Consider the following 53,174-nt stretch of genomic DNA (forward strand, 5'->3'; position numbering starts at 1 on the left):
CCCCAAAAGCCCCGCCCCCACCGGGTCCAGGCCGAAGTCCCGGGAAAGGGCGGGCAGGGTGAAGCTGATGAGCCCCACGTCCATGGCGTCCAGGGCCCAGCCGAATCCGAGGAGCAGGAGGAGGCGGTGGTGGGGCCTGCCCAAGGGCAGGCGTTCCAGACGGGCGAGGGCGTCCATGGCTTCAGGCTACCGGAAGCTCCAGGCGCCCCTTCCCCTTGAGCACCGCCTCCACCAGGTTCATGGGGCAGAAGGGGCCGCACATGCTGCAGGCCTTGGTCTTGGAGCCCCGTTCCTCCTTGAGGCGCCTCGCCTCCTCGGGAAAGAGGGCGAGGGCGAACTGGCCCTCCCAGTCCAACCGGTAGCGGGCCTCGGACATCCTCCGGTTCCGCTCCAGCGCCCCCTTGTTCCCCCGGGCCACGTCGGCGGCGTGGGCGGCGATCTTAAAGGCGATCACCCCTTGCTTCACGTGCTCCACCGTGGGCAGGCCCAGGTGCTCCGCCGGGGTCAGGTAGCAGAGCATGTCCGCACCCCACCACCCCGCCAAGGCCCCGCCGATGGCCCCGGCGATGTGGTCAAACCCCGCGGCGGTGTCCACGGGAAGCATCCCCAGGATGTAGAAGGGCGCGTGCCCCGTGAGCTTCTTCTGGATCTGGACGTTGGCCGCCACCTCGTTCAAGGGGATGTGCCCGGGGCCTTCCACCATGGCCTGGACCCCGGCCCTTCTGGCCCTTTCCACGAGCTCGCCGATGGTGAGGAGCTCGGCGATCTGGGCCCGGTCGGTGCTGTCGGCGAGGGAGCCAGGGCGGAGGCCGTCCCCCAGGGAGAGGGTCATGTCGTAGGTGCGGGCGATGTCCAAAAGGTCGTCAAAGCGGGCGTAGAGGGGGTTTTCCTCGCCCCGGTGGAGCATCCAGGCGGCCATGAGCCCCCCGCCCCGGCTCACGATGCCCGTGGTGCGGGGGCTATTCCGGTAGACCTCGAGGTTCCTCAGGGTCACCCCCACGTGCACGGTGATGTAGTCCACCCCCTCCTTGCCGTGCTCCTCAATCACCTGGAAGAGCTCGTCCGCCGACATGTCAAAGAAGTTCTTGCGCCTGGCCGCCCGAAACTCCGCCTCGTAGATGGGCACGGTGCCTAGGGGGACGGTGGCCACCTCCAGGATCCGCTTGCGGATCGCCTTGAGGTCTCCCCCGGTGGAGAGGTCCATGATGGTGTCCGCCCCATACTGGATGGCCACCTTGGCCTTCTCCACCTCCTCCTCCACGTCCACGTAATCGTAGGAGGTGCCCAGGTTGGCGTTCACCTTGACGGAAAGCCCCTCCCCGATGCCCTTGAAATCCCGAAGGGCCTTGTGGTTCGGGTTCCTGGGGATGACGATCCGGCCTGCCGCCACTCCCTCCCGCACGAACTCGGGGGAAACCCCTTCCTTCTCGGCCACGTAGGCCATCTCCTCGGTGATCTTCCCTTTCCTTGCCGCCTCAAGCTGCGTCATCTTCCACCCCCAAAAGCCCTAAGAGCCTCTTTGCCGTCCAAGGGGCGAGGAGAACGCCGTTCCTCCCGTGCCCCACCGCCGCGTACACGCCTTCCTCCACCTCGCCCACGAAGAGCTCACCCGCGGGCCTAAACCCGAAGGCCGCTCCCCTAAAGCGGGCCCCTTCCAAGAGGGGAAAGCGCTCGTGGGCGTAGTCCGCAAGCCAGCGGAGGCCATAGAGGTCCACCCCTTCCTTCCACCCCTCCCTTCCCGTGGCCCCCACGTAGACCCCGCCCTCCCGGGGCAGGAGGTACCCCTCCCCGGCGAAAAGGGGCCCGGGCGGGGCCTCCCCCCAAAGGAGAAGGGCCTCCCCCTTGAGGGGCCTGACCCTTAGGCCAAACCGCTCCCCCCAGGCCCCCACGCAAAGGAGGACGAAGCGGGCCCTAAGGGCCCCTTCCCGCCAATGGACCCTTCCCCCCTCCACCCCCTCCACCTCGGCCCGGAGGTAGGTGCCCCCGAGGTCCCGGAAGGCCTCGAGGAGGGCCTCCCGGAGCTTCCTGGGGTGGACGTACCCCCCGGGAAAGCGCCTCGCCCCCAAGGCCCCCCGGACCGGGTAGGGGGAGGGGGCCTCCGCCGCCCAGGCCTCCTTTTCCGAAGGGGTGAGGGCCGCCACCCAGGTGCCGGAAAACCCCGCCTCCACCTCCTGGCCCCTTTCCTTGAGCTCGGCGAGGAGCTCGGGGTAGCGGGCAAGGCCGTATAGCCCCGCCTCCAGAAGCTCCCCCGAAAGCCCCTCGGGGTAAGGGGCGAGCATCCCCGCGCTCGCCAGGGTGGCGGCCCCTTCCTTCTCCGCGTCCAGGAGGGCCACGGCCACCCCCCGCTTGGCGAGCTCGTAGGCGGCGAGGGCCCCGATGATCCCCGCCCCCACCACGGCCACGTCCGCCCTCATGGCCCTTCCTGGCTACTGGGGCCCCCGACCGGGCTTGCGCCCGGTCGGGGTAAGAGGCACCCCCTCCACCGGACTGGAGGGGCTCGCCGCCTCCCTGGGCCGCATGGGCCCTGCGAGGTAGGCCTTCCTCCCCGCCTCCACCGCAAGCCGGAAGGCCTCGGCCATGGCGGGGGGGTCTTGGGCCTCGGCGATGGCGGTGTTCACCAAGACGGCGTCCAGGCCCAGCTCCATCACCTCCGCCGCGTGGGAAGGGAGGCCGAGCCCCGCGTCCACCACCACCGGGGGAAGGGAGGCCTTCTCCCGGGCGAAGAGCTCCAGAAGGGCCCTCGTCCGCACCCCCCAGCCCGAACCGATGGGGGCGGCGAGGGGCATCACCGTGGCCGCGCCTAGGGCGGCAAGCCTTTTGGCCAGGACCAGGTCGGGCCCCATGTAGGGGAGGACGAGGAAGCCCTCCTCCAAAAGGCGCTCCGCCGCCTTCAGGGTCTCCAGGGGATCGGGGAGGAGGTAGGTGGGGTCGGGGATGACCTCCAGCTTCACCCACCGCTCCCCGGTGAGGAGGCGGCCCAGGCGGGCGAGGCGCACCGCCTCCTCGGCCGTTTTGGCCCCTGCGGTGTTGGGGAGAAGCCTAACCCCCTGCAAAGCCTCCAGAAGCCCCACGTGCCCCGGGGCCTTGAGCTCCACCCGCCGGATGGAGACCGTGACCACCTCGGCCCCCGCGGCGGCGAGGGCCTCCCGCATCACCCCGAAGTCCTTGTACTTGCCGGACCCCAGGATGAGGCGGCTTTTCAGCTCCACATCCCCTACCTTCCAGGTGTCCATCTAGCCTCCCTGCATCAGGGCCACCACCTCCACCACGTCCCCGTCCTTTAGAACCCGGTCCGGGACCTCGAGGCCCAAGAAGGCCTCCTCGTTGAGGAGGACGGCGACCCCCTTAAGCTCCACGCCGAGCTCCTCCAAGACCTCCTTGAGGGTCTTGCCCTCCAAGGGCTTGGGCTCCCCGTTAAGCCACACCATAAAGCCTCTCCCTAAGGGCGCGGGCCGCCCGCTCGGGGTCTTCCGCGTCCAGGATGGCCCGGACCACCACGACGCGCCTGGCCCCGGCCTCTAGGACCTGGTCCAGGTTCCCTAGGTCAATCCCCCCGATGGCGTACCAGGGCCTCTCCCCCAGGTGCTCCGCCGCCCAGCGCACGTAAGCGAGCCCCGCCGCGGGCCTGCCCGGCTTCGTGGGGGTCTCCCAGACGGGGCCCACGGAGAGGTAGTCCACCCCCTCCTCTAAGGCCCGCAAAGCCTGCTCGGGGGCGTGGGTGGAGCGGCCCACCATCCCCCGGAAAAAGCGCCGCGCCTCCTCCGGGGTGAGGTCGTTCTGCCCCAGGTGGACCCCGTCCGCCCCCAGGAGGGCGGCGAGGTCGGGGCGGTCGTTCAGGAAGAAGGGCACCCCGTAGCGCCGGGCGAGGGCGAGCATCCGCTCCCCGAGCTCCAGGGTGGGCCGCGCCTCCCAGTCCTTGGCCCTTAGCTGCACGACCTCCACGCCGCCCGCCAAGGCCCTTTCCGTGCGGTCCAGGGCTTCCTCCAAAGACCAGCCGGGCCTTGGGGTCACCACCAGGTAGAGCCTTCCGAGCAACCTTTCACCCCCTTCAGGCGGGCGGGAAAGGCCCACGCGGCCCGAAGGGAGTTGGGTTGTGGGGGACTGGGGTCTTCCGCATAGGCTTCCCTCCGCCGGCATTACCCGGATCAGGTTCCAAGGGTTGCTGGGAGAAACCCAGCTCTCAGCCCCTCCATTAGGGCACCCCTAGCCTGCCCTCCCACTATAGCACGCCCTCGCCCGGGGAAAAGAGGGCGGGCTACACTGGAGGGGAAACCATGCGCCCCTACCTGGCCCTCGCGAGCCTCCTCTGGGGCCTCCACCTGGGCGCGGCGGCGGTGGCCGCCCTGGGCCTTCCCGCCCCCGTCCTCGGCCTCGCCGCCTTCTCGGCGGGGGCCTGCTTAGGGCTCGGCTTAAGCCTCCTCGCCCGGCGCCTGCCCCTACCCCACCTCCTTCTCGCCGCCCTCCTCCTCAACCCCTCCGCCTGGGTAGCCGTCTTCCTCCTCCGCCCCGAGCCCGACCCCATGAACCTGGGCCTGGCCGTGGCCGCGGCGGCCTTCGCCCTCCTCCTCCTCGGGGCCCTTCTCCTCCTCCTCGCCGCCCTCCTCCCCCCCTGGCTCGCCCCCTGGCCCACGGGCCTCTCCGGCCTCCTCCTCGTCCCCCTCTTCGCCCTCCTGGGGGACGCCCTGGGCCAGGCCCTCCCCCTCTGGGCCCGGTGGGGGGCGCTCCTCCTGGGAGCCTTCCTCACCGCCTTTGGCCTCGCCGGCGGGATCCGGGGCCAGGGGGCCACATACCCTTGACTTTCATAGGCTCAATGGTATATCATCCCCGCCAACCCCCGGGACCGGGGGTCGGAGGTGAGGGATGGCAGGGCTTGTGGACAGGGTAAGCGGCGCGCGCCTGGACCCGGCGGCGGAGGCGGAGATCCGGTACCTGGAGGCCACGATCGCCCGCCTCGAGGCCGGGGAGGAAGACCCCGAGGACTTCCGGGTCTACCGGCTTAAAAACGGCATCTACGGCATCCGGGGCCGACCCGAGCACCACATGATCCGCATCAAGCTCCCCGTGGGGCGGATCACCCCCGAGGGCCTCAGGGTTCTCGCGGACGTGGCCGAGCGCTACGCGGAAAACCGCCTCGCCCACGTGACCACCCGCCAGGCGGTCCAGCTCCACCACGTCCACCGCCGGGACGTGCCCAAGGTCCTGAGGGCGGTGAACGCCGCAGGCCTCACCACACGGGAGGCCTGCGGCCACTCCATCCGGGCCATCACCTGCTGTCCCTACGCCGGGGTCTCCCCCGAGGAGCCCTTTGACGTGACCCCCTACGCCGAGGCCGCCTACCGCTACTTCCTCCGCCACCCCGTGGGGCAGAACCTCCCCCGGAAGTTCAAGATCGCCTTTGAGGGGTGCGCCACGGACCACGCCCGCACCCCCATCCACGACATCGGGGTGGTGGCGGCTTTGGAAGGGGGGAAAAGGGGCTTCCGCGTCTACGTGGGCGGGGGCTTAGGGGCCGCCCCCATGAGCGCCGAGCTTTTGGAGCCCTTCACCCCCGAGGAGGACCTCCTCCCCACCATGCTGGCCATCGTCCGCCTCTTTGACCGCTACGGAAACCGCAAGGTCTTAACCCAGGCCCGGCTCAAGTTCCTGGCGAAGAAGTGGGGAATCGCCGCCTTCCGGGAGGCGGTGCGGGAGGAGAGGCGCCTCGTGAAGCTCACGGCGAGCGGCGAGGACCTGAAGGCCTGGGCCCCGCCCCCAGAGCCCGAACCCCCGGGGCTTCCCAGCCCGCCCCAAAAGCCCTTCTCCTTTGCCCCCGGCTTTAACGCCTGGCGGCGCACCAACCTCTACCGGCAGAAGCAGGAAGGCTTCTACACCGTCACCGTCCGCCTCCCCTTGGGAGACATCACCCCGGAGGGGCTCAGGGCCCTGGCGGCCATCGCCGAGACCTACGCCGCCGAGATCCGGAGCGCCATCAGCCAGAACCTCCTCCTCCGCTTCGTCCCCGAGGAGGCCCTGGGGGGGCTTTACGAGGCCCTTTTGGAGGCGGGGCTCGCCTGGCCTGAAGCCCACACCCTCCTGGACATCACCCGCTGCCCCGGGGCCGACACCTGCAACCTGGCCCTCACCCGCTCCCGGGGGCTCGCCCAGGCCCTCGAGGCCCACCTCTCCGCCCTCCCCCTGGCCCAGGACCCGGGGGCCAAGGCCCTCAGCCTAAAGATCTCCGGCTGCCCCAACTCCTGCGGCCAGCACCACATCGCCGACATCGGCTTCTACGGCTCAAGCCGCAAGGTGGGAGAAAGGGAGGTGCCCCACTACGTCCTCCTCCTGGGCGGGCGCACCCGGGAGGGGGAGGCCCGCTTCGGCCAGGTGGTGGGGAGGCTTCCCGCCCGCCGGGTCCCCGAGGCGGTGGAGAGGATCCTCAGGCGCTACCTGGAGGAGCGGCAAAACGGGGAGAGCTTCCAGACTTACCTGGACCGGGTGGGGGCAGCCTCCTTCAAGCCCCTCTTCCAGGACCTCCAGGAGGTCCCCCCCTACGAGGAGGCCCCCGAGTTCTACCAGGACCTGGGGGCGGAGGGGGAGGCCTTCAGCGTCCAGCTCGGGCGCGGGGAGTGCGCCGGCTAACGCCCCTAGGAGGAGGACACCATGCGCGTGGCCTACGCGGGACTCAGGCGCAAAGAAGCCTTCAAGGCCCTGGCGGAAAAGCTCGGCTTCACCCCTCTCCTCTTCCCCGTCCAGGCCACGGAGAAGGTCCCCGTCCCCGAGTACCGGGACCAGGTCCGGGAACTCGCCCAAGGGGTGGACCTCTTCCTCGCCACCACCGGGGTGGGGGTGAGGGACCTCCTGGAGGCGGGAAAGGCCCTGGGCCTGGACCTGAGGAGGCCCCTGGCCGGGGCCCACCGCCTGGCCCGGGAGGTCAAGGCGGCGAGGGCCCTAAAGGAAGCGGGCCTTCCCCCCCACGCCGTGGGGGACGGTACCTCCAAAAGCCTCCTCCCCCTCCTTCCCCAAGGCGGGGGCGTGGCCGCCCTCCAGCTCTACGGCAAGCCCCTCCCCCTCCTGGAAGGGGCCCTAGTGGAAAGGGGCTACCGGGTCCTCCCCCTCCTGCCCTACCGCCACCTCCCCGACCCCGAGGGCGTCCGGCGCCTCGAGGCGGCCGTCCTGGGAGGGGAGGTGGACGCCCTCGCCTTCGTGGCCGCCATCCAGGTGGAGTTCCTCTTTGAGGGGGCGAAGGACCCCAAGGCCCTGAGGGTGGCCCTCAACACCCGGGTCAAGGCCCTGGCCGTGGGCCGGGTGACCGCCGACGCCTTGAGGGAGTGGGGGGTGAGGCCCTTCTACGTGGACGAGACCGAGCGGCTGGGAAGCCTGCTTCAGGGCTTCAAAAGCGCCCTGCAGAAGGAGGTGGCGTGACCTACTTCCCCCTGATGCTGGACCTAAAGGGCCGCCCCGTCCTCCTCATCGCCGGGGGGCCCGAGACGCCCATGAAGCTCAAGGCCCTCCTCGAGGCGGAAGCCCGGGTCACCGTCCTCGCCGAGGAGGACCGCTTCGGCCTAGAAAAGCTGGAACAAAAGGGCAAAATCCGCTGGCTCAGGCGGGGCTACCGGGAGGGGGACCTGGAGGGCTACTTCCTGGTGGTGAGCCACCCCCTAGACAAGGGAATCCACCCGCGGGTCAAGGCGGAGGCGGAGCGAAGGCGGGTCTTCCTGGTGGCCGTGGACGACCCGCAAAACGCGAGCGCCATCCTCCCCGCCGTCCTAAGGCGCGGGGAGCTTTTGGTGGCCCTCTCCACCTCGGGGGCCGCCCCCGCCCTCGCCGTAAGGCTCAAGGAGCGCCTGGCCCGGCTCTTCCCTGAGGCCTACGGGGAGCTCGTGGCCTTCCTCCGCACCCTAAGGCCCAGGATCGCCCAAATCCCCAGCTTTGAGGAGAGGAAGCGCCTCTGGTACCGCATCGTGGACCAGGCCCTGGAGGAGCTGGACCTAGACCCCAAGGAGGGCCTGGGAAGGGCCAAGGAGAAGGCCGAGGAGGCCCTAAAGGAGGTGGCGGCATGGACAAGGTGAAGGCGGCCCGCAGCCTTATCCGAGAAGCCCTGGCCCAAAGCCGAAACCCCTGCTTCACCTGCAGCTTCCAGGCGGAGGACGTGGTGGTCCTTCACCTCCTCCTCAAGGAAAAGCCCGACATCCCCGTCCTCTTCCTGGACACGGGCTACCACTTCCCCGAGGTCTACGCCTACCGGGACGAGCTGCAAAAACACCTGGGTTTCCGCCTCGTGAACCTCAGTCCAAGCCTCTCCCGGGAGGAGCAGGAGAGGCTCTACGGCAAGCTCTACGAGACCGACCCCGGCCGCTGCTGCGCCCTCCGCAAGGTGGAGCCCCTCTTCGCCGCCCTACAGGCCTACGACACCTGGTTCACGGGGCTTAGGCGGGAGCAGTCCCCCACCCGCAGAACCCTCGAGCCCCGGGAGGAGGCCCGTCTCCCCTCGGGCCACCGCTTGAGGAAGGTGAATCCCCTTTACGACTGGACGCTCAATGAGGTGTTCGCCTACCTGGCGGTGGAGGACCTCCCCTACCTCCCCCTTTACGACCAAGGTTACCTCTCCATCGGCTGCGCTCCCTGCACGGCGAAGCCCTTAGACCCCTCGGACCCCCGCTCGGGCCGCTGGGCGGGCAAGGGCAAGCTGGAGTGCGGCATCCACCTGCACGGCAAGGAGGGGTAGATGGCCTTTCTTCTGGGCTTTCTCATCGCCTTCGCCATCGGGGTCACGGGGGTGGGGGCGGGCACCATCACCGCTCCCCTCCTCATCCTCGCCCTGGGGCTTCCCCCGCAGGTGGCCGTGGGCACGGCGCTCCTCTTCGGCTTCTTGGTGAAGGTGCCGGCGGGGGCCGTCTACCTCTTAAGGCGGCAGGTGGACGCCCGGGCCCTCCTCCGCCTCCTCCTCGGGGGGGTGCCGGGGGTGCTTCTGGGAAGCCTCCTCCTCGCCCAGCTCAAGGGGGCGAAGGACCTCGTCCTCCTCCTCGTGGGGCTTACCGTGGTCTTTTCCGCCGGGCTTGGGCTTTGGCGGGGCCTGAAGGGGTCCGCCCGGGGAAAGGAAAGGCCCTACCTCCTCCCCCCGGCGGCCTTCGGGATCGGCCTCGAGGTGGGCTTCTCCTCCGCCGGGGCCGGGGCCTTGGGGACCCTCCTCCTCCTCCACGCCACCCGGCTTTCCCCCCAGAAGGTGGTGGGTACCGACCTCCTCTTCGGCCTCGCCCTGGCCCTCTTGGGGGGCGGGGTCCACCTCGCCTTCGGCCAAGTGGCCCCAAGCCTCCTTTTCGCCCTGGCCTCGGGCGGCGTCCTGGGGGCCTTGGCGGGGGCCCTCTTCGCCACCCGCCTTCCCAAGGAGCCCTTAAGGCTCGCCCTCCTCTTCTGGCTCCTCCTCGTCGGAGGCCAGCTCATCTACCGGGGGGTGGCCCATGGGTAGGGTCTATTTGGTGGGGGCGGGCCCCGGGGACCCGGAGCTTCTGACCCTGAAGGCCTACCGCCTCCTCAAGGAGGCCCCCGTGGTCCTCTACGACCGGCTCGTGGACGAGAGGGTCCTCGCCCTCGCCCCGGGGGAAAAGGTCTACGTGGGCAAGGAGGAGGGGGAAAGCGAAAAGCAGGAGGAAATCCACCGCCTCCTCCTCCGCTACGCCCAAGCCCACCCCTTCGTGGTCCGCCTCAAAGGGGGCGACCCCATGGTCTTCGGCCGGGGCGGGGAGGAGGTGCTTTTCCTCCTCCGGCGCGGCGTGCCCGTGGAGGTGGTCCCCGGGGTGACGAGCCTCCTCGCCTCCGGGCTTCCCCTCACCCACCGGGGCCTTGCCCACGGCTTCGCCGCCGTTTCCGGCGTCTTGGAGGGAGGAGGCTATCCGGACCTCGAGCCCTTCGCCCAGATCCCCACCCTGGTGGTCCTCATGGGGGCGAAGCGCAGGGTCTGGATCGCCAAGGAGCTCCTCCGCCTGGGGCGAAACCCCCTGGAGCCCACCCTCTTCGTGGAGCGGGCCTCCACCCCCAGGGAGCGCCGCGTCTTGGCCGCCCTCGAGGAGGTGGCGGAAGGCAGGGTGGAGGTGCGCCCCCCCGCCCTCTGGATCCTGGGCGAGGTGGTGCGGATCTTTGCCGAAGCCAAAGCGCCTAGGGACGCTTTGGCCCTGGGAGGTTAGCCGTGGTGGAGACCCTTCCCGCTTTGGAGATCGGCGAGGACGAGAGGCTGGACCTGGAGAACCTGGCCACGGGGGCCTTCCTCCCCGTGAGGGGCTTCATGACCCGGGAGGAGGCCCTCGCCGTGGCCCACGAGATGCGCCTCCCCACGGGGGAGGTCTGGACGATCCCCATCCTCCTCCAGTTCCGGGAAAGGCCCGGGGTAGGCCCGGGGGACACCGTGGCCCTCCTCCACGGGGGCGAACGGGTCGCCCTCCTCCACGTGGCCGAGGCCTACGAGCTGGACCTAAGGGCCCTTGCCCGGGCCGTCTTCGGCACGGAAAGCGAGGCCCACCCGGGGGTGGCCCGGCTCTACGCCAAGGGGCCCCACGCCCTAGCGGGCCGGGTGGAGGTCCTAAGGCCCAGGCCCCGCACCCCCCTGGAGAAGACCCCGGAGGAGGTGCGGGCCTTCTTCCGGGAACGGGGCTGGAAGCGGGTGGTGGCCTTCCAGACCCGCAACGCCCCCCACCGGGCCCACGAGTACCTGATAAGGCTCGGCCTGGAGCTTGCGGACGGGGTCCTGGTCCACCCCATCCTCGGGGCCAAGAAGCAGGACGACTTCCCCACGGAGGTCATCGTGGAGGCCTACCGGGCCCTGATCAGGGACTTCCTCCCCGAAAAGCGGGTGGCCCTCTTCGGCCTCGCCACCCCCATGCGCTACGCCGGGCCCAAGGAGGCGGTCTTCCACGCCCTGGTGCGGAAGAACTTCGGGGCCACCCACTTCCTGGTGGGCCGGGACCACGCCGGGGTGGGGGACTTCTACGACCCCTACGCCGCCCACCGGATCTTTGACCGGCTTCCCCCCTTGGGGATTGAGGTCGTCAAGGTTGGGGCGGTCTTCCACTGCTCCCTCTGCGGCGGCCTCGCCTCGGAGAGGACCTGCCCGGAGGCCCACCGGGAGAAGCGCACGGCCATCAGCATGACCAAGGTCCGGGCCCTCCTAAGGGAGGGAAAGGCCCCACCCCCCGAGCTCGTGCGGCCGGAGCTTCTCCCTATCCTGCGGCGGGGGGTCTGAGGGCCCGCTCCACCCGGGGCAGGACCTCAGCACTCGCCCCATGGCTACCCCCTTGGGAAACCGCTCCCAGTCTACCCCTTAGCTAAACTCCTTTTCCAGCTCCATGAGCCGTTCGGCGATGCCCGTGTACTCCAGCTCCTCCATGGGGAGCATGGCGGGGCCGTAGAAACCTTGCCGCCGCATCTCCTGGGCCTTCTCCACCACCCGGGCGCGCACGGCGTCCCAGACAGGGTCGGCGAAGAGGTCCACGGGCTCGGAAAGGTGGCCCTCCTTGAGGGAAAAGGCCAGGCCGCACACCATGGGTACGCAGAAGAAGCTCGAGGCCGGGGCGTTGGCCTTCACCGGCATCAGGGGCAGGTGGTGGCTTCCCCGGGTATCCCCGGCCACGAAAGGGGCCAGGGCAAAGGGCGGTCCAAACTCCTCCGTGGCGGGGAAGATCTTCTGGGTGCGGATGACGGCCACGGGGTCGTCCTTGCCCACGTAGCGCCCGGCGATGTTGCGGAGGCGGGTGGTGCTCACCACGGCGGCCTGCTCCCCGTGCTTGCGGGACCAGATGGAGGCGATGGCAAAGCGGTGAGGGTCGCGAAGCAGGGCAGCGATGTCGTAAAGGCGCTCGGGAGCCTCGAGGTCAAGGTAGCTGTCCCGCTCCGTCTGGGCCAGGTCCAGGATGCGAAAACGGAAGCCGGGGCGAAGCTCCGGGGAAAGGAGAAGCCCCGAGGAGTACATGGGGTCGGCGAAGGCCAGGTAAAGGGGAAGGTTAAAGGCCCCGGGCTCGGTCTTGTCGGCGGCCAGGACCATGAAGGGCTCCGAGGGCCTTTCCTCAAACTCCATCTCCGCTACCTGAGGCCCGAGGCCGTGGAGGTTTCCGGTGAAGGCGTCTTTTAAAAGGTCCTGGCCCGCCCCATAGAGGCCCTCCTCCTTGGCCACCTCGGTGCCTTCCCGGAAGGCCTTCCAAGCCAGGGCGTGCACTTCTTGGTTCCCCACCCCGCGGGTGTGGGATAGAAGGAGGACGATGTCGTCGCCGATGTGGAAGGTGTAGGCGTCCAGAAGAAGACGCCCCCTGGCCTCCTCCACCACCTCCCTTACCCGGGCAAGCACCCGGGCGCTGGGTAAGGTGTGCCCGCCCACAGAGCCGATATCCGCCTTGAGCACGCTCAAGGTGATCCTCATAGGGACCTCCTTTTCCATGCTTCCACGGCGGGGCCCCGTACGGCAAGCCCCGAAGGGGGCTAGCGAGGGAGGAGGGCGGCAAGCCCCGCCTGGGCGGCGGCGAGGCGGGCGGTGAGGACCCGGAAGGGGCTCGCCGAGGTGTAGTCCAAGAGGTCCGCCACGAACCGGACGCTTCTCGCCTCCCCCCCGTGCTCCCCGCAGAGGCCGAGCTTGAGCCTAGGGTTCGCCTTCCTCCCCTCCTCCGCCGCCATCCGCAGAAGCCGCCCTACCCCCTTCTCGTCCAGGCGCTCCGTGGGGTCAAAGGGGAAGAGGCCCTCCTCCACGTACCGGGGCAGGAACTTCCCAGCATCGTCCCGGGAGAGGCCGAAGGCCATCTGGGTGAGGTCGTTGGTGCCGAAGCTGAAGAAGTCCACCAGGGGGGCGATCTCGGAGGCGAGGAGGGCCGCCCTGGGGGTCTCGATCATGGTGCCGAAGGGGATGGGGCCGTACTCAAGGAAGAGCTCCTCGGCGAGGGCCCGCGCCCTTTCCACCTCCTTGGGGTCGGCCACCAGGGGGACCATGACCTCGGGCCTGGGGTCGTGCCCCGCCTCCTTTAGCTCTCGCGCGGCCTCGAGGAGGGCCTTGAGCTGCATGCGGAAGATGCCGGGCCTGAGAAGAAGGAGCCTTACCCCCCGGAAACCCAGCATGGGGTTCGCCTCTTTTAGGGCCTCCGCCCGCCTGAGAAGGCGCCCCGCCTCCTCGTCCCCCTCCTCGGCCCGGCGGGCGAGCTCCTCCAAGGGGGGCAGGAACTCGTGGAGGGGCGGGTCCAGAAGGCGCACCGTGACGGGGAGGCCGTCCATGGCCCGGAGGATCTCCTTGAAGTCCTCCTTCTGGAAGCGGAAGAGGCGCTCCAGGGCCTCCGCTTCCTCCTCGGGGGTCTCCGCCAGGATTAGGCGGCGCACCCAAGGGATCCGGTCCTCCTGGAAGAACATGTGCTCCGTGCGGCATAGCCCAATCCCCTCGGCCCCGAAGGCCCTGGCCCTTCGGGCATCCTCGGGGGTGTCGGCGTTGGCCCTGACCCCAAGGCGCCTATGGGGCTCGGCCCAGGAGAGAAGCTTCTCCAAAAGGGCCTCCCCCGCGGCCTCCACCAGGGGCACCGCCCCCAAATAGACCTCCCCCGTGCCCCCGTCCAGGGTGAGGAGGTCCCCCTCCCGGACCTCCACCCCGTCCACCAGGGCCTTACCCTCCTCCGGGAAGACCCGCATGGCCTCCGCCCCCACCACCGCGGGCACCCCAAGGCCCCGGGCCACCACCGCCGCGTGGGAGGTGAGGCCGCCCCGGGCGGTGAGGATCCCCTTGGCCAGGTACATCCCGGTGATGTCCTCGGGGGTGGTCTCGGGGCGGACGAGAACGGCGGGAAGCCCCTCTGCGTGGAAGCGCTCCACGGCCTCGTTGGTGAAGGCGGCGTGGCCCACCGCGGCCCCGGGGCTCGCGGGGAGGCCCTTGAGGAAGGGCTTTGGGGCCTTGTCCCGGTCCACGCTGGGCCGGAGGAGGCCGGGGAGGGCGTTGGCCTCCACCCTCATGACCGCCTCCTCCCGGGAGATGAGGCCCTCCTCGGCCATCTCCACGGCGATCCGCACCGCCGCCTGGGCCGTGCGCTTGCCGGAGCGGGTCTGGAGGAGGAAGAGCCTCCCCCTTTCCACGGTGAACTCAAAGTCCTGCATGTCCCGGAAGTGCCTTTCCAGGCGCTCCGCCACCTGGAGGAGCTCCTCGTAAAGCCCGGGGGCGTAGTCCTTCAGGCGCGCCAAGGGTTCAGGGGTCCTCACGCCCGCCACCACGTCCTCCCCCTGGGCGTTCCTCAGGTACTCCCCGTAGAGGCCCTTCTCCCCGGTGGCGGGGTTGCGGGTAAAGCCCACCCCGGTGCCCGAGTCCTCCCCCAGGTTGCCGAAGACCATGGCCTGGACCACCACCGCCGTGCCCAGGTCCTCGGGGATGCCGTAGATGCGGCGGTAGGTCCGGGCCCTGGGGTTCTGCCAGCTTTTGAAGACGGCCTCTATGGCCCCTTGGAGCTGGGCCCAGGGGTCCATGGGGAAGGGGGTGCCGCGGGCCTCGAGGTGGCGGAGGTAGCGGTAGGCGAGCTCCTCCAGGTCCTCAGGCCCAAGCTCGGCGTCCGTCCCGGCCCCCCTTTCCTCCTTGAGGGCGGAGAGCATCCCCTCAAAGACCTCGGCCCGCTCCCCCAAGACCACCTCCCCGTACATGGCAAGGAGCCGGCGGAAGCTGTCCCAGGCGAAGCGGGGGTTTCCCGTGGCCCGGGCCAGGGCCTCCACCCCTTCCAGGGTGAGGCCCAGGTTGAGGATGGTGTCCATCATGCCGGGCATGGAGACCGGGGCCCCGCTCCGCACGGAAACCAGAAGGGGAAGGGTCTTCCCCTCCCCCCGGCCGAAGGGCTTGCCCACTAGGCCCTCGAGGGCCGCCATCCCCGCCCGCACCTCCTCCCAAAGCCCCGGCACCTCCCCCGTCCTCAGGTACTGGCGGCAGGCCTCCGTGGTGACGATGAAGGCCGGGGGGACGGGCAGGCCCGCCGCCGCCATCTCCGCCAGGTCATAGCCTTTGCCGCCCAAGAGGTCCCGGGAAAGCCCCCGGGCCTCCGAAAGGAAAAAGACCCGCGTGTCCACGCCCCCAGTCTGGGGCCGGGTGTGGAAACGTGGAAAAGTGTAGTCCCGGAAGACCTACACCGCTTCCCTATGGGGAAAGGAGGGCCTCCCACTCGGCCAGCATGGCCTCGGCGAAGCGGGGGAAGGCCTCGTGGTAAAGCCGGAGAACCGCCCCTGGGGAAGCTCCCTGCGCCTTCTTCTCCCGGAGGAAGGCCCGGGCCGCCTCCGGGGGCCCGTGCCAGCGGGCAAGCTCGCGGAAGGCCTCGTCCAGGAAGACCACGGTGGGCACGATGCGCTTCCCCTCCTTGGCGTAGGCCTCGGCGAGGTCGGGGTTCTCGTCCCGGAAGAAGAAGCGGACCTCGAGGGGAAGCCGGGCGAGAACGGGGATGGCCTGGACGGAGTCCGGGCACCAGTCCTCCACCAGGGCGAGGGCCCTCACCGCCCGGGGCAGGGGCTTAAGGGGAGGAAGCGCCGCGTGGAAAGCCTCCACCCGGTCCCGGTTCCTCAAGAGGCGGGAAAGGAGCCCCTCGTAGGTGAGCCCCTCCAGGTAGCGGGTCTCGAGCACGGCCCCATCCTCGCAGGCGGAACGGGAAGGCGCAAGGAGAACCCTCACCCTGAAAGGTCTAGACTGGCCCTCATGGACCGGAGGCTTCTCGCCCTCCTCTCCGGCGTCCTCCTCGGCACCATAAGCGAAAGCAGCCTGGCCCCGGCCCTCCCCGTCCTGGAGCGGGCCTTCGCCGTGGGGCCGGAGGCGGCCCAGGGGGTGGTCTCCTTAGGGCTTCTGGGGGCGGCCCTGGCCTACCTCCCCCTGGCGGGCCTCGCCGGGCGGGTGGGGGCGGGAAGGCTCTTTAGGGCGGGGCTCTTCCTCCACGCCCTCTCCGCCCTCCTCCTCGCCCTGGCCCCGGGGCTTTCCTGGCTCTACCTCCTCCGCCTCCTCCAGGGGGTGGCCACGGCCATGGTGGTGGGCCTGGTGCCGGGCCTGGCGGCGAGCGCCTTCCCCGAGGCCCGGGGCTACGCCCTGGGGATGGTGGCGAGCACCGTGGCCACGGGCACCCTCCTGGGCCCGGCCCTCGGGGGGTTCGCCGCGGGATGGGGGCTTCCCTACGTCTTCCTCCTCCCCCTCCCCGCGGCCCTCCTCGCCCTCCTCCTCTCGGGGAACCTCCCCGAGCTCCCCAGGCAGGAGGGCACCCTCCTAAACCTCCTCCGGGCCCCCGGGTTCCTCCCCGCCCTCCTCGCCACGGGCCTCTACTTCCTCCACACCCTGGGGACCACCGTGGCCCTCGCCTTCCACCTGGGGAAGGAGGGCTTCCCCCCCAGGGCCATCGGGGGCCTCCTCCTCCTCGGGCCCTTGGAGCTCCTCCTCCTCGGGGCCTGGGCGGGGCGGAGGGCGGACCGGATGGGCTATCACCGGGTGGCCCTCCTCGGGGCCTACCTCCTCGTGGCCGCGGGCCTCGCCTTCGCCCTCCTCCCTCTCCTGCACCCTCTTTGGGGCACCGCCCTCGCCCTCCTCCTCCTCGGGGTGGGGCGGGCCCTCTTCCAGGCGGCGAACAACGCCCTCGTCCTCTCCCTAGCTCCCCAGGGAACGGAAGGCCTCGCCTCGGGGGCCCTCTCCGTGGCCCGCGCCCTGGGCCAAGCCCTGGGGAGCGCTTTTGCCGGGGGAAGCCTCGGCCTCTTCTACCGCCTCTTCCCAAGCCACGGCCTGGCCTTCGCCGCCACCGCCCTTCTTCTCACCGCCCTGATGGGTCTTTCCGCCCTCCTCGTCCGGGTCCGGGAGGAGTCAGGTTAGGAGGTGGGCCATCCGTCGCTGTACGAGCCGGGTGGCGTAAAGGGGGCTAAGGCGGTAAAGGAGGTCCATGGTCCGGGCGTCTTTCCCCAAGAGCACCCGGAAGGCGTTCCGTTCCACGGCGTCCAACAGGGTCCTCGCCGCCTCCTCGGGCTCGTCTGGGCAGGAAGGCTTGGGTCATGTAGAGGGTGCCCCAAAAGTTCACCCGCAGGACCCGCTTTATGGCGGCCTCGTCCAGGTCCAGGAGGCGCTTAAAGGGTTGGATGATCCCGGCGTTGTTGATGAGGCCGTCCACCTGGCCGTGAGCCTTCTCTACCCCCTCGGGCAGGGCCGCCACACGTTCCTTATCGGCGATGTCCAGGGCGTGGAGGCTAAGGCCCGCCCCCAGGCTTCCCGCCTTGGCCTGGGTCTCCCCCAGGCCCTCCTCCCTAAGGTCCACCGCCGCCACCCTCGCCCCTCGCTTGAGAAGCTCCAGAACAAGGGCCCGGCCCAGGCCGCTTCCCGCGCCAGTCACCACCACAACCTTCCCCGCTAAGCGCATGGCCTCAGTCTACGAGCGCGTGGCCTCCCAGCGCTCCTTGAGCCGCCGGAAGAGGGCCTCCACCTTGGCCTTGGGAAGGATCACCTGTTCCGTGCGCCCCACCCCGATGAGGTCCCCGAGCTCATTGAAGGCTTCCATGGTGGCATGAACCCGGTTCCCCTCGGTCTTCTCGTGGCGGGCCACGATCCTCACCCGCATCCCCGGGAGGGCGGAGGCCAGGTGGCGCACCTCCACGTAGCTCCCGATCCCCTCCTCCCCCTCCTCCAGGAAGGGGAGGATGATCTTGCGCCCGGCGAGCTCCATGTGCTTGGCCATCCAGTAGGTGGCGTAGACCGGGTGGACGGGGCCCAGCTCCTCAAAGTCCACCGTCATCCCGGGGGTGACCACGGTCTCAAAGACCGCCTCGTAGCCTTCGGGAATGGGGCGCACGGCTACTTTCTGAGGTCCAAAACCCGCCTAAGCTTCCCCCCCTCGCTCCTCGGGGCCTGGCCCGGAGGGAGGAGGGTGACCTTCATGGTGACGCCGATGTTGTCCTTGATCTTGCGGGCGATCCGCTCCCTTAGGGCGTGGAGCCGATGGTCCGCCTCCACCACTTCATCGGAAAGGACCTCCTGGCCGATCTCTCGGAAGAAGGGCTCGGAGACCTCCACCTTGAGCTCGGCCTCGTCCAGGGTGCCCTCCCGCCGCACCACGATCTGGTAGTAGGGCACCACCTCGGGGATGCCCAAAAGCACCGCCTCCACCTGGGTGGGGTAGAGGTTCACGCCCCGGATGATGAGCATGTCGTCGGTACGCCCCAGGATGGGCCCCATGCGCACGTGGGTGCGGCCGCAGGTGCAGGCCTCGTAGGTGAGGAAGGTGAGGTCCCCGGTCCAGTAGCGCAGGAGGGGCATGGCCTCCTTGGTGAGGGTGGTGAAGACCAAAACCCCCACCTTCCCCTCGGGGAGGGGCTCCCCGGTGTCGGGGTCCACCACCTCGGGCAGGAAGTGGTCCTCCCAGATGTGGCTTCCTTGGCGCTCCTCCACGCACTCGTTGGAAACCCCGGGGCCGATGATCTCGGAGAGGCCATAAATATTGGTGCTCCTTACCCCAAGCCCCTCGTCCACCTGCCTGCGGATGGCCTCGGTCCAGGGCTCGGCACCCAGGACAGCGTACTCCAGGGAAAGCTCCTCCGGGGAAACCCCCCGCTTCCTGAACTCCTCCGCCAGGGTCTGGGCGTAGGAGGGGGTGCAGGAGAGCACCTCGGGCCGGAAGTCCTGGATGAGCATGACCTGCCTTTCCGTCATTCCCCCGGAGACCGGCACCACCGTCATCCCCAAGGCCTCCGCCCCGGCGTGGAGGCCGAGGCCCCCGGTGAAGAGGCCGTAGCCGTAGGCGTTGTGGAGCATCATCCCGGGCCGGGCCCCGGCCGCGGCCAAGGAGCGGGCCACCACCTCGGCAAATACCTTGAGGTCGTTTTTGGTGTAGCCCACCACGGTGGGCTTGCCGGTGGTGCCGCTAGAGGCGTGGACCCTGGCCACCTCCTCCCTCGGCACGGCGAAGAGGCCGAAGGGGTAGTGGTCGCGGAGGTCGGTCTTCTTGGTGAAGGGGAGCTTGGGGAGGTCCTGAAGACCCCTAAACCTCTTGGGGTCCACACCGGCCTCGTCAAGAAGCCTTCGGTAGAAGGGAACCCGCTCGTAGACGTAGGCCACCACCCGCTTCAGCCGTTCTTCCTGAAGCGCCCTAAGCTTCTCCCTTGGCAGGGTTTCCAGTTCCGGCTGGTACATCATCCCCATCACCTCCCAAGCGAAAGACCGTTCCCGTGAAGAGGGCCACGAGCTTGCCTTCGGAGACCACCTCCACCCGGTAGGTGGCCGTGCGCCGGGAGAGGTTCACCTCCTTTGCCCTGGCCTCCACCTCCGCCCCCAAGGGGAGGGGCCGGAAGTAGTCCATGCGGCAGGAGAGGGCCACGGCAGGCCCCCGGGAGTTAGAGGCCAAGGCGAAGGCGCTATCCGCCAGGACGTAGAGAAAGCCCCCGTGGGCGGTGCCGTGGAGGTTCAGGTGGTGCGCCTCCACCCGCCCCGCCACCACCGCCTCCCCAGGACCCAGGGAAAGCACCCGGAGCCCCAGGGCCTCCCTGAAGGGGTCCCTCATCCCCCCTCCACCTCCCGCGCCGCCCCCAGGTAGGCCTCCACCACCCGGGGGTTCTGCCTCAGTTCCTCCGCCCCCCCCGAAAGGACCACCTCCCCCGCCTCCAGCACCACCCCCCGGTCCGCCAGGGAAAGGGCCATCTTGGCGTTCTGCTCCACGAGGAGAAGGGTCACCCCCTCCCCCTTGAGGGCGGCCAGGATGCGGAAGATCTCCTGGACGATGAGGGGGGCGAGGCCTAAGGAAGGCTCGTCCAGAAGGAGGAGGCGGGGCCGGGCCATGAGGGCGCGGCCGATGGCCAGCATCTGCTGCTCCCCCCCGGAGAGGGTGCCCGCGGGCTGGCGCCGCCTTTCCTCCAGGCGGGGGAAGAGGGCGTAGACCCGCTTGAGGTCGGCCCTGAGGTCCTCTCCCCTCCTGAAGCGGGCGAAGCCCCCGAGGAGGAGGTTGTCCTCCACGGAAAGCCCCGGGAAGAGGGCCCGCCCCTCGGGCACGAGGACCACCCCCCGCCGGAGGAGGGCCTCGGGGGTCCTCTGGGGGAGGGCTTCCCCCAGGAGGCGCACCTCCCCCTCGGCCCGGGCGAGGCCGAGAAGCCCCCGGAGGACGCTCGTCTTCCCCGCCCCGTTGGGGCCGATGAGGGCCAGGGCCTCCCCCTCCTCTAAGGCGAAGGAAACCCCGCGCGCGGCCTCCAGGGCCCCGTAGCGCACCGTGAGGTCCCGCACCGCCAGGAGGCTCATGCCGCCTCCACCTCCCCCAGGTAGGCCGCCCGCACCAAGGGGTTCCGTTGCACCTCCTTGGGGGTGCCCTCGGCGATCTTCTCCCCGTAGTTCATCACCACCACCCGGTCGGCAAGCCCCATGACGAGGTCCATGTCGTGGTCCACCAGGAGGACGCTGTACCCCTCCCGGGCCAGGGCCTTGAGGAGGTGGGCAAGCTCCCGCTTCTCCCCGGCCCTCAAGCCCGCCCCGGGTTCGTCCAGGAGGAGGATCTCCGCTCCCGAGCCCAGAAGGCGGGCGATCTCCAAAAGGCGCTGTTGCCCCGCGGTAAGCCGGGAAGCGGCCTCCAGGGCAAGGTCCTCCAAACCCACCCGCTTGAGGGCCCGGTAGGCGGTGGCCAGGGCCCGCGCCTCCTCCTCCCGGTGGAGGCCGAAGAGGACCCGCAAGAACCCCGCCCGGGTGCGGGCGTAGGTGGCCAGGGCCGCGTTCTCCAGGACCGTCATCTCGGGGAAGATGTGGGGGTGCTGGAAGGTGCGGCCCAGGCCCAAGGGATGGATGCGGTAGGGGGGAAGCCCGGTGACCTCCTTGCCGAAGAGGAAGACCTGCCCCCCGTCCGGAGGGAGGGCCCCGGTGACGAGGTGGAAGGTGGTGCTCTTCCCCGCCCCGTTGGGGCCGATGAGGGCCAGGATCTCCCCGCGCCTTAAGGCGAAGGAGACCCCGTTCACCGCTAAAAGCCCCCCAAAGGCCTTCCTCAGCTCCTTGGCCTCCAAAACCACCTCCCCCCGCCCGCCCGAGGGAGCCCTCAGGGGGAGGGGCTCCGCCTTGGGGGGGCCCGCCTTCCTCGGGGGCAGCCTCCGGGCCAGGAGGGGCCAGAGGCCCTGGGGAGCGAAGAGGAGGATCCCCGCCAGGACGAGGCCGTAGGCCACCGTCTCGTAGTTCCCCTGCCGTCCTAAAAGCAGGGGCAGGAGGTCCTTGAGCCAGTCCTCCAGGCCCGTGAAGAGGGCGGCCCCCAGCAAAACCCCAGGGATCGTCCCCACCCCCCCGGCCACGGCCATCACCAGGTACTTGATGGAGGCCTCGAGGGAGAAGGGCGTGGGGTTCACGAAGCGGAGGAAGTGGGCGTAGAGGAACCCCGCAAGCCCCGCGATCCCCCCCGCGAGGAGGAAGGCCTTAAGCCGGAGGGCCGCCGGGTCCACCCCGAAGCTCGCCGCGGTGAGGGCGTCCCCCCGGAGGGCGAGGAGGGCCCGGCCCAGGCGGCTTTCCCGGAGGTTGTGGAGGGCGAGGACGAGGAGGGCGAGGAGGAAGAGGCTCAAGAAGGCGTAGCGGAAGGGGGTGTCCAGGGGGAGGCCGAAGAGGGCGAGGGCCGGGAGGTCGGTGAGCCCCGTGTGCCCTCCGGTAAGCCCCACCAGGTTTCCGGCGAGGATGTAAAGGGCCACCTGCCAGGCGATGGTGGAAAGGGGGAGGAAGTGCCCTTTAAGCCGCACGGTGAGGAGGCCCAGCACCAAGGCGAAGGCCAGGGTGAGGCCGAGGCCCAGGGCAAGCCCCGCCCAGGGGGAAACCCCCGCCCGCGTGGTGAGGAGGGCGGTGGCGTAGGCTGCCACCCCCATGAAGGCCGCCTGGGCGAAGCTCGTCATCCCGCCAAGCCCCGTGAGGACGTAGAGGGAGAGGGCCACCAAAGCGGCGATGGCGAAGAAGTTGAGGAGGGTGAGGTAAAAGGGGAAGGGGGAGAGGATGAAGGGAAGAAGGAGCAGGGCAAACCAGAGGTACCGCCTCACTCCTCCACCCCCTTCGCCCGGAGGCTCTGGTAGAAGAGGGCCGGCACCAAAAGGAGGAACACCAGGGCCTCCTTGTAGGCGCTCGCGTAGAAGCTGGTGAAGCTTTCAAAAAGCCCCACCAGGACCGCGCCCAAAAAGGCCACCGGGTAGCTCACGAGCCCACCCAGGATGGCCGCCACGAAGGCCTTGAGCCCCAGCATAAAGCCCATGAAGTAGGCGGCGTTGATGAGGGGCGCGAGGAGAAGCCCCGAAAGGGCCGCCATGAGGCCTGCGATGGCGAAGGCCACCATCCCCGCCTCCTCCGGGCGGATCCCGCAAAGCCTCGCCCCAAGCCGGTTCTCCGCCGCCGCCAAGAGGGCTTTCCCGAAGAGGGAGCGGCGGAAGAAGAGGTAGAGGGCGGCCGCGCTGACCAGGGCGAAGACCAGGACCAAGACGCCCTGCCAGGTGAGGCCCACCACCACCTCCCCCTGGAGAAGGGGGTCGGGGCGGAACTGCTCCGGGCCAAAGAAGACGAGGCCCAGGCCCTGGTAGGCCACGTGGAGCCCCACGGCCATGATGAGGAGGGCGAGGACCGTGGCTTCCCGCATGGGCTGGAAGAAGACCCGGTAGGTGGCCACCCCCAGGTAGACCACGAGGAGGAGGGCCGCCAGGTAGGCGAGGGCCGGGCTTCCCCGGGCGAGGAGGAAGAGGAGAAGAAGCCCCACCCCTCCCAGGAGGGGGAGCCCCCGGCCCCTTCCCCGCTCCAAAAGGGCCCAAAGGGCCCCCAGGGCGAGGGCGAGCCACAGGGTCCCGGGGAGCTTCCCCCCTTGGAGCCAGACGAGGGAGAGGGGGGCGAACATCATGAGCTCCCCGATGGGCACCAGGATCACCCGGGTCACGGCGAAGACGAGGACCATGGCCAGGGCCAGGAGGCCGTAGACCACCCCGTTCTGCAGGGCGTCCAGGAAGAGAAGGCCGAGGATGGTGGCGTCCATGGCCTAGCGGAAGGTGCGGATGAGCTTCCAGCGGCCCCCTTCCACCTGCACCATCACCGCGGCGTCCTCAAAGCGGAGGCCCAGGTGGTCCTCCTTGCTGAAGGTGAAGACCCCGTGGGTGGCCACCAGGCCCTTGGTGGCCTCGATCTCGTCCCGGAGGGCGGAGCGGAAGGCGGCGAGGTCCTTTTCGGGGTCCGCCTTCTTGAGGGCCCGCTCCAGGGCGGGCTTCAGGATGAGCCAGGCGTCCCAGGCATGCGCCCCGAAGGTGGAGTAGCTGCCGATGCCGTACCGGGCCTCGTAGCGCTGGATGTAGTCCAGGGCCACCCGCTTGGAGGGGAAGGCGCCGGGAAGCTGCTCCGCCACTAGGATGGGCCCGGCGGGGAGAAGGGTCCCCTCCACGTCCTTACCCCCTACCCGCAGGAAGTCGGGGTTCGCCACCCCGTGGGTCTGGTAGATGAGGCCCGCATAGCCCCGCTCCTTCAGGGTGCGCTGGGGAAGCACCGCTGGGGTACCGCTGGCCCCCACCAGCACGGCGTCGGGCCTGCGGGCGAGGATCCTCAAGGCCTGACCAGTGACGCTGGTGTCCGTGCGGTTGTACCGCTCCGAGACCACCAGCTGGAGGCCCTTGGCCTTGAGCTCAGCCTCAAAGAAGCGGGCCCAGCCCTCCCCGTAGGCATCGTTGAAGCCGATGTAGCCCACGGCCTTCACCCCGCGGGCCACCATGTCCGCCACGATGGCCCGGGCCATGAGCTCCTCCGTCTGCGGGGTCTTGAAGACCCAGAAGCGCTGGGCGTCCACGGGGTAGATGATGTCCTTGCTGGCCGCCAGGGAGATCATGGGCGTCTTGGCCTCGGCCACCACGTCAATCATGGCCAGGGAGTTCGGGGTGATGGTGGAGCCGATGACGGCCACCGCCCCCTCCTCCACCAGGCGCCTGGTGTTGCGCACCGCCTGGGTGGTGTCGGAGGCGTCGTCCAGGATGACGAACTCCACCTTCCTTCCCGCCACGCCTCCCGTGCGGGCCAGAAGCTCTTGCAGGAGGAGGAAGGTGTTCCGCTCGGGGATGCCCAAGGAGGCGGCGGGTCCCGTGGCCGAGACCACCACTCCCACCTTCAAGGCGCCTTGAGCCCACGCGGAGAGGGCCAACGCCAAAAGGGGTACCAACCAACGCTTCATCTTTTCCTCCTTTTCCCACCGGGCTTGGGCCCGGAGTGGGGGCGAACAAACACCCGTTCGGTTCGGATTCCAGTGTAAGAAGGGACCTTTGTCCCGTCAAGGCCCGGGCTGGAACCGGGCCCTGGCCTCAGGTCACGTGCTCTGGGAGGCCGGCAAGTGCCGAAGGCTCCGTGGGTACGGGCCTTCCGTCAAGATCCAAAAGGAGGCTCCCCTCCAGGAACCAGCTCTTGGGCGTGCGGTGCCCCCAGAGGGTCTGCCGCCTGGGATCGTTCAGGCTCCAGCGCACCGGGGGCAGGTCGGGGTCCACGGTGAGGTAGTCGGAGGTGTAAAGCTCTAGGCGATGCCCGTCGGGGTCCCGTAAGTAGAGGAACATGGCGTTGGAGATCCCGTGCCGCCCGGGGCCCCGCTCAATCCGGTCGGTGCGCATGGCCCCCGCCAGGATGTCCGCCGCCTTCAGCACGGCGAGGGGGTCAGGGAGCCAATAGGCGAAGTGGTGGAGCCTGGGGCCTTCCCCGTTGGTGAAGGCGATGTCGTGGACGTTGCCCTTGCGGTGGAGCCAGCTCGCCCAAAGCCTCCCCTCCTCGTCCTCCGTGTACTCGGTGAGGCGGAAGCCGAAGACCTCCTGGTAAAGCCGCGTGGCCTCCCCCACCGCGGGGGAGAAGACGTTGAGGTGGTCTATGCGCAGGATTCCGGGCCCCCGGTGCTCGTGGTAGCGCTGGAGGACCCGGGGAAGCTTCTCCGCCTTGAAGTAGAAGGCCAACGGGTAGCCGAAGGGGTCCTGCACCTTTAGGACCTCGGGCCTTCCCCAGTCCGCCTCGAGGCGGTGGGGCCACCCCTCCTTGGCGGCGAGGTCCTGGAGGGCCCTGACGCCCTCTTCCGCGTCCACCTTGAAGCCCAGGGTACGCACCGCGGGGAAGGGGGCCTCGGTGAGCTTGAGGCTCCACTCCAGCTCCTCGTAGCCCCGGAGGTAGGCCGCCTTCTTCTCCCGGTGCTCCAGGCGGAAGCCCAGAAGCCCCTGGTAGAACTCCAGGCTCTTCTCCAGGTCCCGCACCCAAAGTTCCACAAACCCCACCCTCACGATGGCCATACCAACCTCCTGTAGCCCCTTTGGAAGTAAACCAAGGGAGGCCCCTCCTCCCCGAGCTCCACCCCCTCCACCCGGCCCACCACGATCCGGTGGTCCCCCCCGGGGTAGAGGGCGTGGAGGCGGCAGCGGAGGACGGCGAGGGCCCCCTTCACCCTCCCCTCCTCCAGGGCGATCCCCTCCCTGGGCCTTCCCGCGAAGTGCTCGGAGACCGCCTCTTGCCCCTCGCGGAGGAGGCTCACGGTGAAGGCCCCCGCCCCCTCGAGGACGGGGAGGAGCTTGGCCCGCTCGCTCACCGCCAGGGCCACGAGGGGGGGCTCGAGGCTCAAGGACATGAAGGCGGTGGCCGTCATCCCCCTTTCCTCCTCCCCAAGCCTCGCCGCCACCACCGTGACCCCGCTGGCGAAGCGGGCGAGGGCCTCCTTGAAGGCGTCCTTCATGCCTGGACCTCCGCAAAGACCTCGAGGCTCCCCTTGAGGAAGGCGCGGATCCGCTCCTTGTAGGGCTCCTTGTCGTAGACCTGGTAGAGGGTCTGGTACATGCGCACGGGGTCGCCGAAGAAGAAGCGCTCGTAGAGCTCCTGCCGGGCCCCGAAGCCGGAGAGGGTCATGTCCCAGGCCAGGCGGAAGAGGGCCACCCGCTCCTTGGCCTCGAGGGTGGCCCCCTGCAGGTACTTCTCCAAAAAGGGCCCGAGGGGCCCCTTGAAATCCCTCTCCGAGGGCAGGGTGATGAGGCCGCTGGCCCCGATTTGCTCCAGGATCTCCCGGATCCTGGGGTAAAGCCTCGGGTAGAGGTTCCTGGCCCCGTCCAAGGCCCTGCGGTCCGGGCAGAGAAGCCCGTAGGCGTTCTCCTTGGCTTCCTCCTCGGCCCGGGTCCAGAAGGCCTTCATGGCCTCGAGGTAGACGATGATCTCGGCGATCTTCTCCTGGACGTGGCCGTAGACGTCCGCGCCGATGCCCTCGGCCATGAGGGCGGCCACCCCCAAAAAGGCCTCGGTCTTCGCCGTCTTCAGGGCCACCACCTGGTGGGCCATGTGGTGGAGGGCCCCCGTGGCGGCGTAGGCGTTGTTGCAAAGCTCCACGTTCCCCAGGATGAAGACCCTCTCCCAAGGGACCAGGACGTCGTCAAAGACCACCAGGCAGTCCATCTCCTCGAGGCGGCTGGAGAGGGGGTGGTCAAAGGGGCTCTCCCCGCCCACCAGGGCCTCCCGGCAGACGAAGTGGAGGCCCGGGGTGGAGGTGGGAAGGGCGAAGGCGACGGCGTACTTCTCGCTTCCCGGCCCCTCCTTGAGGAGGGTGGAGGGGAAGATGAGGACCTCGTCCGCCAGGGGGAAGGTGGCCGTCATCCGGGCTCCCCGGACCACGATCCCCTTCTCCGTCTGCTTCACTACCCCCACGGGGATGTAGGGGTCGGGCTGGGCGGAAGGGGGCTTGGCCCGGTTCACCTGGGGGTTGGTGAGGGCGTGGGTGGTGGCGAGGTCCTGGTCCCGGAGGTAGCGGTAGTAGTTCCGGACGTTCTCGGCGAACTCCCCGAAGTAGTCGGCGCTCGCCGCGTAGGCCATGACCACGGCGTTGAGGTAGTCGGGGCTCCGCCCCATCATCCCCAGGTTCTGGTCGGCCCAGAGCTTGTAGGCCTGCCCCCTCCGCTTCAGGTCCTCCTTGGTCTTGGGGATGAGGAAGCTCATTCCGTGCCGCTTCCCGTCCTCCTCGTAGGTGAGGACCTCCCGGTGGCGGGGGTCGTGCTGCAGGTCATAAAGGGCGGCCATGGTGCGCACGATCCCCCGGAAGACGGGGTGGGTGGTGGGGTCCAGCACCTTCTCCCCCTTGTACCAGAGGTTGGGGGGACGGGTCTTCAAGGCCTCCATGTACTCCGCTCCGGTCCTTGCCATCTTCTCCCTCCCTCACTTCCCGAACTTGGGCACGTGCGGGGGGCGGAGGGGAAGGGCGACGGTCTTGAGGTCGGTGTAGAAGTCCAGGGCGTAGGTGCCGCCCTCCCTCCGGTCCCCGCTTCCCTTCACCCCGCCGAAGGGCGTGGGCAGGTGGCGGACATTGTGGCTGTTTAGGTAGACCATCCCCGCCTCGAGCTCCAGGGCGAGCCGGTGGGCCCTTTCCAGGTCCCGGGTGAAGACGTAGGCGGCGAGGCCGTACTTGGTGTCGTTCGCCTTTCTCAAAGCCTCCTCCTCGTCCTTGAAGGGGATAGCCACGAGGACGGGCCCGAAGATCTCCTCCTGGGCGATTTTCATGTGGTTCTCCCCCACGAAGACCGTGGGGAGGAGGTAGTTCCCCCGGGAGAGGTCCTCCCCCCGGAAGGAGGCCTTGGCCCTCTCCCCGCCCACGAGGAGCCTCGCCCCCTCCCGCCTCCCCGCCTCCACGTAGCCCAGGACCCTTTGAAGGTGCTCGGGGTGGATCAGGGGCCCCACCTCGGTCTCGGGGTCCAGGGGGTGGCCCACCCGGATGGCCCTGGCCCTTTCCGCCACCTTCCCCACGAACTCCTCAAAGATCTTCTCCTCCACGAGGAGCCTGGAGCTTGCCGTGCACCTTTCCCCGTTGAAGGAGAAGATCTGGAAGACCACGGCGTCCAGGGCCCTCTCCAGGTCGGCGTCGGCGAAGACCAGGGCGGGGCTTTTGCCGCCGAGCTCCGGGGAGAGGCGCTTGAGGTGCTCCGCGGCGTTTCGCATGACGATCTTCCCCGTCTCCGTCTCCCCGGTGAGGGTGAGGAGGGGGACCAGGGGGTGGGCCACCAGGGCCGCCCCCGCCTCCTCGCCGTAGCCCTGGACCAGGTTGAAGACCCCCGGGGGGAGGTCCGCCTCCTTTAGGATCTCCGCCAGCTTCGTGGCGGTGAAGGGGCTCCACTCCGCGGGCTTCAGGACCACGGTGTTCCCGAAGGCCAAGGCGGGGGCGATGCGCCAGGTGGAGAGCATCAGGGGGGCGTTCCAGGGGGTGATGATCCCCACGGGGCCCGCGGGAACCCGCACGGTGTAGTAGAACCAGTCCCGGTCCACGGGGAAGGTGCGGTCCTCCATGGCGTGCTCGGCGTACTCGGCGTAGAAGGCGAAGTTCTCCGCCGCCCGGGCCACCTGGGCCCGGACGATCCTCAAGACCTGCCCCGCGTCCAGGCACTCCATCACGGCGAGCTCGTCGGCGTGCTTCTCTATGAGCTCGGCGATCCTTAAGAGGTAGCGCTTCCTCTCCTTGGCCTGGGTGCGGCTCCACCGGGGAAAGGCCTCGTGGGCCGCCTTGGCGGCGCGGTCCACCTCCCTTGCCCCGCCCCAGGCCGCATAGCCCAAGACCTCGTTCGTGGCGGGGTCCAAGGAGGGAAAGGTCTCCCCGCTTTCCGAGGGGACGAACTCCCCGGCGATGAAGTGGAGGGCGGGCCTTTCCTTGAGGCGCCGGCGCACCTCCTCAATCGTTTCCCAGGAAATCCCGGCCACCCGGTCCGCGTACCTCATGGCTCCTCCTCTATGGGGTTCTCCAGGGCCCCAAGCCCCTCAATCTCCAAACGCATCACGTCCCCGGGCCGCACCTGGCTGATCCCCTTGGGGGTGCCGGTGAGGAGGACGTCGTAGGGCTCCAGGGTCATGAACTCAGAGATGAACTCCAGAAGCTCCGCCACGGAGTAGAGCATCCTCGAGGTGTGCCCCTCCTGCCGGAGTTCCCCGTTCACGTAGGCCTTTAGCCAGAGGTCCTGGGGGTCTTCCACCTCCTCCACCACGAGGAAGGGCCCCAAGGGGAGGAAGGTGTCCCGCCCCTTGGCCCGGATGGGGGGGCGGAAGGTGTTCGTCACGTAGTCCCGGGCCACGAGGTCGTTGGCGATGGTGTAGCCCAGGACGTAGTCCAGGGCGTCCTTGGCCTTGACCCGCTTCATGGGGCGGCCCACCACCACGGCGAGCTCCACCTCGTAGTGGACGAACCTGGCCCCCCTGGGGTAGAGGACCACCCCTTTGTGGGGGAGAAGGCTGGAGTTGGGCTTCCAGAAGAGGGCGGGCTCCTCAGGGCGGGAGAGGCCGAGCTCCTCGGCGTGGTCAGGGTAGTTCAGGGCCACGCCCAGGATCTTCCCCGGGGTGAAGGGGAGGAGCCAGGTGACGTCCTCGGGCCTGTGGGCCTCCCCCGCCTCGTCCAGGAGGAGGCCTTCCCGGTAGACCCCCTGGTGGACCCTTCCCTTGGCGAGAAACCGGGCGAGCTTCACGCCACCTCCTTCTCCTTGGGGAGGAGGCCGTAGCGCTCGGCCATCCGCCTAAGCCTCTCCTCCACCTCCGGGGTGGTGGGGCCCAAGGGGGGGCGCCACTCCTTTTCCAAAAGCCCCATCCAGGAGAGAACGGTCTTCAGGGGAATGGGGTTCGTGTCCCAGAAGATGGCCTCGTTGGCCTCGAGGAGATAGAAGTGGAGTTCCCGCGCCCCCTGGTAGTCCCCGGCGAGGGCCTTTTCGCAGAGGAGGGCCACCTCCTTGGGGAGCCAGTTGGCGGTGGCGGCGATGGTCCCCACCGCCCCCAGGCTCATCATGGGGAGGGTGAGGCTTTCCAGGCCGCAGAAGACGAGGAAGTCCCGCCCCGCCTCCAAAAAGAGGTGGGAGAGGTACTCCAGGTCCTTGGAGGAGTGCTTGAGGCCCACGATGTTGGGGAAGTCCCGCCTTAAGCGCCCCACGGTCTTGGGGGTGATCTCCACCCCGGCCCTTCCCGGGATGTTGTAGATGAGGAGGGGGAAGTCGGGGACGGCCCTCGCCACCTCGGCGAAGTAGCGGTAAAGCCCCTCCTGGTTGGGCTTGACGTAGTAGGGGACGATGACCATGGCCCCCTGGGCCCCGGCCTCCTGGGCGAAGCGGGTGAGCTCCAGGGTCTCCTCCAGGCGAAGCGCCCCGGTCCCCGGGATCACGGGGACCCGGCCCGCCACCTGGTCCAGGACCACCTCTATGGCCCGCTTCCTCTCCTCCAGGGTCTGGGTGCCGGGCTCGCCCGTGGTGCCCCCCACGCTCACGCCGTGGGAGCCCCCCTGGACGACCCGCTCCACGAGGCGCCTTAGGGCCTCCTCGTCCAACCGGCCTCGCCGAAAGGGTGTGGGTAGGGGCGGTATGGAACCGCGGAACATGCTGGGCTCCTTTCGCCTCCCAGGGTGCCCTGGGCGCGGGAAGGGGGCAATTGGGACTTTAGACAACCCTTTCAATATCTTTGTTAACAAAAACAAACTCGGCCCCGCTTGCCGGGGAGAAAAGGGGAAGTTATTGTGGGATTAAACGATGCAAGAGATGCTCTTTGGAGAAAACCCCATAGGCTTCACGGCCCTCTGCCGGGACCTGGGCCTGAGGATCCGGGTGCCCTCGGAGAGGCCCGTCCTCTACCTGCTCCCCGAGCCCAGGCCCCTCCTCCCTCAAGAGGGGGCCCTGCTCCTCTTCCGCCCCGAGGGTAGCCTCTTCCGCCACCGCGCGGCCTCGGGCTTCCTCCTCCCCGAGCCCTACCCGGAGGTGGAGGCCTTCTGCCAGAGGGAAGGCCTGGGCCTGGCCCTCTACCCGCCCTGGCTACAGAAGGAGGAGGTGGAGCGGGCCCTGGCCTCGAGGCTCTTCGCCCTGGGCCCTGGGCTGGCCCTGGCCGGGCTCCTGGACCTCCTTTTGAAGCTTCCCCAAAGGCCCCTCCTGGAGGTCCTCCACCAGGCCACAGGTCTGGCCCTGGCCCAGGTGGCCCCTTGGGGGGAGGTTCTGGCCTTCGCCGGACCCGTGCCCCCCCAGCATCCCAAGGAAGCGGGGGAAGGCCGGGGGTACCTGGCGCTGGAGGCGGGGGAGGGGGTCCTGGTGGCTTACGGGGAAGAAGCCCTTCTGCGGCGGGCCCTAGGGCTTTTGCAGGTGGCCTCCCGTCTCCTCCGCCTCAGGGCCCTGGAGCGGAGCTTGGAGAGGATGCAGGAGGAGTCCCTGGGTGGGGCTCTGCTGGAAGGCCTCATCCTAGGGGAGGCCGAGCCCGAGCGCCTCTTCGCCTTCGGCTTTACCGAAGGGGTGGAATGGGTTTTGGCCCTGGGGGAGCCCCCCGCCGTCCCGGGGCGGCATCGGCTAGCGGAGGAAAGGCGGCGGGAGGCCACCTTGGAGCTGCGCCGCCGCACCGGGGCCTACCTGGACCGGCTCGGGGTCCCCTACCTCCTCACGGCCCGGGGGAACCGGGTGGCCGCCATGTGGCAGGTGCACAACCCCAAGAAGGAGGCGGAAAACCTCCTCGCCGCCCTCCCTTCGGGAAGCCGCCTAGGCTACTCGGCGGTGCACGCCGGAGGCGGGGTGCAGGAGGCTTACCGGGAGGCCCTCATCGCCCTTAAGGCCGCCCGCCCCGGGGAGGCCCTTTCCTTCACCGGCCTGGACCCCGTGGCCTTCGTCCTCCTGCAGCAGTCCCCGGAGGACCTCAAGGCCCTGGTGGAGCGGTACCTACCCCTGCCCCCCAAGCTTATCCGGACCCTCGAGGCCTACCTGCAGGCCCGCACCCTGCAGGAGGCGGCCTCCCGCCTCAACGTCCATCCCAACACCCTGCGCTACCGCTTGAAACGCATGGAGGCCCTCCTCGGCCCCCTCTCCCACCCCGAGACCCTGGCCCGGGTGCACCTGGCCTTAAGGGCGCGGGAACTCCTCCTGGGCTAAGGGCCCGCACAGTACAATGGGGGCATGAAAAAGCTGGTGAGCCTGCTGCTGGTCCTCGCCGTGGGCGCCTGGGCCCAGACCCTGGTGGAGGTGACGGCGGTGGCCGCTTGGGCCTCGAGCCTGGACCCCGCCGTGCGCCTGCCCCAGGGCACCTACAAGGCCAGAAGCCCCGAGCCCATCCTGGCCCGCTTCCCCGAAGCCAAGGGCTACGCCCTGGAGGCTTTCGCCGCCAAGGGCCTAGCCAGCCGCCTCCACGCCGTTTTCATCCAGCAGGTCCTCACCGCCTTCGCCGCCGCAGGGTACTTCCTGGAGGGCCAGGAGGAGAGGACGATAGCCGGGGAGGTGCGGACCAAATACCTGCTCAAAGACTCCTTAGGGCGGTCCGCCCTCCTTTTGGTGGTGCGGAAGGGGGACGAGCTGGTGTACGCCTTTGGGAAGCGCAAGTGATTTAGTTCACGATTTCTTGCGCTTGCACCATTATTCTCCTCACAACACCCTCCCCCAGGAAGCCCCGCGAAGCCCCACCACCCCTCACCCTAAAGAGGGCTTCGCCAGGCCCCCATGTCGGCCCGCACCAGCGGGGCGGTATTAATTGCCCGCGCTTTGGTTTCGCAACATGAGGTGCCCAAACTAAGGCTGGGGAAAAGTTTTTTGGGGCCCCCGCCGCGGCGAAGGCCGCGGTGGGGTACTTAGAGCTCCGCCACGTCCACCCGTTCCAGCACCGGCAGGGCCCTAAGGGCCTCCAGGACCTCCGGGGAGGGCTTCTGGTCCACGGTGAGCACGAAAAGGGCCCGCCCTCCCGGCACGTCCCGCCCGAGCTGCATTCCGGCGATGTTCACCCCAGCCTCCCCCAAAAGGGTCCCCACCTGGCCCACCACCCCGGGGCGGTCGTAGTTGACGCAGACCAGCATGTACCCCTCGGGCACCACCTCGAGGGCGTAGTCATCAATGCCCACCAGGCGGGGCTTCCCCCCGATCACCACCCCCCGGGCCCGGCGCTCCTCCTGGTCCGTGGAAAGCCTGGCCTCCAAAAGCCTCGTGTACTCCCCCGCCTCCTCGGAGCGCAGGGTGGTGAGGTGGATGCCCCGGTCCTTGAGGAGGGGCCTCGCCGAGACCAGGTTCACCGCCCCTTCCCCCAGAACCCGGGAGAGAAGCCCCTTGGCCACGGCGCTGGCCACGGGCTCGGGATCCTTCTCAAACTGGCCCAGGAAGCGCACCTCCAAGGCCTGGGGGCGGCCCCGGGTGATCTGGGCGAGAAGCCTCCCCAAGGCCTCTCCCAGGGGGAGGAAGCCCTTCAGGGCCTCCAGGGCCTCGGGGTCAAACCCGGTGTTCAAGGCGTAGGAGAGGTCCCCCTCCAGGGTGCGCACCACCCTTTCCAGGATGGCCTCCCCCACCCTTTCTTGAGCCTCAAAGGTGTTCGCCCCCAGGTGGGCGGTGTGGACCACCCGGGGGTGGTGGACCAAGGGGTGGTCCTTGGGGGGCGGCTCCTCGCCGAAGACGTCCAGGCCGGCGGCGAAGAGGTGGCCTTCCTCCAGGACCTCGAGGAGGGCCTTCTCGTCTACGATCCCGCCCCGGGCGGCGTTCACCACCACCGCCCCCCGGGGCAGAAGGTAGAGCTCCCTCCGGCCGATCATCCCCCGGGTCTCCTCGGTGAGGGGGGTGTGGACGGTGAGGAAGTGGCTCTGCCTGAGGAGGTCCTCGAGGCTCTCCAAAAGCTCCACCCCCAGGCTTTCCGCCCGGGTCTTGGGGATGTAGGGGTCGTAGGCCAGAACCCGCATCTCAAACCCCTTGGCGAAGCGGGCCACCTGGCTTCCAATCCGGCCCAGGCCCACGATCCCCAGGGTCTTCCCCCTTAGCTCAAGACCCAGGAACTTCCGGTCCCACTCCCCCTGGCGCACCTTACGGTCGGAGAGGGCGATGCCCCGGGCGGCGGCGAGGAGGAGGCCGAAGGCGAGCTCGGCCGCGGAGCGGGTGTTGGCCTCGGGGACGTTCACCACCAGGATCCCCAGGCGGCTTGCCGCCTCGAGGTCCACGTTGTCCACCCCCACCCCGCCCCGACCCACCACCCTAAGCCGCTTCCCCCGCCTAAGCAGCTCGGCGTCCACCTGGGTGCGGCTTCGGGTGATGAGGGCATCGTAGGCCGGGATAACCTCCAGGAGCTCCTCCCGGCCGATGCCCGGGCGGTAGTCCAGAAGAACCCCGGGGTACTTGGTGTCCCCCAGCCGCATCTCGTCGGAAACCAGCACCCGCCACATATACCCTTGACCCTAGCACGGGGAAAGCCTTCGGGGCAAGGCTTCCGGTACACTACACCGGGCCCCTGTGGTATCCTTAGCCGGAGCAAAGGGAGGTCTATGAAGGTAGCCTTGGTAACCGACTCCACCGCCGACCTGCCCAGGCCCCTTCGGGAGCGCCTGGGCATCCGGGCGGTGCCCCTTTACGTGAACCTGGGCGGCCGGGTGTACCGGGACTGGGAGGAGATCACCCCCGAGGAGATCTTCCAAAGGGTGCGCTCCGGCGAGGCCTTTCCCAGCACCAGCCAGCCCTCCCCCGAGGACTTCGCCAAGGCGTACGCCGAGGCCCTCCAGGAAGCGGACCACGTCCTTTCCATCCACATCTCCAGCAAGCTTTCCGGGACCCTGCAGTCGGCGGAGTTGGCGGCAAGCCAGTTCCCCGGGAGGATCACCCTCTTTGACAGCCAGGCCGCCTCCTTGGGCACCGGCATGATGGTTCTCAGGGCCAAGGAGCTCCTGGACGGAGGCCAGGACCTCCAAGGGGTGGTGGCGGAGCTGGACAGGATCCGGCAGGACCACTTCGTCCGCTTCACCGTGGCCACCCTGGAGTTCCTCAAGCGAGGCGGGCGCATCGGCGGGGCCCAGGCCCTCCTGGGCACCCTCCTCAACATCAAGCCCATCCTCACCCTCCAGGAGGGCCGGGTGGAAACCGCAGGCCGGGTCCGGGGGGAGAGGAAGGCCCGGGAGGCGATCCTCGAGGACTTCCGCAGCTGGGGGAAGGACCGGCCCAAGATCCGGGCCTTCTTCCTCTACAGCGCTGAAAGGGAAGCGGTCAAGGAGCTCCAAGAGATGGTTCTCTCCTCGGGGCTTCCCGTGGAGGAAGCCCTGGTGAGCGAGCTAGGAGCGGTGATCGCCAGCCACACCGGACCCGGCACCTACGGCTTCTATGCCTACAGCCTCTAGCGTGGCCTTCGTGGCCGACTCCACCTTGGGCCTCTCCCCGGAGGAGGCCCTGGCCCACGGCGTCCACCTGGTGCCTCAACAGGTCATCCACCGGGGAAGGAGCTACCGCGACCTCTTGGAGATCACCCCCGAGGAGGTGCTGGCCCTGCTGGAGCAGGAGGAAAAGCTTTCCACCAGCCAGGTAGCCCCAGAGGACCTGCGCCAAGCCTACGAGACCCTCCTCCACGCCCACGGACGGGTGCTCTCGGTGCACGTCTCCGGCAAGCTTTCGGGAACCGTGGCCACGGCCTTGGCTGTGGCCCGGGAGTTCGGTGGGCGGGTGCGGGTCCTGGACTCCTGGTCCTTGAACGGGGGGCTGTGGCTGGTACTGGAGGAGGCCCGTCGCCTCCTCCAGGAGGGGGTGGCCTGGGAGGCTCTAGAGGCGGCGGTGGCCCCCTACCGCTCCCGGGTCCTAGGCTACGTGCTCCCCAAGACCCTCACCTACCTCCACCGCTCGGGGCGCATCGGCGGCCTGCAGCGCTTCGTGGGTAGCCTCCTCCGCATCCTGCCCGTGCTCTTGGTGGAGGAAGGGGCGGTGAAGGCGGGACCTCGAGCGCGGGGCTTCGGGGAAGGGCTCGGCAAGGTGGCGGCCCTCTTCCACCGGGACTACCCAGAGGGGGCCCGGGTCTACCTGGCCCACGCGGGGAACCCCGAAGGGGCCAAGGCCTTGGGCGAGGTCTTGAAGGCCGAGGGGGTTGAGGTCCTGGGGGTCCTCCCCGCCGGGGCGGCGGTGAGCGTGCACACGGGGCCCGGCACGGTGGCGGCCTTCGCCGGGCCCAGGAGGTAGCCGTGCGGGCGGTGGTGCAGCGGGTCTCCGAGGCCTTCGTGGAGGTGGAGGGCGAGGTGGTGGGGAGGATCGGGCTGGGCCTCCTCGTCCTCCTGGGGGTGGGGCAGAAGGACACCCCGGAGGACGCCCTCTACCTGGCCCGCAAGATCGTGAACCTGAGGGTCTTCCCCGACCTCGCGGGCAAGATGAACCTCTCCTTGAAGGACGTGGGGGGGGAGGTGCTCCTGGTGAGCCAGTTCACCCTCTACGCCGACACCCGTAAGGGCAACCGCCCCTCCTTCGCCAAGGCCGCCCCGCCCGACCAGGGCAAGCGGCTCTACGAGGCGGCCGTAGAGGCCTTCTTGGAACAGGGGGTGCACGTGGAAACCGGGGTCTACGGGGCCCACATGCGGGTCCACCTGGTGAACGAGGGCCCCGTGACCCTCCTTTTGGACTCGGAGGAGCGCCTTAGGCCCCGCTAAGCGCCCGCACGTTGGTTTCGCAACACGGGATGCCCGAAATGGGGCTAGGAGAGGGCTTTTTTGGGGCCCCCACCGCGGCTTTCGCCGCGGTGGGGTACTTAACCCAACCTCTCACATCCCTCATGAGGCGAAAGCCTACCATGAGGTGCGCTTCCCAAAAAGCGCGGGATGGCGATGAAAAAAGTAGAGCCCAAGGACTGGATCCCCCTCATCAAGCCTTATACCAAGCCCCACACGGCCCGAAGCCTCCGCCAGGTGGCGGACACCCTCCTTCCCCTCCTCGCCCTCTTCTACCTGGCCCACAAAGCCCTCTCCTACTCCCTCCTCCTCGCCCTGGCCCTAGACTTCGTCGCGGCCCTCTTCCTGGTGCGCCTCTTCATCCTCCAGCACGACGCCGGGCACGGCTCCTTCTTCCCCAAGAAGTGGATGAACGACCTCCTGGGCTTCTTCGCCGGGGTCCTTACCTTGGTTCCCTACCATCACTGGCAACTCTCCCACGCCCGGCACCACGCCACCAGCGGCAACCTGGACAAAAGGGGCGTGGGGGACATCTACACCATGACCCTGGAGGAGTACTTGAAGGCCACTCCCTGGGAGCGGTTCAAGTACCGGGTCTACCGGAATCCCTTCGTCATGTTCTTCATAGGGCCCATCTACGTCTTCCTGCTCTCCTACCGCCTGCCTCTGGGCTACGGCGCAGACAAGCCCTCGGTGCGCAACTCCGTGGCCCTCACCAACCTCTTCCTGGTCCTCCTCTGGGTGGGGATCTACCTGGGCTTCGGCCTTAAGACCCTCCTCCTCGTCTACCTCCCCATCCAGTACTTCGCCGGAATGGTGGGCATCTTCCTCTTTTACGTGCAGCACCAGTTTGAGGACGCCTACTGGGAGCACGACCCCCGCTGGGAGCACCTCAAGGCCGCCATGGAGGGGAGCACCTACCTGAAGCTTCCCAAGGTCCTGCAGTGGCTTACGGGGAACATCGGTTTCCACCACATCCACCACCTGGCTCCCAAGATCCCCAACTACCTCCTGCCCAAGGTGCAGGAGGAAGTGGACCTGGTGAAGGTGGCCCCCACGGTGACCCTGAAAGACGCCTTCCGCATCGCCTTCGCCGACATGCACCTCCACGACGAGGAAAGCCGGAAGCTCGTGGGCTTCAAGGAGGCCCACCGCCGTCTGCGCCAAGCGGAAAGGCTGGCTAGTGGCGGAAGTGGCGCACGCCCGTAAAGACCATGGCCACCCCCGTCTCGTCCGCCGCCCTTATGGACTCCTCGTCCCGCAGGCTTCCCCCAGGCTGGATGATGGCGGCGATGCCGTAGGAGGCGGCCAGGCGCACCACGTCGTCAAAGGGGAAGAAGGCGTCGGAGGCGAGAACGGCGCCCTTCGCCCTCTCCCCTGCGGCCTCTAGGGCGTGCCTCGCCGCCCAGAGCCGGTTGGTCTGACCCACGCCGATGCCCAGGGTCATCCCTCCCTTGGCCACCACGATGGCGTTGGAGCGCACGTGCTTCACCACCTTCCAGGCGAAGTGGAGGTCCTGCCACTCCGCCTCGGTGGGGGTTTTTCGCGTGACCACCCGTAGGGCCACCGGGTCCTCCGTGTCGGCGTCCTGGAGGAGCACCCCACCCCGAAGACGCCTTAGGTCCAGGTAGGGCCCGTGGGCGGGGAAGGGGACCTCTAGAAGCCGAAGGTTCTTCTTGCGGGATAGGACCTCCCGGGCCTCTGGGCTGAAGGAAGGGGCCAGGACCACCTCCAGGAAAACCCCCGCCATGGCCTCCGCCGTGGGACCGTCCACCTGGCGGTTAAAAGCCACGATGCCGCCGAATATGGAAACGGGATCGGCCTCGTAGGCCTTCTGGTAGGCGTCTAAAGGGGTCTTGCCCAAGGCCACCCCGCAAGGGTTCTGGTGCTTCACCGCCACGCAAGAGGGCTCGGCGAACTCCGAGACCAGGTTCCAGGCGGCCTCGGCGTCCAGGTAGTTGTTGAAGCTCATGGCCTTGCCCTGGAGGACCCGGGCCTCCAGGAGGGGCCCCCTCTCCCCTAAGACCCGGTACAAGGACGCCTCTTGGTGAGGGTTCTCCCCGTAGCGCAAGGAGGCCTCCCGCTTGAGGACCAAGAACTTTTCCTCAGGGAACTTCTCCCCGGCAAGCCACTCGGCGATGGCGGCGTCGTAGCCCGCCGTGTGGGCGAAGGCCTTGCGGGCAAGCTCCCGGCGGAACTCCGAAGAGGGCCCCGCCCTCAAAGCCTCCAGGACCCTCGGGTAGTCCTCGGGGTCACAGACCGGAAGCACCGCCTGGTGGTTCTTGGCCGCCGCCCGGAGCATGGCGGGCCCGCCGACGTCTATCTGCTCCAGGGCCTCGAGGAAGGAGGCCCCCCGGGCCACCGTCTCCCGGAAGGGGTAGAGGTTCACCGCCAAGACCCCGATCCTTTCCAGGCCCAAGGCCCTAAGCTCCTCCTCCTGATCGGGGCGGGCGAGGAGGGCGGCGTGGACCTTGGGGTGAAGGGTCTTGACCCGCCCCTCCAGCACCTCGGGGAAGCCCGTGAACTCGGAGATGTAGGTTACGGGAAGCCCGGCCTCACCAAGGGCCCTATAGGTCCCCCCGGTGGCGAGGAGCCGGAAGCCCAGCTCCAGAAGCCCCCGGGCGAAGTCCAAAAGGCCCCTTTTGTCGGAAACGGAAAGGAGCGCCCACATAGAAGGGATTGTACCGGCTAGACTAAGGGGGATGACCATCTACGAGGCCATCAAGGAGACCATCAAGGAGGCCATGAAGGCCCGGGACCAAAAGACCCTGGACTTCGCCCGGGTGGTGAAGGCCGAACTGGACCGCAAGGGGGACGGCAAACCCCTTCCCGACGAGGAGGCGGTGAAGGTGCTGCGGGCCCTCAAGGAGATCGCCCTGGAGCAGGGAAACGCCTTCGAGGTGGCCTTTCTGGACCGCTTCCTTCCAAAGGAGATGAGCGAGGAGGAAATAGAGGCCTGGATCCGGGAACACGTGGACTTCTCCCGGTTCAAGACCCCCCTGGCGGCCATCGGGGCGGTGACCAAGGCCTTAGGCCCCAAAGCCCCCGGGGAAAAGGTGCGGCGGGTGATCGAGCGGATGACGCGATGAGCCCCTGGGAGCGGCTGGCCCTCGAGGAGATCCTCTCCGAGCCCGTGCGTTTGGTACGGGAGCGGCTCAGGACCCACACCGGCAAGGAGCTCACCTACATCTACCGCCCGGGACCGGTGGCGGCGAGCTTCGTCCTGCCGGTCACCCAGGAGGGCACCGCCCTCCTCATCCGCCAGTACCGCCACCCCACGGGGAAGTTCCTTTTAGAGGTTCCCGCGGGCAAGGTGGACGCCGGGGAGACCCCCGAGGAGGCGGCGCGAAGGGAGCTCTTGGAAGAGGTGGGGGCGGTGGCCAAGGCCCTTCTTCCCCTGCCCTCCTTCCATCCCCAGCCCTCCTTTACCGCGGTGGTCTTCCATCCCTTTCTGGCCCTAGAGGCCAAGGTGGTGGCCGAGCCCCGCCTCGAGGACGGGGAGCTTTTGGAGCCCGTGGAACTCTCCCTAAGCGAGCTCTACGCCCTCCTGGAGGAGGGCAGCATCCAGGACGCCTCCACCGCCCTCACCCTTTTCTACGCCCGGCCCCACCTGGAAGGGTTGGGCCTCCTGTAATACCCCTTGGTGTGAATCCTTCGCCCAAGCCAAGGCGTGGAAGACTTGCGGGCTTTTTTACCAGGACCCCCATGCCAGCATGGGGTGGTATAAAAACCCGCAAAGGGGCGCATAAAGTTCGCCTGGGAAAGGGCCGGAGGGCCTGGTAGACTGGCGGCGTATGAAACCCATGGTAAGAACGCCCCTGCCGGGGCCCAAGGCCAAGGAGCTCCTCGCGCGGGGGGAAAGGGTCCTCTCCCCCTCCTACATAAGGCCCTACCCCTTCGTCCCCGCCCGGGGCCAGGGGGTCTTCCTGGAGGACGTGGACGGAAACGTGTTTTTGGACTTCATGGCGGGCATCGCCGTGAACACCACGGGCTACGCCCACCCCAAGGTGGTGGAGGCGGTTCGGGCCCAGGCGGAGCGCTTCGCCCACGTCTGCTTCTCCGACTTCACCCACGAGCCCACCCTCTCCCTGGCGGAGCGCCTTGTGGCGAGGCTCGGGGGAAAGTACCGGGTCTTCTTCGGAAACTCGGGCACGGAGGGGATTGAGGCCGCCATCAAGCTCGTCCGCCACCACACGGGGCGCCCCTACCTCCTGGCCTTCGCCGGAGCCTTCCACGGAAGAAGCCTGGGGGCCCTTTCCCTTACCGCCAGCAGGAGCGCCTACCGGAAAGGCTTCGGCCCCCTCCTGCCCGGCGTCTTCCACATCCCCTTCCCCAACCCCTTCCGCCCGCCCCTGGGGGCCTCTCCAAAGGACGTGGGCGACGCAGTTCTGGAACACCTAGAAGGTCTCTTCCGCACCGTGGTCCCGCCGGAAGAGGTGGCGGCCTTCTTTGTGGAACCCATCCAGGGCGAAGGGGGGTACGTGGTGCCCCCGGCGGGCTTCCTCCAAAGGCTCAAGGCCCTCCTGGAGCGCCACGGCATCCTCCTGGTGGCGGACGAGGTGCAGACCGGGGCGGGCCGCACCGGGCGGTTCTTCGCCCTGGAGCACGAGGGAGTGGAGGCGGACGTCTACGTCCTGGCCAAGGGGCTGGCCTCGGGGTACCCCTTGAGCGCCCTCCTCTTCCGGGAGGAGCTGGGAAGCTGGCGCCCCGCCGCCCACGGCACCACCTTTGGCGGCCAGGCGGTGGCGGCGGCGGCGGCCCAGGCCACCCTGGACCTCTTGGAAGGGGGCCTTATGGAAAACGCCGCCCGGGTGGGGGAGTTCCTCCTCGAGGAGCTCAAGGCCCTGCAGGCCCGCTTCCCCTTCCTGGGAGACGTGCGGGGCAGGGGGCTCATGATCGGCCTGGACTTCGGCAGCGCCGAGGAGGAACGCCCCGACCTCCGGGACAAGGCCCAAAGGCTCGCCTTTGAAAAGGGCCTCCTTACCCTGGCCGCAGGGCCCTCCGCCTTGCGCCTGGCCCCGCCCCTGGTCCTCTCCCGGGAGGAGGCGGCCATGGGGCTGGAGATCCTGGAGGAGGTCTTCCGGAGCCTGTAGTACCACCCCATGCTGGCTTACGCCAGCATGGGGGCCCCGGTAAAAAACCCACAGGACTTCCCCGCCTGGACTTAGGCGAAGGATTCACGCAAAGGGGTACAAGAACGCCCCGCCCTGGTACCCCCAGGGCGGGGGATTCGGGAAGCCCTACTTGGGCTCCCCTGGCCAGTCCCCCACCACCCCGGAAGCGGCCCATTCCATGGTGAGGAGCTCCTCCAGGCTGGCCTTCCTCCCGGCGGGGATTCGCACCACGCCCTTGCGGTCCCGGATGGGCCCGGTGAAAGGGTCAAAGGTGGGCTTGGGGCTGGACATGTCCTTTAGGAGGGCCATGATGCGGTCGTAGACCGCCACCTTTTTGCCGCCCACGCTCATCTGGGCCTTCTGCAAGAGGGGCACGTGCTTGGGGTTGATGGGCACCCCGTAGTCCGCCCCCATCTCCACCGCCCCATGCTGCAGGAGCCAGAAGTAGTCCACGTTCTGCAGGTTCTTGGGGGTGTAGACCCCTTCCTTCACCTTCTTAAGGAAATCGGTGTAGATGACCTCCCAGTGGACGATCTGCCCTGAGACCACGTGGTCGGGGGCGAACCTCAGCATGGGGGTGTAGTGGCCGAAGGAGTAGGCCCCCTTTCTGGCCGCCGTCTGGATCACCGTGGGGGTGTCCTCGGTGAAGGCGAAGACGTCCGCCCCTTGGGAAAGCAAGGCCTCCGTGGCCTCCCGGGCCTTGGCCGGGTCGTACCAGGCGTTGATCCAGCGCACCAGAACCTGGGCCTTGGGGTTCACCGCCCGCACCCCCAGGGCGAAGGCGTTGATGTGCCGCTTCACCTCAGGGATGGGGAAGGCCGCCACGTACCCCACCTTGCCCGTCTTGCTGAGGGCCCCGGCAGCGAGGCCGTTCAGGTAGTAGACCTGGTAGAAGTCGGCCATGTAGGTGGCCACGTTGGGGGCCCGCTTGATGCCCGTGGCGTGGGCGAAGAGGACGTTCGGGTACTTCTTGGCGGCCTCGAGGACCGCCTCCCCGTACCCGAAGCTGGTGGCGAAGATCACCTGGCACCCCTCCCTCACGAAGCGGTCTATGACCGGAAGGGCCTGGGCCTCGGGAACGCTTTCCACGTAGCGGGTCTCCAGCCAGGGGAGGGCGGCCTCCGCCTTCTTGCGGCCCACGTCGTGGGCGTAGGTCCAGCCCGCGTCCCCCACGGGCCCCACGTAGATGAAGCAGGCCTTGAGCTTGTCCTCCTGGGCAAACCCTAGGCCCAGGACCAGAAGAAGCGCCAAAAGTCTCCGCATCCTCCTCACCTCCCTCGCTCAAAGGGCACCCCCAGGGCCTTGGGGGCCCGGGCGCGCCCCGAGAGGGCCAGGACCAGGATAACCAGCAGGTAGGGCATGGCGGCGAAGGCCTCGCTCGGTATAGGTACACTGCCCTGCAGGCGGAACTGGAGGAAGAAGAGGAGGCCAAAGAAGTAGGCCCCAAGGACCGCCCGCAAAGGCTCCCAGGCGGCGAGGATCACCAGGGCGATGGCCACGAAGCCGAGCCCCCCCGTCATGCCATCTGTCCAGGAGGGGCGGTAGGCCAAGGAGAGGTAGGCCCCCGCCATCCCGATGAGCCCGCCCCCCAAGGCCAGGGCCCCGTAGCGCACCCGGTCCACGTCCACCCCGAAGAGGTCCGCCGCCTTGGGGTTCTCCCCCACGCTCCTCAGGTAAAGGCCAAAACGGGTGCGGTAAAGGAGGAGGTGGACGAGAAAGGCGAGGGCCAGGGCAAGGAGGGCCAAGCCCCCCTCGGGAAGGGGGTTTTCCAAGGGAACCCCCTCGTAGCGCTTCCCCAAAAGCCCCGAGGCCCCAAGCCCCAAAGCGGCCACAGCGAGCCCCGCCACAAACTGGTTAGCCCTCAAGGAGACGGCGAAAACCCCCAGGAACACCCCGCCCAGGACCCCCACCCCCACCCCCGCCAGGAGGCCCAAGAGGGGGGAGGCCTCGAGGGCCAGGGCGAAGGCGGAAAGGGCGCTTAGGGCCATCATCCCCTCCACCCCCAGGTTCACCACCCCGCTCCTCTCGGCGAGGAGGGCTCCCAGGGAGGCCAAGAGGATGGGGGTACCGAAGAAAACCGCGCGCAAAAGGGCCTCTTCCATCAACGCCTCCAGACTACCCGGTGCCGGCTAAGGGCCTCGGCGCCGATGAGGGCCAGGAGGAAAAGCCCCGAGACCACGTCCACCACCCGGAAGGGCATGGAAAGGGCGAGCTTTAGGGCGTCCCCCCCCGCCAGGATAAGGCCCAGGAGGAAGGCGGTGAGGAGCACCCAAAGGGGGCGCCCCCGGGCCAGCCAGGCGGCGAGGATGGCGGTGAAGCCGTACCCCAAGGAGATCTGGGCGGGCTCCAGGAGGCGGTGGTGGACCCCCGCCACCTCCCCCACCCCCGCGAGGCCCGAAAGCAGGCCGGAAACCCCCCCCACAAAGAGGAGAAGCCCCCCCACGGGCAGGCCCAGGTAGCGGGCCGCGGAGGGGTTTTCCCCAAAGACCCTTAGGGCAAAGCCCAAGGGGGTGCGGAAAAGAAGCCCCTGCAAGGCCAGGGCCGCCCCCACCCCCAGGAGGAGGGTGGGCCAGTGGACCAAGGTGTCCCCCAGGCGGGGCAGGTCCGCCGCCTGGGGGAAGCGGTCGGTGTAGAGGAAGCCGAAAACCTGCTGCCCCTTCCAGGGCCCCGCCACCAGGTAGACCACCAGGTAGTAGGCCAGGTAGTTCTGCATGAGGGTGGTGAGGATCTCGCTGGCCCCGAAGCGCACCCGGAGCCAGGCGGCCAGCCCCCCCCACAAGGCGCCCAAGAGGCCCCCCAGGAGAAACATGAGGGGCAGGGTCCAAGGCCCCGGGGGGAGGAAGAGGGCCGCGTAGGCCGCCCCCACCGCCCCCAGGAGGAGCTGCCCCTCGGCCCCGATGTTGAAGAAGCCCACGCGGAAGGCAAAGGCCAGGCCGGAGCCGATGAGAAGCAGGGGTATGGCCCGCCGGGCGATCTCCGAAAGCCCCAAGGGATCGGCCAAGGGGGAAAGGAGGATCCCGAAGGCCCGCAAGGGGGAAACCCCGTAGGCGAGGAAGAGGAGGGCCAGGAAGAAGAGGGCCAGGAGCACGAAGAAGGCGTAGGTCAAGGCCACCTTCCGCAAGGAAGGCGCGGGGTCCAGCTCCAGCCTCATGCTCGCCCCTCCGTCATCATCCGGCCCAAGCGCTCCCGGCTCGCCTCCTCCCGGGGAATGGGCCCCACCAGGCGGCCGTGGTACAGGGCCGCCACCCGGTGGGCGAGGGCCAGGATCTCGTCTAGGTCCTCGCTCACGAGGAGGATGGCAGCCCCCTCCCGTGCCAGGTCCAGAAGCCTTCTGTGGACCTCCTCCGCCGCCCCCACGTCCACCCCGTAGGTGGGGTGCATGGCCAGGACAAGCCGGGGGCCCTCCTTGAGCTCCCGGGCCAGGATCACCTTCTGCACGTTTCCCCCGGAGAGAAACCGCACGGGGGCGCGGGGAGAGGGGGCCTGGATCCGGTAGCGGCGCATGAGGTCCTCGGCCTCCCGCTCCATGCGCCCGTAGTCCAGAAGGCCCCGCCGGGCGTAGCGGGGGTAGGTGCGCAGGGCCAGGTTTTCCGCCACGCTCATCCCCGCCACCACGCCCGTGCTCCGTTCCTCGGGGATGTGGGCCACCCCCAGGGCGAAGAGCCGGGCCGGGTGGGGGGGAAGGGGGTTTCCCAGAAAGCGCACCTGGCCCCGGTAGGGGCGGAGCCCGGCCAGGGCCTCGAGGAGCTCCTTCTGCCCGCTTCCCGCCACCCCGGCGATGCCTAGGATCTCCCCGGCCCGCAGGGCGAAGGCGATCCCCTGCAGGGGAAAGCCGTGCCGGGGAACCAGGAGGTTTTCCACCTCCAGAACCACCTCCTCCCGAGGGGGCGGGGCCTTGGGGGGCGGGGCCACCCCCCGGCCCACCATGAGGCGCACCAGGAGGTCCTTGTCCGCCTCCTCCCGCCGCACCTCCCCCACCTTTTCCCCGGCCCGGAGGACGGCGATGCGGTCGGCGATGGCCAGGACCTCGTCCAGCTTGTGGCTGATGAAGAGGATGGCGAGGCCCCTCTCCTTGAGCCGCCGCACCTCCTGGAAGAGGTCCTCGGCTTCCTTGGGGGTAAGGACGCTGGTGGGCTCGTCCAGGATGAGCACCCTGGGCCGGGCAAGGAGGGCCCGGAGGAGCTCCACCCGTTGCTTCTCCCCGGCGGAGAGGCGGTGGACGGGGGCCTTTAGGTCCACCCCCAGGGGGTGGTCCTGGAGGAGGGCTTGAAGCCTCAGGAGAAGGGCCCGGCGGGAGAAGAAGGGGGGGAGCTCCAGGCCCAAGGCCAGGTTCTCCGCCACTGAATGGGCCTCTATGAGCTCGGGGTGTTGGGGCACCAGGGCGATGCCAAGCCGCTGGGCCGCCCTGGGGGAGGGGATGACCACCTCCTGGCCCTCCAGGAGGATGCGCCCCTCGTCGGGGGCGTAAAGGCCGTAAAGGAGGCTCACCAGGGTGGTCTTCCCCGCCCCGTTTTCCCCCAGGAGGGCCAGGACCTCTCCCCTTTTCACCTCGAGGCTCACCCCGCGGTTGGCCACCACGGGACCGAAGCGTTTGGTGATGTTCTCCAACCTCAGCATGGGAAGGCCCGCAGGCCCGGCCCTGAGGATACCACGGGAGGGAAACCGCCCCACGGCTGGTATACAATGCCCCCAAGCCCCCGATGGGTCCGAAGCGGCTCAAAGCGCGGGGCGAGGAGGTAGCCATGGCTAAGGTAAAGCTGGAGCACGTGTGGAAGCGCTTCGGCAAGGTGGTGGCGGTCAAGGACTTCAACCTGGAGACGGAAGAGGGGGAGTTCGTGGTCTTCGTGGGGCCCTCGGGCTGCGGCAAGACCACCACCCTCCGCATGATCGCCGGGCTGGAGGAGGTCTCCGAGGGCAAGATCTACATCGGCGACCGCTTGGTGAACGACGTCCCCCCCAAGGACCGGGACATCGCCATGGTCTTCCAGAACTACGCCCTTTACCCCCACATGAACGTCTACGAGAACATGGCCTTCGGGCTCCGCCTTAGGCGCTACCCCAAGGACGAGATTGACCGGCGGGTCAAGGAGGCCGCCCGCATCCTCAAGATTGAACACCTCCTTAACCGCAAGCCCCGGGAGCTCTCGGGCGGGCAGCGCCAGCGGGTGGCCATGGGAAGGGCCATCGTGCGGGAGCCCAAGGTCTTCCTCATGGACGAGCCCCTCTCCAACCTGGACGCCAAGCTCCGGGTGGAGATGCGGGCCGAGATCGCCAAGCTGCAGAGGCGCCTTGGGGTCACCACCATCTACGTCACCCACGACCAGGTGGAGGCCATGACCTTGGGCCACCGCATCGTGGTCATGAAGGACGGGGAGGTCCAGCAGGTGGACACCCCCCTCCGCCTTTACGACTTCCCCGCCAACCGCTTCGTGGCAGGCTTCATCGGAAGCCCCTCCATGAACTTCATCAAGGCCTCCGTGGAAGTGCAGGGAGAAAAGGTTTACCTTAGCGCCCCGGGCTTCCGCATCCGCACCAACCCCATCCTGGCGCAAAGCCTCCGGCCCTACGCCGGCAAGGAGGTCTGGATGGGCCTCCGCCCCGAGCACCTGGGCCTCAAGGGCTTCACGGTGATCCCCGAGGAGGAGAACGCCATCCGGGGCGAGGTGGAAGTGGTGGAGCCTTTGGGAGCGGAGACCGAGCTCCACGTGAGCGTGGACGGCACCGTTCTCGTGGCCAAGGTGGACGGCCACGCCCCCGTGAAGCCTGGGGACCGGGTGGAGCTTCTGGCGGACACGGGCCGCCTCCACGCCTTTGACCCGGAAACCGAGAAGGCCATCGGCCACTCCCAGGAACCCGCGGCCGTGGCCCGCTGAAGCCGCCCCTTATCATGGAGGGGTGAGCGCCGCCAAGCCTTTCGTCATCGGCATCGCTGGGGGTAGCGCCAGCGGCAAGACCACCCTGGCCCGGGCCCTGGCCCAGACTCTGGGCCAGCGGGTGGCCCTTCTGCCCATGGACCACTACTACCGGGACCTCTCCCACCTGCCTTTTCCCCAGCGCCTGCAGGTGAACTACGACCACCCTGAGGCCTTTGACCTGGACCTGTACGTGGCCCACGCCGAGGCCCTCCTCCTGATCCTGCCCCGGGGCGGCCAGAACCCCGTGGCCCTGGAGATGCTGGTGGCCAAGGCCCTCGCCCGCATGGGGGAGGTGGGGGCGGCATGAAGCGGCTTCTGCACCTTCTCCTCTTCCTGGCCCTCGTGCCCTCCCTCCTGGCCCTTTTCCCTAGGCTCCGGGCGGAAAGGCCGGGGCCTGTGGCCCTGGTCCTAGACGCCGAAGCGGTGCGCGCCCAGGCCAGGGCCCAAGGGCAAAGCCTCCTCGAGGCCCTGGCGCAATACCGGGCCCAAGGGGTGAACGGGGTGGCTTTCCCCGAGCGCCTGGTCAAGGACTGGATCGCCGAAGGCGCCCTCCTCTACCGCCAGGGGCGGGAGCTTCAGGAGGAGGGGCTTCCCGCCCGGGCGGGCTGGTACTACCTCAAAGGGGAAGCTTGGCTTCTGGACCTTCTGCAAGGGGCCTACCGCCTCCCCACGGAAAGGCTTGGGTCGTGGCTGGGCTTTCCCGTGGACGTCCAGGCCTTCCCCGCCTTCTACGCCTTTTCGGAAATCCAAAGGGCCAAGGAAAGGGGCTTTTACGTGGTGGTCCGGCCCATCAACCACCCCCTGCGCCGCCTGGAGCCTGGGCTTCCTCTGGTGCCCAAGGAGTCGGACGCCGTGGTCTTCCAAGGCCTGGAGGCCCTGGGCCATCCTTACCGGCTGGAGGCGGCTAAGGCCTTGGTCCCGGTCCCCGTGGCCCTCATCGAGGGAACCCCCCAGCCGGGCCTCCAGGCCTTCCGGGAGCGGGGTGTCCTCAGGCTTTTCGGCCTGCGTTACGAGTGGCAACTCACCCTAAGCCCCGAGGAGGCGGCGGATAAGTACACCCTCGCCGCCCGGGAGCGGGGGCACCAGCTCCTCTACCTCAGGCCCTATCCCCACCCTGAGGACACCGCCCGCCTCCTCGCCCGCCTGCAGGAGGGCCTGAAGGCCAGCCACATCGCTCTAGGGGCACCCAAGCCCCGCGGGTTCGCCCCAAGCCCTTGGCGCCACGCCGCCTGGGTGGGGGTAGGGGCAGGCCTTGGCCTTTTGGCCCTGGGGCTTCCCGTGTACGGGCCCGGGGTGGCCTTGATCCTCCTCCTCTTGGCCCTGGGGTACGCCGGGAGCCAGGCGGGAGCGCTGCTCGCCGCCTTGGTCTTCCCCGTCCTCGGCTTCCTGGGCCCGAGGAACGGGATGTGGATGTGGGCGCGGAGCCTAGGGTACGCCCTTATGGGAGCGGTCTTCCTCAGCGCCTTGGGCTCGAGCCCGGCCACGGTACTAGGCCTCGCCCCCTTCAAAGGGGTTTCCCTCACCCTGCTGGTCCCGCCCCTCCTGGTGGCCTTTAGCTTCCTGGATCGGAACTTCAAAGAAACCCTCGCCCGCCTCTACGCCCACCCCCTGCGCCTGGGGGAGGTGGCCCTGGGGGCATTGGCCCTGGGCCTTCTGGCCTTCGCCCTCCTGCGCCGGGGCAACGACGCCCCCTTGGTGCCCGAGCTGGAGCTGAAGCTGAGAAGCCTTCTCCAGGACCTCATGGTGCGCCCCCGCTTCAAGGAGGTCTTCGGGCACGCCCTCTTTCCCCTGGCCCTCCTCCTCCCCTGGCCGCCCCATTTGCGAAACGGCCTCCTCTTCCTGGCCTCCCTCGGCATGGCCTCCATCCTCAACACCTTCAGCCACTTCCACACGCCCCTTCCCATCTCCTTCTTCCGGGTGCTGAACGGCGCCCTCCTCGGCCTATCCCTGGGCTTTATCGGGGTTATGCTGGTAAGGAGGCTACGGGCATGGTGGTTGGGGTAGCGGGGTACTACGGGTTCAGAAACGCCGGGGACGAGGCCATCCTGGAAGCCATCGCCCGGGAACTCAAAGCGCGGGGGCACCAGGTGGTGGCCCTCTCCGGGGACCCCCGGCGCACCCGGGAGGAGCATGGCCTTAAGGCCTTCCACCGCCTCAATCCCCTGGCCCTTCTGGGGGCCGACCTCTGGCTTTTGGGGGGCGGGGGGCTTTTGCAGGACGCTACCAGCGCCCTGAGCCTCACCTACTACCTCTCCGTACTGCGCCTCGCCCGCCTCTTCAAGAAGCGGGTCGTGGTGTTCAACCAGTCCCTGGGACCCCTTTCCCCCTCCGGGGAGAAGCGGGTGCAAAGGGCCCTAAAGGGCGTGCCGGTGATCCTCAGGGACCAGGACTCCCTGGAGTACGCCCGGCGTCTGGGGATCCCCGCCGAGCTTGGGGCCGACCCCGCCCTTCTCCTCACCCCACCCCCCGTGCAGCGGGAGGAAGACCTGGTCCTGGTCATCCCGCGGGCGGGGGTGAGCCGGGAGGCCCTGCAAAACCTGTACATCACCGCCAACCACCTCTTCCACGAGGGGAAGCAGGTCCTCGTCCTCCTCCTGCAGCCGGGCTACGACGAGGAGGTCCTGGAAAGCTTCCCCCACCACCGGGTGGAGAAGACCTCGGACCCCAGGCGGGTCCTCTACCTGGCGGCCCAGGCGGGGTACGTGATCTCTATGCGCCTACACGGCCTCATCCTGGCGGCGGCCGCCGGCACCCCCTTCGCCGCCCTCTCCTACGATCCCAAGGTGGCCGCCTTTGCCAAGGAAACCGGGGCCTACTACCAGGAGCTCCCCGGAGACCCCATCAAGCTCTCCAAGGCGGCCATGTACGGCCGCTTCCCCGACTGGGAAAAGGTGGAAGCCCTCAAGGAGCGTGCGCGGCGGAGCTTTGACCTGGCTTTGGGGGAGGCCATCCCCGTCAAGCGCCCCCACGGACGCGGCTGAGGCGCTCCAGAACCCCTTCGGCGAAAGCCCTTAAGTCCTTCAGGGCCTCCTCCACCTCCTGCCTCAGAAGGAACTCCCCTGGGGAAAGCCTTTTTAGGAGGAGGAAGGGAGGCTGGGCAAAAAGCTCCACCCCCTGGCGCACCACCTCGGGGATGAGGCCTTCCTCCAAGGCCTCGGCCTCGAGGTCCGAGAGCAAAAACACCTCCCCAAGGCGCTTGCGGGCCAGAAGGAAGAGGAGGGCAGCCAGGGCACCCCGCTCGGAAAGCTCGGCCACCAGGCGGTCTTCCAAGGCCTCCACCGCCTCCAGGTCCACCCGGCCCTGGCGGAGGAGGTCCTCCAGGTCCAAAGCCGAGAGGGGAAAGCGCCCCTTGAGGCGCACCAGGCGGTTCACCGCCTCCGGGGAGAGGTGGGCGATTCCCCGGGGCACCGCCTCCTTCTCGGACTCCGGGGCCAAAAGGGCCACGTGCGCCCCCTGGGCGCGGTAGGGCTTGAGGTCCTCCGCCTTCCCTTCCCCCAGGCGGAGAAGGGCCAGCACCACCTGCCGCCGCCCCAGGGGAGCCTTGTAGAGCCAGGGGGGGCCTCCCTCCAGGAGAAAGCCCAACCGCCTGAGGTCCTCGGTGACGCCCGGGGGCTCCAGGGCCTTGGGCTCGTGGGGGAAAAGCACCTCCTTGGGGTAGGGGGTAACCCGGACCCGGCGCTTCTCCCCCTTCGGGACCTCCTCCTTCGCCTCCTTGGGGTCCTCCCGCGGCTTCTCCAGGCGGGGGAGGGAACGGGGGAGGGCCTTGAGTTCCACCTCCTCTCCCCGGAAGTGCAGGAGGATCACCTCGTTCACCGCCAGGCGGCGCTTGGCGTAGTAGGGCCCGAGGCCCGTAAGGAGGCCCCCCTTCCAGTCCACCTTCACCTCGTAAACCTCCCCGTCCTCGTCCACAAAGCGCACGCGCTCCTTGCCCAGAAGGCGCTGGCGCAAGGAGGCGGTGAGGGCCATGGTGCCCGATTGAATACAGGCGCTGGTCAAAACGTAGCGGGCGGTCATACTACCTCCCTAGCTCTACCAGGGAACGGGGACTCCCTGAAGTGAGCATATAATACACCTCGTAAACCAAGGCAAGGGTCCTTTCCACATCGGCTAAAGCCCGGTGCTCCCTCCTGGGAGGAAGCTCCAGGGCCTCCGAAAGGGCATCTAGGCCGTAGCGGCGAAGCCCCCGAAGGGCCCTTTTGGCCAGGCGGATGGAGTCCACCACCGGGTTCTCCAGCTCCAACCCCATGCCCTCCAAGGCCGGGCGCAAGAAGGAGAGGTCAAAGGAAGCGTTGTGGATGACCAGGGTGGCCCCTCGCAAAAGGGGGTAGGCCTTGGCCAAGACCTCCTCTAAGGGCGGGGCCTTTTCCAGCTCAAAGGCCCGGATCCCGGTGAGGTTTTGGATGAAAGGGCTCGGCGGGCGGGAGGGGCGCACCAAGCTCTGGAAAGCCTGGCGCCTCTTCCCCTCCAGCCGCACCAGGGCGAGCTCGATGATCTCGCTCACCCCCGGAGCCAGGCCGGTGGTCTCCAGGTCCAGAAGGACCACCGGCTCCTCCGGGTGGGGAAAGGGATAGCGCCACTCCCATAGCCCCACCTCCTCCCCGGGGATGAAGCGCCCGTCCAATAGAGGCCGCACCACCGGGGCCACGGGGCCCCGAAGCCCCAAGGCTTCCCCCAGGAGGGGGAGGGGAAGGGGCTTTCCCTCGGCCCTAAGGCGCCGGGCAAGGCGGGTGGCGAGGCGGAAGCGAAGAGCGGGGTCCATCCCTTCCCCCTAGAGGGCCTCTCCCCAAGGCGTGCGCAGGAAGGCGCGGCCCGTGGCCTCCTCAAAAGCCAAGGCCGCCCGCAAGAGGCGCTCGTCCCCGCCCCAGGGACCCAGGAGCTGGAGCCCCACCGGCAGGTGGCCCTCAAACCCCGCAGGAAAGGAAAGGGCGGGCAGGCCCGTGAGGTTGGCCCCCACGGTGTAGAGGTCCTCCCGGTACATGGAAAGGGGATCGCGCCGGGCCCCGAAGGGGAAGGCGGGGTGGGGGGTGGTGGGCAGGAGGAGAAGGTCTACTTCCTGGAAGAGGGCCTTGGCCTCGGCCTTGAGGCGGCGGCGGAAGGCCTGGGCGCGGCCGTAATAGGCCTCGTAGTAGCCACTACTGAGGACAAAGGTGCCCATGAGGACCCGCCGTTTGACCTCCAGACCGAAGCGGGCCCGGGTAGCCATCCTCATCTCCTCCACCCCCTCCCCCTCGGCCCGGACCCCGTACAGGGTGCCGTCGTAGCGGGCCAGGTTGGAGCTGGCCTCCGCCGGGGCCAGGATGTAGTAGGCGGCGAGGGCCTGGGGGAGGGAGGGCCAGGAGACCTCGCGCACGGAAAACCCCAGCCCCCGGAAGACCGCCAAGGCCCCCTCCAGGGCCCTTTCTACCCCGGGGCTATTCCCGGAGAGGGCCTCCCGCACCACCCCGAGGCGCAAGGGGGGAAGGGGCCCCTCCAGGGCCTCCTGGAAGCGGGGGGGGAGGTCCAGGCTGGTGGCGTCCAAGGGGTCGGGGCCCGCCACGGCGTCCATGAGGAGGGCGAGGTCCCGCACCGAGCGGGCCATGGGGCCGATCTGGTCCAGGCTCGAGGCGTAGGCGATGAGGCCAAAGCGGCTCACCCGGCCGTAGGTGGGCTTAAGGCCGTAGACGCCGCAGAAGGCCGCGGGCTGGCGCACGCTTCCCCCCGTGTCCGAGCCCAGGGCGAGGGGGGCGAGGTCCGCGGCCACCGCCGCGGCGCTCCCCCCGCTACTCCCCCCGGGGACCCTTTCCGGATCAAAGGGGTTCCTGGTGGGAAAGAAGGCGGAGTGCTCCGTGGAGGAGCCCATGCCGAACTCGTCC

At 68.8% G+C, this 53,174-nt stretch carries 52 protein-coding genes, 2 pseudogenes and 1 riboswitch (2 of these 55 only partly in view); of the genes and pseudogenes, 22 read left to right on the forward strand and 32 right to left on the reverse strand.

The window, feature by feature from the left end:
* The 6 genes in view from ACY5J6_RS06565 to thiE are tightly spaced (at most 12 nt apart) and all read right to left on the reverse strand, a layout consistent with a single transcriptional unit that may run on beyond the window.
* On the reverse strand, positions 1-177 hold the start of the coding sequence (locus ACY5J6_RS06565) for an MFS transporter (RefSeq protein ID WP_462844202.1). The gene continues 1,125 nt to the left of window position 1, outside the view; 177 of the gene's 1,302 nt are visible here — the first part of the coding sequence; the start codon lies at positions 175-177; its stop codon lies beyond the left edge, outside the window.
* Positions 178-181: 4 nt separating this feature from the next.
* On the reverse strand, positions 182-1,489 hold the full coding sequence (gene thiC, locus ACY5J6_RS06570) for a phosphomethylpyrimidine synthase ThiC (RefSeq protein WP_462844203.1): 1,308 nt from the start codon (positions 1,487-1,489) through the stop codon (positions 182-184).
* Entirely contained in the window at positions 1,476-2,414 is a 939-nt protein-coding gene (locus tag ACY5J6_RS06575; RefSeq protein WP_462844204.1) for an NAD(P)/FAD-dependent oxidoreductase, read from the reverse strand. Before ACY5J6_RS06575 ends, thiC begins: the two co-directional genes overlap by 14 nt.
* 12 nt (positions 2,415-2,426) lie before the next feature.
* On the reverse strand, positions 2,427-3,233 hold the full coding sequence (locus ACY5J6_RS06580; protein ID WP_462844205.1) for a thiazole synthase: 807 nt from the start codon (positions 3,231-3,233) through the stop codon (positions 2,427-2,429).
* A complete protein-coding gene (gene thiS / locus ACY5J6_RS06585) occupies positions 3,234-3,428 on the reverse strand; it encodes a sulfur carrier protein ThiS (protein WP_462844206.1) in 195 nt (64 codons plus the stop codon). It lies immediately after the preceding gene.
* A complete protein-coding gene (gene thiE, locus ACY5J6_RS06590; RefSeq protein ID WP_462844207.1) occupies positions 3,415-4,035 on the reverse strand; it encodes a thiamine phosphate synthase in 621 nt (206 codons plus the stop codon). The genes thiS and thiE overlap by 14 nt, the downstream gene beginning before the upstream one ends.
* 70 nt (positions 4,036-4,105) lie before the next feature.
* Positions 4,106-4,215, reverse strand: a riboswitch (TPP riboswitch).
* A 59-nt stretch (positions 4,216-4,274) separates the two neighbouring features.
* Here thiE and ACY5J6_RS06595 point away from each other — a divergent pair.
* The 8 genes from ACY5J6_RS06595 to ACY5J6_RS06630 all read left to right on the forward strand — a co-directional run bounded on the left by ACY5J6_RS06595 (position 4,275) and on the right by ACY5J6_RS06630 (position 11,212).
* The gene (locus ACY5J6_RS06595) at positions 4,275-4,796 is read left to right on the forward strand and encodes a hypothetical protein (RefSeq protein ID WP_462844208.1); all 522 of its coding nucleotides are present in this window, start codon (positions 4,275-4,277) and stop codon (positions 4,794-4,796) included.
* A 64-nt stretch (positions 4,797-4,860) separates the two neighbouring features.
* Complete coding sequence (locus ACY5J6_RS06600) at positions 4,861-6,618, forward strand: nitrite/sulfite reductase (RefSeq protein WP_462844209.1); 1,758 nt, start codon at positions 4,861-4,863, stop codon at positions 6,616-6,618.
* A 21-nt stretch (positions 6,619-6,639) separates the two neighbouring features.
* Positions 6,640-7,401, forward strand: a complete 762-nt coding sequence (locus ACY5J6_RS06605) for a uroporphyrinogen-III synthase (RefSeq protein ID WP_462844210.1) — start codon at positions 6,640-6,642, stop codon at positions 7,399-7,401.
* Positions 7,398-8,048, forward strand: a complete 651-nt coding sequence (locus ACY5J6_RS06610) for a precorrin-2 dehydrogenase/sirohydrochlorin ferrochelatase family protein (protein WP_462844211.1) — start codon at positions 7,398-7,400, stop codon at positions 8,046-8,048. Before ACY5J6_RS06605 ends, ACY5J6_RS06610 begins: the two co-directional genes overlap by 4 nt.
* Positions 8,036-8,704, forward strand: a complete 669-nt coding sequence (locus ACY5J6_RS06615; RefSeq protein ID WP_462844212.1) for a phosphoadenylyl-sulfate reductase — start codon at positions 8,036-8,038, stop codon at positions 8,702-8,704. The genes ACY5J6_RS06610 and ACY5J6_RS06615 overlap by 13 nt, the downstream gene beginning before the upstream one ends.
* A complete protein-coding gene (locus ACY5J6_RS06620; protein ID WP_462844213.1) occupies positions 8,705-9,445 on the forward strand; it encodes a sulfite exporter TauE/SafE family protein in 741 nt (246 codons plus the stop codon). It abuts the gene before it with no gap.
* Positions 9,438-10,160: a uroporphyrinogen-III C-methyltransferase gene (gene cobA / locus ACY5J6_RS06625; protein ID WP_462844214.1), complete on the forward strand. Its 723-nt coding sequence runs from the start codon at positions 9,438-9,440 to the stop codon at positions 10,158-10,160. The genes ACY5J6_RS06620 and cobA overlap by 8 nt, the downstream gene beginning before the upstream one ends.
* 2 nt (positions 10,161-10,162) lie before the next feature.
* Positions 10,163-11,212 carry a sulfate adenylyltransferase gene (locus ACY5J6_RS06630; RefSeq protein ID WP_462844215.1) on the forward strand — a complete coding sequence of 350 codons (1,050 nt, stop codon included), beginning with the start codon at positions 10,163-10,165 and terminating at the stop codon, positions 11,210-11,212.
* Positions 11,213-11,290: 78 nt separating this feature from the next.
* Here the strand turns inward: ACY5J6_RS06630 and fbp are convergent, their stop codons facing one another.
* From fbp to ACY5J6_RS06645, 3 genes are all read right to left on the reverse strand, one after another.
* Positions 11,291-12,382: a fructose-1,6-bisphosphate aldolase/phosphatase gene (fbp, locus tag ACY5J6_RS06635; RefSeq protein ID WP_462844216.1), complete on the reverse strand. Its 1,092-nt coding sequence runs from the start codon at positions 12,380-12,382 to the stop codon at positions 11,291-11,293.
* A 59-nt stretch (positions 12,383-12,441) separates the two neighbouring features.
* Entirely contained in the window at positions 12,442-15,036 is a 2,595-nt protein-coding gene (gene ppdK, locus ACY5J6_RS06640) for a pyruvate, phosphate dikinase (RefSeq protein WP_462844217.1), read from the reverse strand.
* 67 nt (positions 15,037-15,103) lie between these two features.
* On the reverse strand, positions 15,104-15,580 hold the full coding sequence (locus ACY5J6_RS06645) for a thioredoxin family protein (RefSeq protein WP_462844218.1): 477 nt from the start codon (positions 15,578-15,580) through the stop codon (positions 15,104-15,106).
* Positions 15,581-15,652: 72 nt separating this feature from the next.
* Here ACY5J6_RS06645 and ACY5J6_RS06650 point away from each other — a divergent pair, with 72 nt between their 5' ends.
* Positions 15,653-16,801, forward strand: coding sequence for an MFS transporter (locus tag ACY5J6_RS06650; protein ID WP_462844219.1), 1,149 nt, complete (start codon positions 15,653-15,655; stop codon positions 16,799-16,801).
* Here ACY5J6_RS06650 and ACY5J6_RS06655 read toward each other — a convergent pair.
* The 14 genes and pseudogenes from ACY5J6_RS06655 to hpaI all read right to left on the reverse strand — a co-directional run bounded on the left by ACY5J6_RS06655 (position 16,793) and on the right by hpaI (position 30,269).
* Positions 16,793-17,339, reverse strand: a pseudogene (locus ACY5J6_RS06655) (SDR family NAD(P)-dependent oxidoreductase). The gene ACY5J6_RS06650 and the pseudogene ACY5J6_RS06655 overlap by 9 nt on opposite strands.
* A 9-nt stretch (positions 17,340-17,348) precedes the next feature.
* A complete protein-coding gene (locus tag ACY5J6_RS06660) occupies positions 17,349-17,768 on the reverse strand; it encodes a thioesterase family protein (RefSeq protein ID WP_462844220.1) in 420 nt (139 codons plus the stop codon).
* Between the two features lie 2 nt (positions 17,769-17,770).
* Positions 17,771-19,105 (reverse strand): phenylacetate--CoA ligase, encoded by a 1,335-nt coding sequence (locus ACY5J6_RS06665; RefSeq protein WP_462846504.1) that lies wholly within the window; start codon positions 19,103-19,105, stop codon positions 17,771-17,773.
* Positions 19,062-19,472, reverse strand: a complete 411-nt coding sequence (gene paaI / locus ACY5J6_RS06670; protein ID WP_462844221.1) for a hydroxyphenylacetyl-CoA thioesterase PaaI — start codon at positions 19,470-19,472, stop codon at positions 19,062-19,064. The genes ACY5J6_RS06665 and paaI overlap by 44 nt, the downstream gene beginning before the upstream one ends.
* The gene (locus ACY5J6_RS06675) at positions 19,469-20,200 is read right to left on the reverse strand and encodes an ABC transporter ATP-binding protein (RefSeq protein ID WP_462844222.1); all 732 of its coding nucleotides are present in this window, start codon (positions 20,198-20,200) and stop codon (positions 19,469-19,471) included. The genes paaI and ACY5J6_RS06675 overlap by 4 nt, the downstream gene beginning before the upstream one ends.
* Positions 20,197-21,954: a branched-chain amino acid ABC transporter ATP-binding protein/permease gene (locus ACY5J6_RS06680; protein ID WP_462844223.1), complete on the reverse strand. Its 1,758-nt coding sequence runs from the start codon at positions 21,952-21,954 to the stop codon at positions 20,197-20,199. The genes ACY5J6_RS06675 and ACY5J6_RS06680 overlap by 4 nt, the downstream gene beginning before the upstream one ends.
* Positions 21,951-22,928 carry a branched-chain amino acid ABC transporter permease gene (locus ACY5J6_RS06685; protein WP_462844224.1) on the reverse strand — a complete coding sequence of 326 codons (978 nt, stop codon included), beginning with the start codon at positions 22,926-22,928 and terminating at the stop codon, positions 21,951-21,953. The genes ACY5J6_RS06680 and ACY5J6_RS06685 overlap by 4 nt, the downstream gene beginning before the upstream one ends.
* A gap of 3 nt (positions 22,929-22,931) precedes the next feature.
* A complete protein-coding gene (locus ACY5J6_RS06690) occupies positions 22,932-24,104 on the reverse strand; it encodes an ABC transporter substrate-binding protein (RefSeq protein ID WP_462844225.1) in 1,173 nt (390 codons plus the stop codon).
* A 127-nt stretch (positions 24,105-24,231) separates the two neighbouring features.
* Positions 24,232-25,191: a 3,4-dihydroxyphenylacetate 2,3-dioxygenase gene (gene hpaD / locus ACY5J6_RS06695; protein ID WP_462844226.1), complete on the reverse strand. Its 960-nt coding sequence runs from the start codon at positions 25,189-25,191 to the stop codon at positions 24,232-24,234.
* On the reverse strand, positions 25,179-25,628 hold the full coding sequence (gene hpaC, locus ACY5J6_RS06700; RefSeq protein WP_462844227.1) for a 4-hydroxyphenylacetate 3-monooxygenase reductase subunit: 450 nt from the start codon (positions 25,626-25,628) through the stop codon (positions 25,179-25,181). Before hpaC ends, hpaD begins: the two co-directional genes overlap by 13 nt.
* A complete protein-coding gene (hpaB, locus tag ACY5J6_RS06705) occupies positions 25,625-27,076 on the reverse strand; it encodes a 4-hydroxyphenylacetate 3-monooxygenase, oxygenase component (protein WP_462844228.1) in 1,452 nt (483 codons plus the stop codon). Before hpaB ends, hpaC begins: the two co-directional genes overlap by 4 nt.
* A gap of 12 nt (positions 27,077-27,088) precedes the next feature.
* Positions 27,089-28,636, reverse strand: coding sequence for a 5-carboxymethyl-2-hydroxymuconate semialdehyde dehydrogenase (hpaE, locus tag ACY5J6_RS06710; RefSeq protein ID WP_462844229.1), 1,548 nt, complete (start codon positions 28,634-28,636; stop codon positions 27,089-27,091).
* A complete protein-coding gene (locus ACY5J6_RS06715; protein WP_462844230.1) occupies positions 28,633-29,373 on the reverse strand; it encodes a fumarylacetoacetate hydrolase family protein in 741 nt (246 codons plus the stop codon). Before ACY5J6_RS06715 ends, hpaE begins: the two co-directional genes overlap by 4 nt.
* Entirely contained in the window at positions 29,370-30,269 is a 900-nt protein-coding gene (gene hpaI, locus ACY5J6_RS06720) for a 2,4-dihydroxyhept-2-ene-1,7-dioic acid aldolase (protein ID WP_462844231.1), read from the reverse strand. Before hpaI ends, ACY5J6_RS06715 begins: the two co-directional genes overlap by 4 nt.
* Before the next feature lie 148 nt (positions 30,270-30,417).
* Here hpaI and ACY5J6_RS06725 point away from each other — a divergent pair, with 148 nt between their 5' ends.
* Together ACY5J6_RS06725 and ACY5J6_RS06730 are read left to right on the forward strand one after the other, a co-directional pair.
* Entirely contained in the window at positions 30,418-31,791 is a 1,374-nt protein-coding gene (locus ACY5J6_RS06725) for a PucR family transcriptional regulator (RefSeq protein WP_462844232.1), read from the forward strand.
* A gap of 24 nt (positions 31,792-31,815) precedes the next feature.
* Positions 31,816-32,238: a hypothetical protein gene (locus ACY5J6_RS06730; protein ID WP_462844233.1), complete on the forward strand. Its 423-nt coding sequence runs from the start codon at positions 31,816-31,818 to the stop codon at positions 32,236-32,238.
* Between the two features lie 242 nt (positions 32,239-32,480).
* Here ACY5J6_RS06730 and serA read toward each other — a convergent pair whose 3' ends face one another.
* Positions 32,481-34,046 carry a phosphoglycerate dehydrogenase gene (serA, locus tag ACY5J6_RS06735; RefSeq protein WP_462844234.1) on the reverse strand — a complete coding sequence of 522 codons (1,566 nt, stop codon included), beginning with the start codon at positions 34,044-34,046 and terminating at the stop codon, positions 32,481-32,483.
* Positions 34,047-34,145: 99 nt separating this feature from the next.
* Between serA and ACY5J6_RS06740 the strand changes: the two genes are divergently transcribed.
* The 4 genes from ACY5J6_RS06740 (at position 34,146) to ACY5J6_RS06755 (ending at position 37,502) form a co-directional block, all read left to right on the forward strand.
* Complete coding sequence (locus ACY5J6_RS06740) at positions 34,146-34,988, forward strand: DegV family protein (RefSeq protein WP_462844235.1); 843 nt, start codon at positions 34,146-34,148, stop codon at positions 34,986-34,988.
* Positions 34,972-35,814, forward strand: a complete 843-nt coding sequence (locus tag ACY5J6_RS06745; protein WP_462844236.1) for a DegV family protein — start codon at positions 34,972-34,974, stop codon at positions 35,812-35,814. Before ACY5J6_RS06740 ends, ACY5J6_RS06745 begins: the two co-directional genes overlap by 17 nt.
* Before the next feature lie 2 nt (positions 35,815-35,816).
* Entirely contained in the window at positions 35,817-36,275 is a 459-nt protein-coding gene (gene dtd / locus ACY5J6_RS06750; RefSeq protein WP_462844237.1) for a D-aminoacyl-tRNA deacylase, read from the forward strand.
* Between the two features lie 174 nt (positions 36,276-36,449).
* A complete protein-coding gene (locus ACY5J6_RS06755; RefSeq protein WP_462844238.1) occupies positions 36,450-37,502 on the forward strand; it encodes a fatty acid desaturase in 1,053 nt (350 codons plus the stop codon).
* Here the strand turns inward: ACY5J6_RS06755 and purH are convergent.
* Positions 37,474-38,964: a bifunctional phosphoribosylaminoimidazolecarboxamide formyltransferase/IMP cyclohydrolase gene (purH, locus tag ACY5J6_RS06760; protein WP_462844239.1), complete on the reverse strand. Its 1,491-nt coding sequence runs from the start codon at positions 38,962-38,964 to the stop codon at positions 37,474-37,476. The two genes, ACY5J6_RS06755 and purH, sit on opposite strands and share 29 nt — an antisense overlap.
* Positions 38,965-38,995: 31 nt before the next feature.
* Here purH and ACY5J6_RS06765 point away from each other — a divergent pair, with 31 nt between their 5' ends.
* The 3 genes from ACY5J6_RS06765 to ACY5J6_RS06775 all read left to right on the forward strand — a co-directional run bounded on the left by ACY5J6_RS06765 (position 38,996) and on the right by ACY5J6_RS06775 (position 41,386).
* The gene (locus ACY5J6_RS06765; protein ID WP_462844240.1) at positions 38,996-39,382 is read left to right on the forward strand and encodes a GatB/YqeY domain-containing protein; all 387 of its coding nucleotides are present in this window, start codon (positions 38,996-38,998) and stop codon (positions 39,380-39,382) included.
* The gene (locus ACY5J6_RS06770) at positions 39,379-39,927 is read left to right on the forward strand and encodes an NUDIX domain-containing protein (RefSeq protein WP_462844241.1); all 549 of its coding nucleotides are present in this window, start codon (positions 39,379-39,381) and stop codon (positions 39,925-39,927) included. Before ACY5J6_RS06765 ends, ACY5J6_RS06770 begins: the two co-directional genes overlap by 4 nt.
* 160 nt (positions 39,928-40,087) lie before the next feature.
* Complete coding sequence (locus ACY5J6_RS06775) at positions 40,088-41,386, forward strand: acetyl ornithine aminotransferase family protein (protein ID WP_462844242.1); 1,299 nt, start codon at positions 40,088-40,090, stop codon at positions 41,384-41,386.
* A gap of 147 nt (positions 41,387-41,533) precedes the next feature.
* On the opposite strand, the gene ACY5J6_RS06780 is transcribed toward ACY5J6_RS06775, so the two are convergent.
* Genes ACY5J6_RS06780 through ACY5J6_RS06795 form a run of 4 tightly spaced genes read right to left on the reverse strand, consistent with a single transcriptional unit; the run spans position 41,534 to position 46,024 of the window.
* Positions 41,534-42,670, reverse strand: coding sequence for a BMP family ABC transporter substrate-binding protein (locus ACY5J6_RS06780; RefSeq protein ID WP_462844243.1), 1,137 nt, complete (start codon positions 42,668-42,670; stop codon positions 41,534-41,536).
* A 5-nt stretch (positions 42,671-42,675) separates the two neighbouring features.
* Positions 42,676-43,509, reverse strand: coding sequence for an ABC transporter permease (locus ACY5J6_RS06785; RefSeq protein WP_462844244.1), 834 nt, complete (start codon positions 43,507-43,509; stop codon positions 42,676-42,678).
* Positions 43,509-44,558 carry an ABC transporter permease gene (locus ACY5J6_RS06790; RefSeq protein WP_462844245.1) on the reverse strand — a complete coding sequence of 350 codons (1,050 nt, stop codon included), beginning with the start codon at positions 44,556-44,558 and terminating at the stop codon, positions 43,509-43,511. Before ACY5J6_RS06790 ends, ACY5J6_RS06785 begins: the two co-directional genes overlap by 1 nt.
* Positions 44,555-46,024: an ABC transporter ATP-binding protein gene (locus tag ACY5J6_RS06795; protein WP_462844246.1), complete on the reverse strand. Its 1,470-nt coding sequence runs from the start codon at positions 46,022-46,024 to the stop codon at positions 44,555-44,557. The genes ACY5J6_RS06790 and ACY5J6_RS06795 overlap by 4 nt, the downstream gene beginning before the upstream one ends.
* 125 nt (positions 46,025-46,149) lie before the next feature.
* Here ACY5J6_RS06795 and ACY5J6_RS06800 point away from each other — a divergent pair, with 125 nt between their 5' ends.
* From ACY5J6_RS06800 to csaB, 4 genes and pseudogenes are all read left to right on the forward strand, one after another.
* Entirely contained in the window at positions 46,150-47,280 is a 1,131-nt protein-coding gene (locus ACY5J6_RS06800; RefSeq protein ID WP_462844247.1) for an ABC transporter ATP-binding protein, read from the forward strand.
* A 22-nt stretch (positions 47,281-47,302) separates the two neighbouring features.
* Positions 47,303-47,548, forward strand: a pseudogene (locus ACY5J6_RS06805) (nucleoside/nucleotide kinase family protein); the annotation flags it as partial.
* A gap of 77 nt (positions 47,549-47,625) precedes the next feature.
* Positions 47,626-49,326 (forward strand): DUF5693 family protein, encoded by a 1,701-nt coding sequence (locus ACY5J6_RS06810; protein ID WP_462844248.1) that lies wholly within the window; start codon positions 47,626-47,628, stop codon positions 49,324-49,326.
* Entirely contained in the window at positions 49,311-50,303 is a 993-nt protein-coding gene (csaB, locus tag ACY5J6_RS06815) for a polysaccharide pyruvyl transferase CsaB (RefSeq protein WP_462844249.1), read from the forward strand. Before ACY5J6_RS06810 ends, csaB begins: the two co-directional genes overlap by 16 nt.
* Here the strand turns inward: csaB and ACY5J6_RS06820 are convergent.
* The 3 genes in view from ACY5J6_RS06820 to gatA are tightly spaced (at most 9 nt apart) and all read right to left on the reverse strand, a layout consistent with a single transcriptional unit that may run on beyond the window.
* Entirely contained in the window at positions 50,278-51,336 is a 1,059-nt protein-coding gene (locus ACY5J6_RS06820) for a hypothetical protein (protein ID WP_462844250.1), read from the reverse strand. The two genes, csaB and ACY5J6_RS06820, sit on opposite strands and share 26 nt — an antisense overlap.
* A 1-nt stretch (position 51,337) precedes the next feature.
* Positions 51,338-52,081, reverse strand: a complete 744-nt coding sequence (locus ACY5J6_RS06825) for a 3'-5' exonuclease (protein ID WP_462844251.1) — start codon at positions 52,079-52,081, stop codon at positions 51,338-51,340.
* Between the two features lie 9 nt (positions 52,082-52,090).
* Positions 52,091-53,174, reverse strand: the 3' portion of a protein-coding gene (gene gatA / locus ACY5J6_RS06830) for an Asp-tRNA(Asn)/Glu-tRNA(Gln) amidotransferase subunit GatA (RefSeq protein ID WP_462844252.1). Its footprint extends 332 nt past the window's final position; only the last 1,084 of its 1,416 coding nucleotides appear in the window; its start codon lies beyond the right edge, outside the window; its stop codon occupies positions 52,091-52,093.

The organism is Thermus sp. H19.2, assembly GCF_054979525.1.

Bases quoted from the DNA above. Each gene is read 5' to 3' on its own strand.
- ACY5J6_RS06620 (WP_462844213.1), top strand. From the start codon at position 8,705: ATGGCCTTTCTTCTGGGCTTTCTCATCGCCTTCGCCATCGGGGTCACG.
- paaI (WP_462844221.1), bottom strand. From the start codon at position 19,472: ATGAGGGACCCCTTCAGGGAGGCCCTGGGGCTCCGGGTGCTTTCCCTG.
- ACY5J6_RS06745 (WP_462844236.1), top strand. From the start codon at position 34,972: ATGCCTACAGCCTCTAGCGTGGCCTTCGTGGCCGACTCCACCTTGGGC.
- ACY5J6_RS06730 (WP_462844233.1), top strand. From the start codon at position 31,816: ATGAAAAAGCTGGTGAGCCTGCTGCTGGTCCTCGCCGTGGGCGCCTGG.
- fbp (WP_462844216.1), bottom strand. From the start codon at position 12,382: ATGAGGATCACCTTGAGCGTGCTCAAGGCGGATATCGGCTCTGTGGGC.
- ACY5J6_RS06770 (WP_462844241.1), top strand. From the start codon at position 39,379: ATGAGCCCCTGGGAGCGGCTGGCCCTCGAGGAGATCCTCTCCGAGCCC.
- thiC (WP_462844203.1), bottom strand. From the start codon at position 1,489: ATGACGCAGCTTGAGGCGGCAAGGAAAGGGAAGATCACCGAGGAGATG.
- thiS (WP_462844206.1), bottom strand. From the start codon at position 3,428: ATGGTGTGGCTTAACGGGGAGCCCAAGCCCTTGGAGGGCAAGACCCTC.
- ACY5J6_RS06605 (WP_462844210.1), top strand. From the start codon at position 6,640: ATGCGCGTGGCCTACGCGGGACTCAGGCGCAAAGAAGCCTTCAAGGCC.
- ACY5J6_RS06740 (WP_462844235.1), top strand. From the start codon at position 34,146: ATGAAGGTAGCCTTGGTAACCGACTCCACCGCCGACCTGCCCAGGCCC.
- ACY5J6_RS06675 (WP_462844222.1), bottom strand. From the start codon at position 20,200: ATGAGCCTCCTGGCGGTGCGGGACCTCACGGTGCGCTACGGGGCCCTG.
- hpaB (WP_462844228.1), bottom strand. From the start codon at position 27,076: ATGGCAAGGACCGGAGCGGAGTACATGGAGGCCTTGAAGACCCGTCCC.
- ACY5J6_RS06575 (WP_462844204.1), bottom strand. From the start codon at position 2,414: ATGAGGGCGGACGTGGCCGTGGTGGGGGCGGGGATCATCGGGGCCCTC.
- ACY5J6_RS06820 (WP_462844250.1), bottom strand. From the start codon at position 51,336: ATGACCGCCCGCTACGTTTTGACCAGCGCCTGTATTCAATCGGGCACC.
- ACY5J6_RS06595 (WP_462844208.1), top strand. From the start codon at position 4,275: ATGCGCCCCTACCTGGCCCTCGCGAGCCTCCTCTGGGGCCTCCACCTG.
- ACY5J6_RS06775 (WP_462844242.1), top strand. From the start codon at position 40,088: ATGAAACCCATGGTAAGAACGCCCCTGCCGGGGCCCAAGGCCAAGGAG.
- ACY5J6_RS06790 (WP_462844245.1), bottom strand. From the start codon at position 44,558: ATGAGGCTGGAGCTGGACCCCGCGCCTTCCTTGCGGAAGGTGGCCTTG.
- hpaD (WP_462844226.1), bottom strand. From the start codon at position 25,191: ATGGCCATCGTGAGGGTGGGGTTTGTGGAACTTTGGGTGCGGGACCTG.
- ACY5J6_RS06795 (WP_462844246.1), bottom strand. From the start codon at position 46,024: ATGCTGAGGTTGGAGAACATCACCAAACGCTTCGGTCCCGTGGTGGCC.
- ACY5J6_RS06810 (WP_462844248.1), top strand. From the start codon at position 47,626: ATGAAGCGGCTTCTGCACCTTCTCCTCTTCCTGGCCCTCGTGCCCTCC.
- ACY5J6_RS06685 (WP_462844224.1), bottom strand. From the start codon at position 22,928: ATGGACGCCACCATCCTCGGCCTTCTCTTCCTGGACGCCCTGCAGAAC.
- hpaI (WP_462844231.1), bottom strand. From the start codon at position 30,269: ATGTTCCGCGGTTCCATACCGCCCCTACCCACACCCTTTCGGCGAGGC.
- purH (WP_462844239.1), bottom strand. From the start codon at position 38,964: ATGTGGGCGCTCCTTTCCGTTTCCGACAAAAGGGGCCTTTTGGACTTC.
- ACY5J6_RS06600 (WP_462844209.1), top strand. From the start codon at position 4,861: ATGGCAGGGCTTGTGGACAGGGTAAGCGGCGCGCGCCTGGACCCGGCG.
- cobA (WP_462844214.1), top strand. From the start codon at position 9,438: ATGGGTAGGGTCTATTTGGTGGGGGCGGGCCCCGGGGACCCGGAGCTT.
- ACY5J6_RS06785 (WP_462844244.1), bottom strand. From the start codon at position 43,509: ATGGAAGAGGCCCTTTTGCGCGCGGTTTTCTTCGGTACCCCCATCCTC.
- ACY5J6_RS06650 (WP_462844219.1), top strand. From the start codon at position 15,653: ATGGACCGGAGGCTTCTCGCCCTCCTCTCCGGCGTCCTCCTCGGCACC.
- ACY5J6_RS06690 (WP_462844225.1), bottom strand. From the start codon at position 24,104: ATGAAGCGTTGGTTGGTACCCCTTTTGGCGTTGGCCCTCTCCGCGTGG.
- ACY5J6_RS06755 (WP_462844238.1), top strand. From the start codon at position 36,450: ATGAAAAAAGTAGAGCCCAAGGACTGGATCCCCCTCATCAAGCCTTAT.
- ACY5J6_RS06800 (WP_462844247.1), top strand. From the start codon at position 46,150: ATGGCTAAGGTAAAGCTGGAGCACGTGTGGAAGCGCTTCGGCAAGGTG.
- csaB (WP_462844249.1), top strand. From the start codon at position 49,311: ATGGTGGTTGGGGTAGCGGGGTACTACGGGTTCAGAAACGCCGGGGAC.
- hpaE (WP_462844229.1), bottom strand. From the start codon at position 28,636: ATGAGGTACGCGGACCGGGTGGCCGGGATTTCCTGGGAAACGATTGAG.
- ACY5J6_RS06665 (WP_462846504.1), bottom strand. From the start codon at position 19,105: ATGTACCAGCCGGAACTGGAAACCCTGCCAAGGGAGAAGCTTAGGGCG.
- ACY5J6_RS06765 (WP_462844240.1), top strand. From the start codon at position 38,996: ATGACCATCTACGAGGCCATCAAGGAGACCATCAAGGAGGCCATGAAG.
- hpaC (WP_462844227.1), bottom strand. From the start codon at position 25,628: ATGAAGGACGCCTTCAAGGAGGCCCTCGCCCGCTTCGCCAGCGGGGTC.
- ACY5J6_RS06825 (WP_462844251.1), bottom strand. From the start codon at position 52,081: ATGGACCCCGCTCTTCGCTTCCGCCTCGCCACCCGCCTTGCCCGGCGC.
- ACY5J6_RS06780 (WP_462844243.1), bottom strand. From the start codon at position 42,670: ATGCGGAGACTTTTGGCGCTTCTTCTGGTCCTGGGCCTAGGGTTTGCC.
- ACY5J6_RS06615 (WP_462844212.1), top strand. From the start codon at position 8,036: ATGGACAAGGTGAAGGCGGCCCGCAGCCTTATCCGAGAAGCCCTGGCC.
- ACY5J6_RS06580 (WP_462844205.1), bottom strand. From the start codon at position 3,233: ATGGACACCTGGAAGGTAGGGGATGTGGAGCTGAAAAGCCGCCTCATC.
- ACY5J6_RS06725 (WP_462844232.1), top strand. From the start codon at position 30,418: ATGCAAGAGATGCTCTTTGGAGAAAACCCCATAGGCTTCACGGCCCTC.
- serA (WP_462844234.1), bottom strand. From the start codon at position 34,046: ATGTGGCGGGTGCTGGTTTCCGACGAGATGCGGCTGGGGGACACCAAG.